The 57,295-nt window shown below is 71.1% G+C and carries 52 protein-coding genes (1 of these 52 only partly in view); 14 read left to right on the forward strand and 38 right to left on the reverse strand.

The window, feature by feature from the left end; translation table 11 throughout:
* Positions 1-4: 4 nt before the first annotated feature.
* Positions 5-973 (reverse strand): GTPase Era, encoded by a 969-nt coding sequence (gene era / locus H293_RS0102370; protein WP_028807476.1) that lies wholly within the window; start codon positions 971-973, stop codon positions 5-7.
* A 165-nt stretch (positions 974-1,138) separates the two neighbouring features.
* Between era and H293_RS0102375 the strand changes: the two genes are divergently transcribed.
* From H293_RS0102375 to H293_RS58290, 3 genes are read left to right on the forward strand one after another with little or no spacing between them, the layout of a single operon-like run.
* Positions 1,139-2,449 (forward strand): ammonium transporter, encoded by a 1,311-nt coding sequence (locus H293_RS0102375; RefSeq protein WP_020116281.1) that lies wholly within the window; start codon positions 1,139-1,141, stop codon positions 2,447-2,449.
* Positions 2,446-2,784: a P-II family nitrogen regulator gene (locus H293_RS0102380; protein WP_007381923.1), complete on the forward strand. Its 339-nt coding sequence runs from the start codon at positions 2,446-2,448 to the stop codon at positions 2,782-2,784. The genes H293_RS0102375 and H293_RS0102380 overlap by 4 nt, the downstream gene beginning before the upstream one ends.
* A 10-nt stretch (positions 2,785-2,794) precedes the next feature.
* Positions 2,795-2,962 carry a hypothetical protein gene (locus H293_RS58290; RefSeq protein ID WP_020116282.1) on the forward strand — a complete coding sequence of 56 codons (168 nt, stop codon included), beginning with the start codon at positions 2,795-2,797 and terminating at the stop codon, positions 2,960-2,962.
* Here H293_RS58290 and H293_RS0102390 read toward each other — a convergent pair.
* The 5 genes from H293_RS0102390 to H293_RS0102410 form a co-directional block, all read right to left on the reverse strand.
* Positions 2,959-3,903 carry a WxL protein peptidoglycan domain-containing protein gene (locus H293_RS0102390; protein WP_020116283.1) on the reverse strand — a complete coding sequence of 315 codons (945 nt, stop codon included), beginning with the start codon at positions 3,901-3,903 and terminating at the stop codon, positions 2,959-2,961. The genes H293_RS58290 and H293_RS0102390 overlap by 4 nt on opposite strands.
* A 50-nt stretch (positions 3,904-3,953) precedes the next feature.
* The gene (locus H293_RS0102395; protein ID WP_020116284.1) at positions 3,954-5,270 is read right to left on the reverse strand and encodes a WxL domain-containing protein; all 1,317 of its coding nucleotides are present in this window, start codon (positions 5,268-5,270) and stop codon (positions 3,954-3,956) included.
* A gap of 156 nt (positions 5,271-5,426) precedes the next feature.
* Positions 5,427-5,900, reverse strand: coding sequence for a hypothetical protein (locus H293_RS0102400; RefSeq protein ID WP_020116285.1), 474 nt, complete (start codon positions 5,898-5,900; stop codon positions 5,427-5,429).
* A gap of 205 nt (positions 5,901-6,105) precedes the next feature.
* Entirely contained in the window at positions 6,106-6,459 is a 354-nt protein-coding gene (locus H293_RS0102405; protein ID WP_020116286.1) for a cytidine/deoxycytidylate deaminase family protein, read from the reverse strand.
* A 220-nt stretch (positions 6,460-6,679) separates the two neighbouring features.
* Positions 6,680-7,495, reverse strand: a complete 816-nt coding sequence (locus H293_RS0102410) for a helix-turn-helix transcriptional regulator (protein ID WP_051138057.1) — start codon at positions 7,493-7,495, stop codon at positions 6,680-6,682.
* 146 nt (positions 7,496-7,641) lie between these two features.
* Between H293_RS0102410 and H293_RS0102415 the strand changes: the two genes are divergently transcribed.
* Complete coding sequence (locus H293_RS0102415; protein WP_020116288.1) at positions 7,642-9,078, forward strand: MFS transporter; 1,437 nt, start codon at positions 7,642-7,644, stop codon at positions 9,076-9,078.
* A gap of 38 nt (positions 9,079-9,116) precedes the next feature.
* Here the strand turns inward: H293_RS0102415 and H293_RS0102420 are convergent, their stop codons facing one another.
* Positions 9,117-9,323: a DUF397 domain-containing protein gene (locus H293_RS0102420; RefSeq protein WP_020116289.1), complete on the reverse strand. Its 207-nt coding sequence runs from the start codon at positions 9,321-9,323 to the stop codon at positions 9,117-9,119.
* Positions 9,324-9,433: 110 nt separating this feature from the next.
* On the reverse strand, positions 9,434-10,345 hold the full coding sequence (locus H293_RS0102425) for a helix-turn-helix domain-containing protein (RefSeq protein ID WP_020116290.1): 912 nt from the start codon (positions 10,343-10,345) through the stop codon (positions 9,434-9,436).
* Positions 10,346-10,777: 432 nt separating this feature from the next.
* Here H293_RS0102425 and H293_RS59805 point away from each other — a divergent pair, with 432 nt between their 5' ends.
* The gene (locus H293_RS59805) at positions 10,778-10,900 is read left to right on the forward strand and encodes a hypothetical protein (RefSeq protein WP_020116291.1); all 123 of its coding nucleotides are present in this window, start codon (positions 10,778-10,780) and stop codon (positions 10,898-10,900) included.
* A 186-nt stretch (positions 10,901-11,086) separates the two neighbouring features.
* Here the strand turns inward: H293_RS59805 and H293_RS0102435 are convergent, their stop codons facing one another.
* Genes H293_RS0102435 through H293_RS0102450 form a run of 4 tightly spaced genes read right to left on the reverse strand, consistent with a single transcriptional unit; the run spans position 11,087 to position 14,316 of the window.
* Positions 11,087-11,446, reverse strand: coding sequence for an MmcQ/YjbR family DNA-binding protein (locus H293_RS0102435; protein ID WP_020116292.1), 360 nt, complete (start codon positions 11,444-11,446; stop codon positions 11,087-11,089).
* On the reverse strand, positions 11,443-12,750 hold the full coding sequence (locus H293_RS0102440) for a hemolysin family protein (protein ID WP_020116293.1): 1,308 nt from the start codon (positions 12,748-12,750) through the stop codon (positions 11,443-11,445). The genes H293_RS0102435 and H293_RS0102440 overlap by 4 nt, the downstream gene beginning before the upstream one ends.
* Positions 12,747-13,244 (reverse strand): rRNA maturation RNase YbeY, encoded by a 498-nt coding sequence (gene ybeY, locus H293_RS0102445; protein WP_020116294.1) that lies wholly within the window; start codon positions 13,242-13,244, stop codon positions 12,747-12,749. Before ybeY ends, H293_RS0102440 begins: the two co-directional genes overlap by 4 nt.
* Positions 13,245-13,257: 13 nt before the next feature.
* A complete protein-coding gene (locus H293_RS0102450; protein ID WP_078612500.1) occupies positions 13,258-14,316 on the reverse strand; it encodes a PhoH family protein in 1,059 nt (352 codons plus the stop codon).
* 252 nt (positions 14,317-14,568) lie between these two features.
* On the opposite strand from H293_RS0102450, the gene H293_RS0102455 reads away from it, so the two are divergent.
* Complete coding sequence (locus H293_RS0102455) at positions 14,569-15,285, forward strand: FAD binding domain-containing protein (RefSeq protein WP_020116296.1); 717 nt, start codon at positions 14,569-14,571, stop codon at positions 15,283-15,285.
* A 106-nt stretch (positions 15,286-15,391) separates the two neighbouring features.
* On the opposite strand, the gene H293_RS0102460 is transcribed toward H293_RS0102455, so the two are convergent.
* From H293_RS0102460 to H293_RS0102470, 3 genes are all read right to left on the reverse strand, one after another.
* Positions 15,392-16,540 (reverse strand): carbohydrate kinase family protein, encoded by a 1,149-nt coding sequence (locus H293_RS0102460; RefSeq protein ID WP_106968244.1) that lies wholly within the window; start codon positions 16,538-16,540, stop codon positions 15,392-15,394.
* 214 nt (positions 16,541-16,754) lie between these two features.
* A complete protein-coding gene (locus H293_RS0102465) occupies positions 16,755-18,044 on the reverse strand; it encodes a glucarate dehydratase family protein (protein WP_020116298.1) in 1,290 nt (429 codons plus the stop codon).
* Complete coding sequence (locus H293_RS0102470) at positions 18,041-18,979, reverse strand: 5-dehydro-4-deoxyglucarate dehydratase (protein WP_020116299.1); 939 nt, start codon at positions 18,977-18,979, stop codon at positions 18,041-18,043. The genes H293_RS0102465 and H293_RS0102470 overlap by 4 nt, the downstream gene beginning before the upstream one ends.
* A gap of 115 nt (positions 18,980-19,094) precedes the next feature.
* Between H293_RS0102470 and H293_RS0102475 the strand changes: the two genes are divergently transcribed.
* On the forward strand, positions 19,095-19,877 hold the full coding sequence (locus tag H293_RS0102475; RefSeq protein ID WP_020116300.1) for an IclR family transcriptional regulator: 783 nt from the start codon (positions 19,095-19,097) through the stop codon (positions 19,875-19,877).
* Between the two features lie 189 nt (positions 19,878-20,066).
* Positions 20,067-21,254, forward strand: a complete 1,188-nt coding sequence (locus H293_RS0102480) for an MFS transporter (RefSeq protein ID WP_020116301.1) — start codon at positions 20,067-20,069, stop codon at positions 21,252-21,254.
* Between the two features lie 65 nt (positions 21,255-21,319).
* Here H293_RS0102480 and H293_RS0102485 read toward each other — a convergent pair whose 3' ends face one another.
* The 5 genes from H293_RS0102485 to H293_RS0102505 are packed head-to-tail and all read right to left on the reverse strand — an operon-like array spanning position 21,320 to position 27,421.
* Entirely contained in the window at positions 21,320-22,309 is a 990-nt protein-coding gene (locus H293_RS0102485) for an adenosine deaminase (RefSeq protein WP_020116302.1), read from the reverse strand.
* A gap of 20 nt (positions 22,310-22,329) precedes the next feature.
* Positions 22,330-23,235 carry a ribonuclease Z gene (locus H293_RS0102490; protein ID WP_020116303.1) on the reverse strand — a complete coding sequence of 302 codons (906 nt, stop codon included), beginning with the start codon at positions 23,233-23,235 and terminating at the stop codon, positions 22,330-22,332.
* Positions 23,236-23,241: 6 nt separating this feature from the next.
* Positions 23,242-23,595 carry a histidine triad nucleotide-binding protein gene (locus H293_RS0102495; RefSeq protein WP_020116304.1) on the reverse strand — a complete coding sequence of 118 codons (354 nt, stop codon included), beginning with the start codon at positions 23,593-23,595 and terminating at the stop codon, positions 23,242-23,244.
* Between the two features lie 31 nt (positions 23,596-23,626).
* Positions 23,627-26,842 (reverse strand): S41 family peptidase, encoded by a 3,216-nt coding sequence (locus tag H293_RS0102500; protein ID WP_028807479.1) that lies wholly within the window; start codon positions 26,840-26,842, stop codon positions 23,627-23,629.
* A 45-nt stretch (positions 26,843-26,887) separates the two neighbouring features.
* Positions 26,888-27,421 (reverse strand): hypothetical protein, encoded by a 534-nt coding sequence (locus H293_RS0102505; protein WP_078612501.1) that lies wholly within the window; start codon positions 27,419-27,421, stop codon positions 26,888-26,890.
* Between the two features lie 81 nt (positions 27,422-27,502).
* Here H293_RS0102505 and H293_RS0102510 point away from each other — a divergent pair, with 81 nt between their 5' ends.
* Positions 27,503-27,892, forward strand: a complete 390-nt coding sequence (locus H293_RS0102510) for a hypothetical protein (protein ID WP_106968230.1) — start codon at positions 27,503-27,505, stop codon at positions 27,890-27,892.
* Here H293_RS0102510 and H293_RS0102515 read toward each other — a convergent pair.
* The 5 genes from H293_RS0102515 to hrcA all read right to left on the reverse strand — a co-directional run bounded on the left by H293_RS0102515 (position 27,834) and on the right by hrcA (position 32,388).
* Entirely contained in the window at positions 27,834-28,226 is a 393-nt protein-coding gene (locus tag H293_RS0102515; protein WP_020116307.1) for a VOC family protein, read from the reverse strand. The genes H293_RS0102510 and H293_RS0102515 overlap by 59 nt on opposite strands.
* A 17-nt stretch (positions 28,227-28,243) precedes the next feature.
* Positions 28,244-28,993: a 16S rRNA (uracil(1498)-N(3))-methyltransferase gene (locus tag H293_RS0102520; RefSeq protein WP_020116308.1), complete on the reverse strand. Its 750-nt coding sequence runs from the start codon at positions 28,991-28,993 to the stop codon at positions 28,244-28,246.
* On the reverse strand, positions 28,990-30,066 hold the full coding sequence (locus tag H293_RS0102525; RefSeq protein ID WP_020116309.1) for a nitronate monooxygenase: 1,077 nt from the start codon (positions 30,064-30,066) through the stop codon (positions 28,990-28,992). The genes H293_RS0102520 and H293_RS0102525 overlap by 4 nt, the downstream gene beginning before the upstream one ends.
* A 165-nt stretch (positions 30,067-30,231) precedes the next feature.
* On the reverse strand, positions 30,232-31,371 hold the full coding sequence (gene dnaJ / locus H293_RS0102530) for a molecular chaperone DnaJ (RefSeq protein WP_007381949.1): 1,140 nt from the start codon (positions 31,369-31,371) through the stop codon (positions 30,232-30,234).
* Entirely contained in the window at positions 31,372-32,388 is a 1,017-nt protein-coding gene (gene hrcA / locus H293_RS0102535) for a heat-inducible transcriptional repressor HrcA (protein WP_007381950.1), read from the reverse strand.
* Between the two features lie 141 nt (positions 32,389-32,529).
* On the opposite strand from hrcA, the gene H293_RS0102540 reads away from it, so the two are divergent.
* Together H293_RS0102540 and H293_RS0102545 are read left to right on the forward strand one after the other, a co-directional pair.
* Positions 32,530-33,261, forward strand: a complete 732-nt coding sequence (locus H293_RS0102540; RefSeq protein ID WP_020116310.1) for an MBL fold metallo-hydrolase — start codon at positions 32,530-32,532, stop codon at positions 33,259-33,261.
* A 31-nt stretch (positions 33,262-33,292) separates the two neighbouring features.
* Positions 33,293-34,099, forward strand: coding sequence for a DUF3097 domain-containing protein (locus H293_RS0102545; RefSeq protein WP_020116311.1), 807 nt, complete (start codon positions 33,293-33,295; stop codon positions 34,097-34,099).
* Positions 34,100-34,206: 107 nt separating this feature from the next.
* Here the strand turns inward: H293_RS0102545 and hemW are convergent, their stop codons facing one another.
* Both hemW and H293_RS0102555 read right to left on the reverse strand, forming a co-directional pair.
* Positions 34,207-35,439 carry a radical SAM family heme chaperone HemW gene (hemW, locus tag H293_RS0102550; protein ID WP_028807481.1) on the reverse strand — a complete coding sequence of 411 codons (1,233 nt, stop codon included), beginning with the start codon at positions 35,437-35,439 and terminating at the stop codon, positions 34,207-34,209.
* A 30-nt stretch (positions 35,440-35,469) separates the two neighbouring features.
* The gene (locus tag H293_RS0102555) at positions 35,470-37,467 is read right to left on the reverse strand and encodes an ATP-binding SpoIIE family protein phosphatase (RefSeq protein WP_028807482.1); all 1,998 of its coding nucleotides are present in this window, start codon (positions 37,465-37,467) and stop codon (positions 35,470-35,472) included.
* Positions 37,468-37,569: 102 nt separating this feature from the next.
* Here H293_RS0102555 and H293_RS0102560 point away from each other — a divergent pair, with 102 nt between their 5' ends.
* A complete protein-coding gene (locus tag H293_RS0102560; RefSeq protein ID WP_028807483.1) occupies positions 37,570-41,700 on the forward strand; it encodes a HAMP domain-containing protein in 4,131 nt (1,376 codons plus the stop codon).
* A 13-nt stretch (positions 41,701-41,713) separates the two neighbouring features.
* Positions 41,714-42,259 (forward strand): response regulator, encoded by a 546-nt coding sequence (locus H293_RS0102565; protein ID WP_020116315.1) that lies wholly within the window; start codon positions 41,714-41,716, stop codon positions 42,257-42,259.
* A 116-nt stretch (positions 42,260-42,375) separates the two neighbouring features.
* Here H293_RS0102565 and H293_RS0102570 read toward each other — a convergent pair whose 3' ends face one another.
* Positions 42,376-44,250, reverse strand: coding sequence for an AMP-dependent synthetase/ligase (locus tag H293_RS0102570; protein ID WP_020116316.1), 1,875 nt, complete (start codon positions 44,248-44,250; stop codon positions 42,376-42,378).
* A 235-nt stretch (positions 44,251-44,485) separates the two neighbouring features.
* Positions 44,486-46,360: a translation elongation factor 4 gene (gene lepA, locus H293_RS0102575; protein ID WP_020116317.1), complete on the reverse strand. Its 1,875-nt coding sequence runs from the start codon at positions 46,358-46,360 to the stop codon at positions 44,486-44,488.
* Positions 46,361-46,621: 261 nt separating this feature from the next.
* Here lepA and rpsT point away from each other — a divergent pair, with 261 nt between their 5' ends.
* Positions 46,622-46,882: a 30S ribosomal protein S20 gene (gene rpsT, locus H293_RS0102580; protein ID WP_020116318.1), complete on the forward strand. Its 261-nt coding sequence runs from the start codon at positions 46,622-46,624 to the stop codon at positions 46,880-46,882.
* Between the two features lie 245 nt (positions 46,883-47,127).
* On the opposite strand, the gene H293_RS0102585 is transcribed toward rpsT, so the two are convergent.
* From H293_RS0102585 to leuS, 9 genes are all read right to left on the reverse strand, one after another.
* Positions 47,128-47,526 (reverse strand): nuclear transport factor 2 family protein, encoded by a 399-nt coding sequence (locus tag H293_RS0102585; protein WP_028807484.1) that lies wholly within the window; start codon positions 47,524-47,526, stop codon positions 47,128-47,130.
* A 227-nt stretch (positions 47,527-47,753) separates the two neighbouring features.
* Positions 47,754-48,743: a DNA polymerase III subunit delta gene (holA, locus tag H293_RS0102590; RefSeq protein WP_199790121.1), complete on the reverse strand. Its 990-nt coding sequence runs from the start codon at positions 48,741-48,743 to the stop codon at positions 47,754-47,756.
* A 70-nt stretch (positions 48,744-48,813) separates the two neighbouring features.
* The gene (locus tag H293_RS0102595; RefSeq protein ID WP_033415108.1) at positions 48,814-49,059 is read right to left on the reverse strand and encodes a hypothetical protein; all 246 of its coding nucleotides are present in this window, start codon (positions 49,057-49,059) and stop codon (positions 48,814-48,816) included.
* Positions 49,060-49,130: 71 nt separating this feature from the next.
* On the reverse strand, positions 49,131-49,985 hold the full coding sequence (locus tag H293_RS0102600; protein WP_028807485.1) for an arylamine N-acetyltransferase family protein: 855 nt from the start codon (positions 49,983-49,985) through the stop codon (positions 49,131-49,133).
* Entirely contained in the window at positions 49,966-52,653 is a 2,688-nt protein-coding gene (locus tag H293_RS0102605) for a ComEC/Rec2 family competence protein (protein WP_078612503.1), read from the reverse strand. Before H293_RS0102605 ends, H293_RS0102600 begins: the two co-directional genes overlap by 20 nt.
* Positions 52,650-53,657, reverse strand: coding sequence for a ComEA family DNA-binding protein (locus H293_RS61305; protein WP_397895335.1), 1,008 nt, complete (start codon positions 53,655-53,657; stop codon positions 52,650-52,652). Before H293_RS61305 ends, H293_RS0102605 begins: the two co-directional genes overlap by 4 nt.
* 417 nt (positions 53,658-54,074) lie before the next feature.
* A complete protein-coding gene (locus H293_RS0102615; protein WP_020116325.1) occupies positions 54,075-54,920 on the reverse strand; it encodes a DegV family protein in 846 nt (281 codons plus the stop codon).
* 72 nt (positions 54,921-54,992) lie between these two features.
* Positions 54,993-55,727 (reverse strand): hypothetical protein, encoded by a 735-nt coding sequence (locus H293_RS0102620; protein ID WP_020116326.1) that lies wholly within the window; start codon positions 55,725-55,727, stop codon positions 54,993-54,995.
* A gap of 154 nt (positions 55,728-55,881) precedes the next feature.
* Positions 55,882-57,295: the end of a leucine--tRNA ligase gene (gene leuS / locus H293_RS0102625; protein ID WP_020116327.1), read on the reverse strand. It continues 1,463 nt past the right edge of the window; 1,414 of the gene's 2,877 nt are visible here — the last part of the coding sequence; its start codon lies off the right edge, out of view; it ends in the stop codon at positions 55,882-55,884.

The raw sequence follows: 57,295 nt of genomic DNA on the forward strand, positions 1-57,295 counted from the left end.
CCGCTCAGAACCCCAACTTCCGCAACTGCCGAGGATCCCGCTGCCAGTCCTTCGCCACCTTGACGTGCAGGTCGAGGAAGACCGGTGTGCCCAAGAGCGCCTCGATCTGCTTGCGGCTCTTGATGCCGACCTCCTTCAGGCGCTTGCCCTTGGGGCCGATGATGATGCCCTTCTGGCTGGGGCGCTCGATGTAGACGAAGGCGTGGATGTCGAGGAGGGGCTTGTCGGCGGGGCGGTCCTCGCGGGGGATCATCTCCTCGACGACCACCGCGATGGAGTGCGGGAGCTCGTCGCGGACACCCTCCAGCGCGGCCTCGCGGATCAGCTCGGCGATCATGACCTGTTCGGGCTCGTCCGTGAGGTCGCCCTCGGGGTAGAGCGCCGGGCCCTCGGGAAGCATCGGGATCAGCAGGTCCGCCAGCAGGTCGACCTGCTTGTTCGCGGTCGCCGACACCGGGACGATCTCCGCCCACTCGATGCCCAGCTCCTTGCCGAGCTGGTCGACGGCGATCAGCTGCTCGGCGAGCGTCTTGGAGTCGACGAGGTCCGTCTTCGTGATGATCGCGACCTTCGGGGACTTCTTGATCCCCGCGAGTTCCTTCGCGATGAAACGGTCACCGGGCCCGAGCTTCTCGTTCGCCGGCAGACAGAACCCGATCACGTCGACCTCGGCCCACGTGGTGCGGACGACGTCGTTCAGCCGCTCGCCCAGCAGCGTGCGCGGCTTGTGGAGCCCTGGGGTGTCGACCAGGATCAGCTGGGCATCCTCCCGGTGCACGATCCCGCGCACCGTGTGGCGCGTCGTCTGCGGCTGGTTGGCGGTGATCGCCACCTTGTGGCCGACCAGAGCGTTCGTAAGGGTGGACTTGCCCGCGTTGGGGCGGCCCACGAAGCAGGCGAAGCCGGCGCGGTGGGGTGCCTGTGACGAGGCCGACGGCTCGGATGACTGACTGCGAACGCTCATGCGCCCCATTCTCCCTGATCCACAGAGCCCCGCCGCACAAGCGCCCGAGCACCGTCCGGACCGTGAGCATCCGGAAACCCCACCGCAATGAAACACACCGGAAACACCCCCGTGCACAGCCGGAAACGCACACCCGTGACCCTCTGACGAGCCCCCACCTCGTTGGAGATCTCCATGTCCCTCGCCGCGCAAGGCATCGACACCGGTGACACCGCCTGGCTGCTCGCCGCCACCGCCCTCGTCCTGCTGATGACCCCGGGGCTCGCCCTCTTCTACGGCGGCATGGTCCGCACGAAGAGCGTCCTCAACATGCTGATGATGAGCTTCGTGTCGATCGCCCTGGTCACGGTGGTGTGGCTGACCGCCGGCTACTCCCTCGCCTTCGGTGACGACACCTTCGGTGGCCTGATCGGCGACCTGAAGCACGCCGGCATGAGCGGCCTCGGCCCCGACAGCGTCCACGGCACCGTCCCCACCCTCCTCTTCGCCACCTTCCAGCTCACCTTCGCGATCATCACGGCCGCGCTGATCAGCGGTGCGATCGCGGACCGGGCGAAGTTCGGGGCGTGGCTGGTGTTCGTCCCGGTCTGGGCGCTGCTCGTATACGTTCCCGTCGCCCACTGGGTGTGGGGCCCGGGCGGCTGGGTTTTGGACAAGCTCGGCGCGCTCGACTTCGCGGGCGGTCTGCCGGTCGAGATCACCTCCGGTGCCTCCGGTCTCGCCCTCGCGCTGGTCCTCGGTCCGCGCCTGGGCTTCAAGAAGGACGCCATGCGCCCGCACAACCTCCCCATGGTCGTCCTGGGCGCGGGCCTGCTCTGGTTCGGCTGGTTCGGCTTCAACGCGGGTTCCGCCCTCGGCGCCAACGGCCTCGCCGCCGCCGCCTTCCTCAACACCCTCGCCGCCGGCTGCACCGGCCTGCTCGGCTGGCTCTTCGTCGAGCAGAGGCGCGACGGCCACCCCACCACGCTCGGCGCCGCGTCCGGCGCGGTCGCGGGCCTGGTCGCGATCACCCCGTCCTGCGGCTCGGTCTCCCTCCTCGGCGCGCTCGTCGTCGGCCTGGCCGCCGGTGTCGTCTGCTCGTACGCGGTGGGCTGGAAGTTCAGGCTGAACTACGACGACTCGCTGGACGTCGTGGGTGTCCACCTGGTCGGCGGAGTCATCGGCACGCTGCTGATCGGCGTGTTCGCCGTGAAGGAGATGACCGGCGGCACAGAGGGGCTGCTGTACGGCGGCGGACTCGCCCAGCTCGGCAAGCAGCTGGTGGCCGTGGCCGCCGTGGGGGCGTACGCCTTCCTGGTGACGTACGGCATCGGGAAGCTGATCGACAGGACGCTGGGCTTCCGGGCCGACGAGGAGCACGAGCACACCGGCCTGGACCTTACGGTGCACGCCGAGACCGCATACGATCACGGCGTCCTGGGCCACGGTGCCCCGGTCAGCGCGTCCGCCGTCCCCTCCGCCCAGAAGGTCAAGACCCAGGCATGAAGCTCATCACCGCGATCGTCAAGCCGTACCGTCTCGACGAGGTCAAGACCGCGCTCCAGGAGATCGGCGTCCACGGTCTGACCGCGACCGAGGCCAGCGGGTACGGCCGTCAGCGCGGCCACACCGAGGTGTACCGCGGCGCAGAGTACCGGGTCGACCTGGTCCCCAAGGTCCGCATCGAGGTCGTCGTGGACGACGCCGACGCGGACATGGTCATCGACACGATCGTCAAGGCCGCCCGGACGGGCAAGATCGGCGACGGCAAGGTGTGGGCGCTCCCGGTGGAGACGGTCGTACGGGTACGGACGGGCGAGCGCGGTCCGGACGCGCTCTGAGGGGGGCGTCATGGGTGACTGGTACGTCCTCGTCGAGGCGAACGAGGGGTGCGCCGAGGTACGGCCACCTCGTGTTCCGGACCTCCGAGACGAGCTGGTCGCCTCGAAGGAACCCCCGCCCGCCCAGCGCCCCGCGGCGAAGAAGGGTGTTCTCCGCCGCGCCCTGGGCCGGGACTAGACGACCGGTGTCCGTGCCCGCCGTGTCCTGACGAACAGCACCACCCCCACGGCGACCCCCGCCCCGAGCACCGCCGCGACCAGCCACGGCAGCGCGAAGAAACCCGCACTCGCCGACTCCCGCGTGTCCTTCGCACTCGCCGTCAACTTCACGTCGCCCCAGTCGAGTTGCGGCGCCCCGCGCCATGGCTCACTGAGCCGTACCCGTTGCCCGGGCAGCAACTCACCGGGAATCTTCACGAGCTCACGCGCGAGCAACGTCCGGCCGAACAACCCCGTCGCCCGCAGCTCGACCTTCGGGTTCAGGGTGACGTTGCCGGTGTTGCGCAGGGTGTAGGAGATCGTCGCCCCGCTGTCCCCGAGCCCCGGTACCAGCGGCTGGTGATGGCTGACACGGACGTCCTCGACGGCGATCGCCGGGACGGTCGGTCCGCCCACCCGCAGATAGACCCTCGCGGCGACGGCCCGCTGCACGCCGAGCGCCACCGCTCCGTCGCCCTTGTCGATCCGTTCGTCCAGTGCCACCAACGCGCCGGGGTGGTCGCCCGGTTCGGCACCCTCGGGCACCGACAGCGTGAACGGCACGGTGACCCTGCCGTGCGCGGGGACGGTCACCCGGGTCTTCGCGGGCCTCGCCCAGGCCCCCACCCCGCGCTGCTTCTCCGCGACCGTGCGCACGGCGAAACCGCCGTCGCGGGCGGTGTTGTACGCGTCGGCGGCGTAGAGCCGGAAGGTCAGGGGCCGACCGGTCCTGTTGCTGACGACCACCTTGTCGTCGATGGCCTGCCCGGGATCGGCGGAGAGGTAGAAGTAGGGCCGTGCGGCGATCCGGGAGGCGGCGGGATACACGGACCAGCTGCCGTTGTCGGCGGCGTGCGCTGGCGCTGGCGCGGCGGCCGTGGCCAGGAACAGGTTCAGGAGGAGGACGTACAGCTTGCGCATGGGTGCGGACCCCCAAGGAGGCGGACGGGCGGGTGCGGGCGCCCGTACGGTCAGCTGAGCGTGAGGGTGAGAACGCCGGAGTACGTGCCCACCGGCGTGAACGCCGGCACGTTCAGGGAGAGCCCGGCGTCCACGGTGAACTCACCGCCCGTGAGCGCGGAGTTGGGCGTGGACGCGAGCGTCGCTCCCGAGGATCCGACCGCGCCGGCGGAACCGGCCTGGCAGGTGCTCGGGCTGCCCGCCTTGGTGGCACAGGTGGGGCTCCAGCTCAGCGCGCCGGCGTCGATCTTGGCGCCGGCTCCGGTGAAGTCGGTGACCTTGCCGGTGAGGGACCAGCCGGCGGGTCCGCCGCGGAAGTCCTGGACGGTCACCTTGTTCAGGTTGCCGGTCGAGGCCCCGCCCTTGCCGTAGTCCACCGCCGAGAGGCTGACGGAGTCCCCGGCCTGGGACATGGACAGCGCGCCCGCCTTGACGGTGGTGGTGACCTTCTGGCTGCCGGCCGGGACGGGGGTGTCGTCGATGACGACGTACGCCTTCGGTCCGGCGCCCTTGGCGTCGCTCCACGCGCTGCCCTCGTACGCCACGACACCGGTCGTCGTCTTGTCGTTGACGACGAGCGAGCCGCTGAAGGCGCCCGAGGAGTTGGCGGTGGCGGTGGCGGTGTCCGCGGTCTGGGCGGCGCCGGACCGCCCGGCCAGGGTGACCGTCGCGCCCGGGGTGAACTTGCTGCCGGTGACGGTGACGCTCGCACCGGGCTTGCCGGAGGCCGAACCCAGCGCGATGTCCCGCTCGTTGACGGGGTTCGCGTCCGTCGCGGTGACCGTCTCGGAGACCGGGGCGGGCGGGGTGATCACCGTGCAGGGTGTGTCGAGTTCGAGGATGTAGCTGGTGTGGATGTTGTAGTCGCCGGGCGAGAGCGTGATCGCGCCGGGCGAGGTGACCTTGAAGGTGCCGGTCATCGAGAACGACGGGAAGGCGCCGTTGCCCGGCACCGGGTCGTTCTTCTTCGGTCCGGCGACCGTCACGGCGCCGGTCTGGGCGCCGCCGAGGGCGACCTTGCCGGTCGGCGTCATGATGTCGGCCGGCAGCGCGATGGCCGTGGGGTTGCTGGCGGCCGGTTTGACCACCGTGTAGGTCACGGTGACGGTGTCGCCCACCTTGGGGCTGGTGTTGTCCACGGCGACCCTGGCCGTCGTGGTGCCGTCGATCGGCGGGATGCCCGCGACCGCGGGCGGGATGCAGTGCGTGGCGAAGTCCACGTCGGTGGCGGCACCGGCCGGACAGGCCAGTGCGCCACCCGCGGTGACCGCGAGTGCGGTCGCCCCGACAAAGGACGCCAGACGGCGTCTTCGAGTCGTCGAACCCATGGATGTGCCCCCTCCGGAAGCTCCTGAAGTCCTGCGCCGACAGGGGGCATTGATGTGTGGATGGCGTGAGAAGTCAATGGAGTTGCCGCAGAAACCTGACGAGATGTCAGTTTCTGCGGCAACCAAGGGACTTGCTCCGAGGACGGGCGCCGGAGGTCAGTCGAAGACGAACGGGCCCGGAGCCTGCGGACCGGTCGCCGTGCAGGTCACGGTGATCCCGAAGACGACGATCTGGAGTGAACCGCCGTACGACTCCAGGCTGTCGCCGGACCCAACGGTTCCGTTGAGCGGTCCGACGGTGACGGGGTCACCGGCCGCGATGGCGGGGTTCTCCGTGCCGGTGAAGGTGGTGGTGCCGCCGTTCGCGTTCACGAAGGTGAGGGTCGAGGTGATCGAGTCCTCGGAGAGCGCGAGCGGAGCGTTGATCGCCGAGGTGACGGTGACGGTGGCCGCCGTGCCGTCCTGGGTGGCGGTGAGGGTCGCCTGGCCGCTGCCGTAGAGGCCGCAGTCCGCGTCGATGGTCGCCGTGTCCGGGGTGACGGCCAGGGCGGTGGGCGCGAACGCGAGCCCGACGGCCGCGAGCGTGCCGACCGCCAGTGCCGCACCCGTACGTATGCGCTTGCCTTTCATGGAATCCGGTTCCCTTCCCGTGGTGGGGACTGCCATGTGGGGATGGACGGGGGGTGCATCCCGACGGACGGCCGGGCTTCACGGGGCGTGGTGCGGGACGCCGCGCGAGCTGGAATCTGACGGTCCGTCGGAATTTCCGGTTCCATTGATGCGCGTGGGACGAGGGACGGCAAGCCGGAATTCCGGCCAACTGTTACCCGGAGTATCAGCCGGCGGTCACGGTCTCGCGCACGGTGCCGTCGACCCCCGCCACCAGCACCGGAGTCCGCGGCCCGCCCAGATCCCGGACGGCGGCCCGGTCCTGCTCGGAGGCCGATTCCGCCTCTGTCACCACGGCCGCCGCCTCCAGGGACTTCGCCCCCGAGGCCACGGCCATGGCCACCGCGGTCTGCAGCGCGCTCAGCTTCAGCGACGCCAGCTCGACGGTCCCGGCCACATACGTCCGCCCGGTCTCGTCCCGTACGGCCGCCCCCTCGGGCACCCCGTTACGGGCCCGCGCCGAACGCGCCAGGGTGACGATCTTGCGGTCCTCGGGGTCAAGCGCACTGTTGTCGGTCATGACAGGAGCATACGAACCGAACCCGCGCCGCCGACCTCACGGGGGTCACGGAGCCACGGCCCCCGGCGGGCCGTCCGCCACGAAAGCGGGACACCGGCAACGACGGGAGGCACGCTCCGCCCCCGGGCCCCGCCCGCGGCTACCGGCATCCCGAACACATCAACATCGGCCACCTCCGGCGGCGCCGCCCGCCGCGAGGGCACGCCCGTCGCCGGGCGCGTCACCCCGCCACCGGATACATCGCCCCCCGCCGCCCCTCCGGTGACGCCAGCCACTCCAGTTTGGCCGCGGTGCGGGCCTCGTCCAGCGGGGTGTGCAGGACGACCGTCAGGTCGGGGCGGGCCGGTACCCGCATCGCCGTGGACTCCACGCACAGCAGTCCGACCAGCGGATGGTCGAGTTCCTTGCGGATGACGCCGGCGTCCTCGATGTCCCGCCACTCCCACAGCTCGGTGAACTCGGCGCTCGCCGACCGCACCCGGGCCAGCACGTCCTGGAACCCCTCGTCCTCGGGCCGCGCCGAGGCGGCCGCCCGGAACTGGGCGACGACGGTACGCGCGTTCTGTTCCCAGCTGTGCGATCGCGACCGGTACAGCGGGTCGGTGAAGAAGTCGACGAGGCAGTTCTGGGTGTTCTCCGGCCGCATGCCGAGCACCCAGCCGGCGGCGTCGTTGTACAGCACGCAGTTGTAGTACGCGTCCATGATGTGCGCCGGATACGGCATCCACGCGTCGATCAGCCGCCGCAGCCCCTCGCAGCCGTGGTCGGCCGCCGGTTCCGGCGCGGGCGGGTTCAGCCCGGCGAGCACGTACAGATGCCGCCGCTCGGCGTTGCTGAGCCGCAGCACCCGCCCGACGGAGTCGAGGACCTGCGGCGACACCGAGATGTCCCGCCCCTGCTCCAGCCACTGGTACCAGGAGGCACCCACCCCGGCCAGCACGGCGACCTCCTCGCGCCGCAGCCCCGGCGTCCGCCGCCGCGCCCCGCCGTCCGGCAGCCCTGCCTCGGCGGGCGAGACCCGGGCCCGCCGGCTCATCAGAAACTCCCGCAGTTCACGATGCCGCTCACTCTTGGGTACGACCTCGGGCACGAACGCATCCCCCTCGTTGTTGCCTGGTGGTGCCACCACCAGCACAACTTGCGGCTCCCCACGGCTATTCCGGTGCCCGCAGGCTCTTGCCCATGGCGATCGACACCACAAACCCCCTCCCCGATTCGCTCGACACCCCCCGGCTGTCGACGCGCGACAAGCTCGTCCTGTTCGTCCTGTGCGCCGCCCAGTTCATGGTCGCGCTGGACTTCTCCGTCCTGAACGTCGCCCTGCCCGTCCTCGGCGCCGACCTCGGCATGAGCCCCTCCGCCCTGCAGTGGGCGGTCACGGCGTTCGCCCTCCCGTCCGGCGGCTTCCTGCTCCTGTTCGGCCGCATGGGCGACCTGTACGGCCGCAGGAGGCTCTTCCTGTCCGGTCTCGCCCTGTTCGGCGCGGCCTCCCTGCTCGCGACCCTCGCCTGGGACCCGGCCTCCTTCCTCGCCGGACGCGCCCTCCAGGGCCTCGGCGCCGCGGCGATCGTGCCGACCGGCATGTCCCTGCTGACCACGACCTTCCCCGAGGGCCCCGCCCGCGACCGCGCCCTGGGCATCTCCGGCACCCTGCTCTCGCTCGGCTTCACCGTCGGCATGGTGGCCGGCGGCACCCTCACCGACACCCTCGGCTGGCGCTCCACGATGGGCCTGCTCACCCTGTTCGCCCTGATCGTGCTCCCGCTGGCCCCCGCCCTGCTGCCGGAGTCCCTCCCCCATAGCCTCAAGGGCATGGGAGGTACCCCCGTCCCGGACCGCCCGCGCCTGGACGTGCCCGGCGCGATCACGGTCACCGGCGGGCTGCTCGCCCTCATCTACGCCCTGTCGACCGCCGCCGACCAGGGCTTCGGCCGTCCGGACGTCGTCGCCGGCCTGATCGCGGGCCTGCTTCTCCTCGCCGCCTTCGTCAAGGTCGAGTCCCGTAGCGCCCGACCCCTGGTGTCCCTGCCCATGCTGCGCCGCCGCACGGTGGCGTGGGGCAACATCGGCGGTCTCGTCACCTTCTCGATGATGTCGACGGTCGTCTTCGTGCTGACCCTCTACCTCCAGGAGGTCCTGCACCTGTCCGCCTTCGAGACCGGCCTGGTCTTCGGTGTCCAGGGCGTCCTCTCGGCGGTGGCCGGCACCTACGCCCCGAGGGTCATCGGCCGCTTCGGCCCGCGCCGCACGCTGGTCGGCTCACTCGTCGGCCAGGGCGCACTGATCGCCGCCCTGCTGGGCCTGGACACCGGGAGCTGGTCCGTCTGGCTCGCCACCGCCGCCGTCTCCCTGGCCAGCATGTGCCACCTCGGCGCGATCATCTCGTACGGCGTCACCGTGACCTCCGGTGTCCCGGACGAGGAGCAGGGCCTGGCCACCGGCCTGGTCACCTCCACCCAGCAGATCGGCATCACCGTCGGCATCCCGCTGCTCGGCGTCCTCGCCACCACTTCGGACGACCTGATGTCCGGCGTCCACACGGTCCTCGCACTGGACACGGCGATCGTGCTGGTGGCGGCGGTGCTGGTCGGCCAGGGCCTGCGCACCCGCCGTGCCTGAAAGCCGGTGACGGCTGCAGGCAGGCCCGCCTCCTGGACTCAGAGGCGGGCCTCGGGCTCGTTCCGCGGGGACGGCAGTGCGCTCAGGAAGTGCTGCCAGGCGGCGGGAGTGAAGGCGAGGACGGGGCCCCGGCGGGCGTTGGAGTCGCGGACCAGCACCGACTCACCCGTCCAGGCGACCTCGACGCAGTCCTGGTTGGGCTGCCCACTCGCCCTGCTCTTGCGCCACGACCATGAGCCACCCACGCTGTCCCTCCAACCTGGGTGTGGACACGCAGCACCTCTTCCAGAATAGCGGTGGCTCATACGAATGCGGATGAGACGTTTCCCGCCAACATCCGCGCCGACAAGCGGAGTTACTGGTTCTGCGCGCCGTCCGCGTGGCCCAGCAGCGCCGTCAGGTCGTCACTGCCCTCCTCCAGCCGTCCCGCCATCCGGCGCAGCAGGTCGGGCACCCCTTCTTTGATGCACAGATCCTCCAGATCCCAGAACCGCTCCAGATAGCGGCCGGTCTCCTCGGGATCACTGCTGGTGTAGGAGTCGCCTCGGGGGTTCTCCACATACATCGAGTCCGGCATCTCGTCGGCCTCGAACTCGAAGTGGGTGAAGGGGCCCTGCATACCGGCATGCGCTCCGGCACTGAACGGCAGGATCAGGACGCTGATCCGCGGCCGGACGGCAAGCTCCGCCAACCGTTCCAACTGGGCGCGCATCACGCCACGGCCGCCCACCTGCCGACGGACCACCGACTCGTCGAGGATGAAGAACAACTGCGAACCCTCGTCGGACATCAGGAGTTCCTGACGCAGGAGCCGTGCCTCGATGTACCGGTCGAGGGTCTCTTCCGCCACGCTGGTGCTGTAGGAGCGCATGATGGCGCGCCCGTACTCCTCCGTCTGCAGCAGGCCGGGCAGTTGAAGCGAGTTGAACTGCCGGATGATCGACGCCGACGACTCGAACGCCAGGTACTGCAGGAATTCCTTGCCGAAGAGGTCCCGATACTCCGAGAACGGCATCTTCCGGCTGTTCCTGGCGAGGTCGAGGAGTGGCTCAACCCTGCGGGACTCGGTGATGCCGTAGGCGGCGAGCAGGGGCCGGAGGTCGTTGACGGAGATTCCGACCTCGCCCGCCTCGATCCGGATCAGCTTGGACGAGCTCCACTCCATCTTCGCCGCCACCTGGCGCTGCGTCAGGCCGGCCCTGGTCCGCGCCTTGCGGAGTTCCGTACGAAGCCGCAGCCGCTGGAGTGCCGCACTGGGCGCACTCATGATCACCCTACCCCCAAATGGACCATTCGGGTTGCAACATAGCAGATTAGATGGTTACTCATCGACACTTCTCCAACCGAGGACTCACTCAATGCGCCATGTTGATCATCCCAGGTGGAGGGCGATTCCGCAGCGCGCGAACTCCCGGGATGCTATATAGCTGTTAGCGGACTCCCGGATCGGACGCGCCGTGATGCGGTCAAGCAGATAGGGACTGTTCACCCGACTCTACGCGGGCTACGCTGGCTTCTAGGCGCGTTGTCGGCCTGTAGAACCGTCAACTCTCGTCTCTTTCGGGGAGGTTAGCCACGCGGAGCCCACGTTGACGCCGACCCGGCCTCGACCGATGCCTTCCCTCCGTAACACCAACGTCTGTGGATTGCCGCGGTATCCACAACGGGTGTGGAACCACCGGGAAGGAGGAACGGCCCCATGGCCACAGAGCCGGACGGGCGCCGCAGCACATGGCACGAACGGGTGGCGACAGCCATCCCGTGGATCACCCTCATCGTCCTGATCCAACAGATCGTCGAAGAGGTAGTCCGCCACGTGTGACAGAACGTGACCCCGACTGAAAAGAGCCGGGGCCACGTAAAGCGGTCGCCGTAGGAAGCAGGTTCCACTCCGAGTGCGCTTGGTCGGCCTACACGGAGTGGGGCCTGTCGAGGACCACTGAACTATCCATTCTGCCGCGACTTCCGGGCCTTGGCGAGCGCTGCAAGCCGCCATCCTGGGGATCGTTCACGCCCGGTCGAGGCGTAGCCGCTCCGCCCGCGGAAGTCCCGCCACCACCAGGTCGTACGAGTCCTCCACGAGCTCCCGGACCACACGGTCCGGGAGTTCGCCGTCGGCCGTGACGGTGTTCCAGTGGCGCTTGTTCATGTGGTAGCCGGGGACGATCAGACCGGGATGGTCGGCGCGCAGCCGGATCGCGTCCTCGGGGTCGCACTTGAGATTGACCGTCAGGGGCCGCGCGTCCAGGTTCGTCAGGGCGAAGAGCTTGCCCAGCACCTTGAAGACCGAGGTCTCGGGGTTGAACGGAAAGTCCTCCACCACCGCGTTGAAGGACAGACAGAGGGCTCGCAGCTCCTTGGGGGTCACTCGGACTCCTTCTCCTCCGCGGCGGATTCGAGAGCACTCACCGGCTCCACCAGGACCGTCACGATCTTGTTCCGGCGCCCGGCGGCGGCCTCCGCGGTCAGGCGCAGTTCACGCCCGTCCGGAAGCTCGACGACCGCGGACGCCCCGGCGATGGGGACACGGCCCAGCGCCTTCGCCAGCAGTCCGCCGACGGTCTCCACGTCCTCGTCGTCGTACTCGTCGAGCCCGTACAGCTCGCCGAGGTCGGTGATGTCGAGGCGGGCCGTGACCCGGTGGCGTTCGTCGCCGAGGTCCTCCACCGGCGGCAGTTCACGGTCGTACTCGTCGGTGATCTCGCCGACGATCTCCTCAAGGATGTCCTCGATGGTGACGATGCCGGCCGTGCCGCCGTACTCGTCGATGACGACGGCGACGTGGTTGCGGTCCTGCTGCATCTCGCGCAGCAGGTCACCGGCGTTCTTGGTGTCGGGCACGAAGGCGGCGGGCCGCATGGCCGTGGACACCAGCTCGCTCTCCGCGTCCCGGCTGATGTGCGTCTTGCGGACCAGGTCCTTCAGGTACACGATCCCGACGATGTCGTCCTCGCTCTCCCCGGACACCGGGATGCGCGAGAAACCCGAGCGCAGCGCGAGGGTCAGCGCCTGACGGATCGTCTTGTAGCGCTCGATGACGACCAGGTCGGTCCGCGGGACCATGACCTCCCGCACCAGCGTGTCGCCCAGCTCGAAGACCGAGTGCACCATGCGGCGCTCCTCGTCCTCGATCAGGGACTCCTTCTCGGCGAGGTCGACCAGCGCGCGCAGCTCCGCCTCGGAGGCGAACGGGCCCCGGCGGAAGCCCTTGCCCGGGGTGAGCGCGTTGCCGATGAGGATCAGCAACGACGGGATCGGGCCCATGATCCGCGCCAGCGGGAGCAGGATGTACGCGGCCGCGGTCGCCGTGTTGAGCGGATGCTGACGCCCGATGGTGCGCGGGGAGACGCCGACGGCGACGTACGACACGAGCACCATGACGCCGATCGCGACCAGCAGGGCGCGGGTGGTGCCCGGGAACTCCTGGAGGCAGGCGTAGGTGACCAGGGCGGCCGCCGCCATCTCGCAGGCGACACGCACCAGCAGCGCCACGTTGAGGTAGCGGGTCGGGTCGGCGGCGATCTGCGCGAGCTTGGCGCTGCCCCGCCGGCCGTTGCGTACGGCTTCCTCGGCGCGGAAGCTGGAAACGCGCGCGAGGCCCGCCTCCGCGCAGGCGGCGAGCCAGGCGACGACGACCAGGGCGATCGCGCCGGAGACGAGGGGCAGGCTCATGAGACGGTCGGCGCGGGGGACGGGCCGGTCAGACCCTTCTCCTGCCGCCAGCCGTCCACGATGGCCGCCTGGAGGCCGAACATCTCGGCCTTCTCGTCCGGCTCCTCGTGGTCGTAGCCGAGCAGGTGCAGCACGCCGTGGACGGTGAGGAGCTGGAGCTCCTCGTCCATGGAGTGCTGCGTCTCGGCCTCCTCGCCCTGCCTCTTGGCGACCTCGGGACACAGCACGATGTCGCCGAGGAGGCCCTGCGGGGGCTCGTCGTCGTCCTTGCTGGGCGGCCTGAGCTCGTCCATCGGGAACGACATGACGTCGGTGGGCCCCGGCAGGTCCATCCACTGGATGTGCAGCTGCTCCATGGCGTCGGTGTCCACGACGATCACCGAGAGCTCGGAGAGCGGGTGGATGCGCATCCGTGCGAGCGCGTAGCGGGCGATGTCGAGGATCGCCTGCACGTCGACCTCGGTTCCGGACTCGTTGTTGACGTCGATCGACATGGTGCTGGCTTGTCTACTTCCGCTTGTTCCGGCCGCCCTTGTGGGTGCCGTTCTCCGTACCGTTCTCGCTGTCGTACTTCTCGTACGCGTCGACGATACGGCCGACCAGCTTGTGCCGTACGACGTCCTGGGACGACAGGCGGGAGAAGTGCACGTCGTCGAGGCCCTCCAGGATGTCCTGGACCTGGCGCAGACCTGACTTGGTGCCGTTGGGCAGGTCGACCTGCGTCACGTCACCCGTGATCACGATCTTCGAGTCGAAGCCGAGGCGGGTGAGGAACATCTTCATCTGCTCGGGGGAGGTGTTCTGGGCCTCGTCCAGGATGATAAAAGCATCATTAAGGGTCCTGCCTCGCATATACGCGAGGGGCGCCACCTCGATCGTCCCGGCCGCCATCAGCCGCGGGATCGAGTCCGGGTCCAGCATGTCGTGCAGGGCGTCGTACAGCGGGCGCAGGTAGGGGTCGATCTTCTCGTAGAGCGTGCCCGGGAGGAATCCGAGCCGCTCCCCCGCCTCCACCGCCGGGCGGGTCAGGATGATGCGGTTGACCTGCTTGGACTGGAGGGCCTGCACCGCCTTGGCCATGGCGAGGTAGGTCTTGCCGGTACCGGCGGGGCCGATGCCGAAGACGATCGTGTGCTTGTCGATCGCGTCGACGTACCGCTTCTGGTTGAGGGTCTTGGGGCGGATGGTGCGGCCGCGCGAGGACAGGATGTTCTGTGTGAGTACTTCGGCCGGGGTCTCCTGGCCGTCGCTCGTCCCGTTCTCGCTCGCTCGCAGCATGGCGATCGAGCGTTCCACTGCGTCCTCCGTCATCGGCTGTCCGGTGCGGAGCACCAGCATCATCTCGTCGAACAGGCGCTGCACGAGGGCGACGTCGGCCGCCGCGCCCGTAGCGCTGATCTCATTGCCCCGGACATGGATGTCGGCCGCCGGGAAGGCCTTCTCGATCACGCGCAGGAGCGAGTCGCCGGACCCCAGGACCGAGACCATGGGGTGCTGGGCGGGGACGGTGAACTGTGCTCTCGCCTGCCCCTGCGCGGGGCTGTGACCTGTCGGTGTCTGAGTCATGGGCCGGCGCTCAAGGCCTGCGGTTCCTCCTCGTCACGGCCGCACAACTGGAGGCGGCCTCGCGGTTCAAGAGTACGACGGTGCACTGACAACGCCGTAGGGCTTTTCGACGAAGAGGGCGCCCTCGATGCAGCGATGAGCCCTGCACGCTCCCCCCGCACCCCAGGGGAGAATGCGCTCGCTACCACGTGTGTTCGAAGACCTCGCGAGCGGCGGCGGCCACGGAGTCCGTCCGGAGAAAGCAGGAAGACCGTGCTGTTGCGTCTGCCCACCTCCCTGCCCGAGGCCCAGAAGTGCCTGACCGACGGAGCGACACCCGTCGGCGGCGCCACGCTCGTGTGGGCCGCCTGGCAGCGCGACGGCTTCCCCGAGCAGGCGGTGTCGCTGCGCGAGGTGCCGGAGGCGAACGTCCTCGGGGCGGGGGAGCTCGGGGCGGCGGTCCTGCTGCACCGGATCGACGAACGGGTGCCGGAGGTACTCCACCGGGCCGCGGCCGGCGTCGGCACCGGGGCCGTGCGCCGGACCGCCACGGTCGGCGGGAACATCGTCGGCAGCACCCTGCGCTGTCTGCTGCCCGCGGCACTCGTCCTGGGCGCCCGGGCGCGGGTGCTCGCGGCGGAGGGGCCGTTCGAGGCCGACCTCGCCGAACTGATCGCCAAGAAGCCGCTGCTGCTGAGCCTGCACTGGAACGATCCGCTGGTCAGCGGCTACCGCAAGGTGGCCGAGGCCCCGGGCGGGCCGCCGCCCCTGGTCGTCGCCACCGCCGTGCACCCGGGCGACCGCCCCGTGCTGCGCGTCGCCGTCCGCGACGGCTACGACTTCCTGAGCGAGAGCGTGCCCTGCGACGCGGGCCCGGACAGCGTGCTCGGCGTGTTGAGCGGTACGACGATCGGGGCGCTGCCGGCCGCGGCTCGCGAGGTGGTCCGGGAACAGGTGGTGTCGGTGCTGGAGCGGGCGGACCAGCACTGACCAGCACTGACGGTCCCGGCCGGCTCGACGGGCACCCATGGCGGCGGTCCCGATGGGCCCGGGGCACCCCCACCCGGCCCACGGCGCGGCCGCGGCCCCCGTGGGCTCAGGCCGATCTGCCGAAGCCGATCGTCGGCACCGCTCGCCGCAGGGGCCAGCCCGGGGCGGTCTCCTCCGGGATCAGGTCCGCCAGGAAGGCGTACCTGTGCAGGGCGGCGCGGTCCTGGGAGGCGACGGACTGGACCTTGCGCCACCAGGCGCCGATCTCGGACCAGCCCGGCGCGGACAGGGAGCCGCCGAACTCCTGGACCGAGAGCGCGGCGGTCAGGCCGGCGAAGGCCAGCCGGTCCGCCAGCGGCCAGCCCGCGAGGGTGCCGGTGACGAAGCCGGCCACGAAGACGTCCCCGGCGCCGGTGGGGTCGAGCGCCTCGACCTCGATCGCCGGGACCTCGGCGGCCTCCCCGGTACGCCGGTCCACCGCGTACGCGCCCTCCGCGCCGAGGGTGACCACGGCGAGCGGCACGTGCTCGGTGAGCGCGTGGGCGGCCTCGCGGGGGCAGGTGGCGCCGGTGTAGCGCATCGCCTCCTCCGCGTTCGGCAGGAAGGCCTCGCAGTGGGCGAGGTCGGGGAGGCCGGCCAGGTCCCAGGCGCCGGTCTCGTCCCAGCCGACGTCGGCGAAGATGCGGGTGCCCTTGCCCGCTGCCTGGGCGATCCAGGGGGCGCGCTTCCCCGGCTCCAGCGAGGCCACGGCCGCACGCGCGCGTGGGGGGCAGTCCGGCGCGCCCTCTTGGACGAGCACGGCCTCGGGGGGCGGCTCGTGGCCGTGGGAGACCATGGTGCGCTCTCCCTCGTAGGCCATCGACACGGTGACCGGGGAGTGCCAGCCGGGAACCCTGCGCGACGGGGAGAGGTCGATGCCCTCGCCCTGCTCCAGGGCGTCCCAGCAGTACTCGCCGTAGTGGTCGTCGCCGAAGGCCGCGGCCAGCGAGGTGCGCAGCCCGAGCCGGGCCAGGGCCGTCGCCATGTTCGCGACGCCGCCGGGGCTCGACCCCATGCCGCGGGCCCAGGACTCGGTGCCGCGCACGGGGGCGGTGCCGAGCCCGGTGAAGACGATGTCGAGGAAGACGGTGCCGGTGAGATAGACGTCCCAGGGCGGATCACCGGGTGTGCGCACGGCGGCCAGGGGATCGACCTGGGCCTGGCACTGCCCGGCCTTCCCGTTGTACGACGGTCCCTTCCCGTTGGACGCGATCACGGTGAGCTCCCTGCGCGTGGTGCCGATCAGGCCAGTCTGCACCACACCACCGACAACAGGCCGTCGCCCACGTCAGGCCTCCGAGCACCGGGCCGGGCAATCGGGCCCGTCCGGTGTTTGAGGACGAAGCCCCTCCAGGGCCGCAGCGGGGTCTGGGGCGCAGCCCCCAGCGGGCACGGGAGGGCAGGGGCGGCGGGGCGGGAAAGCCCCCGTCCTACCAGCGAGGCACGCTCGGCGTGACCCACCCCGGCTCGGCCACCCGCATGGCCGCGGCATCGTCCCGCTCCCGCAGCGAACCGTCGTCATCCAGCCACCGCCGATGCAGGAACTCCGCCTTCTCCCGGTCGAGTTCGACACCGAGCCCGGGCGCGTCGGAGACCCGCACGGCCCCGTCCTCGAAGACCAGCCGCTCGGTCAGCACGTCCTCCGACTGCCACGGATAGTGCGAGTCACAGGCGTGGTGGAGATTCGGCACGGTGGACGCCACCTGCGTCATCGCGGCCAGCGAGATCCCCAGATGCGTGTTGGAGTGCATGGACACCCCCACCCCGAACGTCCGGCAGATCGCGGCGAGTTGCTGGGTGTTGCGCAGCCCGCCCCAGTAGTGGTGGTCGGAGAGCACCACCTGCACGGCATCCCGGGCGAACGCCTCCTTGATCTCCGCGAAGGTCGTCACACACATGTTGGTGGCCAGCGGGACATCGGTCCCGGCGGACACCTCGGCCATGGCCACGGTCCCCAGCGCCGGGTCCTCCAGATACTCCAGGACGTCCCCGAGCTCCTCGGCGACCCTCAGCGAAGTCGCCACGCTCCAGGCCCCGTTGGGGTCGAGCCGCAGGGGATGCCCGGGGAACGCCCCGGCAAGAGCCCTGACCGCGGCGATCTCCTCGTCCGGCGGAAAGACCCCGCCCTTGAGCTTGAAGGACCTGAAGCCGTACCGCTCCGTGAACAGCCGGGCCTGTTCCACCACCCCCGCGGGATCGAGGGCCGCCCCCCAGTCGTCCTTCTCGCAGGCCACGCCCTCCGGATGAGCGGCCCACTTGTAGAACAGGTACGCGCTGTACTCGACCGCGTCCCGCACCTTGCCCCCGAGCAGGGCGTGCACCGGCAGCCCGAGCGCCTTGCCCAGCGCGTCGAGACAGGCCACCTCGAACCCGGAGACGACGGACAGCCGTAGCTTGTCGGCGGTCTGCACGCCCCGCAGCCCACCGACGTCGACCTGTCCAAAGACCCGGGAGGAGTCGACCGCCATCTGGTCCGCGACCGTGAACAGCCCGTTCAGGTCCCCGACCTGGCGTCCGAGCAGCTTCGCGGCGAACGGCCGGGCCAGCTCCAGGTACTTGGTGTCGCCGTACGTCTCCCCGACCCCCACGACCCCGTCCGCGGTCTCCACCTCGACGATCAGCCGGGGCGTGTACGGCTGGTGCACGCCCTGCGTGTTCAGCAGCGGCGGATCGGCGACGAGGATCGGCGTGAGGCGGACATCGGTGATCGTGAGGTTCACAGCGCGGCTCCTACGAGGTCGAGACCGGTGGTCAACAGCGGGCGCAGGGCCGCCAGGTCGGCGTCCGACGGGTCGGTGAGCGGTGCGCGTACGGGCCCCACCGGCCGCCCCCGCAACCGCGCCGCCGCCTTCACCAGCGACACCGCGTACCCGGGCACCCGGTCCCGGAGTTCGACGAGCGGGACGTAGAAGTCGCGCAGCAGCTTCTCCACGGTCCCGTCGTCGCCGTCGCGCAGGGCGGTGAAGAAGGCGTTCGCGATCTCGGGGGCGAAGGCGTGGACGGCCGAGGAGTAGGCGGGGACGCCGACGGTGGCGTAGGCGCGGGCCTGGATCTCGGCGGTGGAGGCGCCGTTGAAGAACAGGAAGTCCTCGGGGGCGGCGAGGGTCAGGCGCTGGAGCCGGTCGAGGTCGCTGTGCCCGTCCTTGAGCCCGATGACGCCGTCGATCGCGGCGACCCGCCTGAACGCGTCCACGCCGAAGGCGACCTGACCGCGCTGGTAGGCGATGAGCGGCAGCCGTGTCCGCGCCGCGATCTGCTCCAGCTGGGCGACCAGGCCGTCCTGCGGGGCGGCGACCAGGTAGTGCGGGAGGACCAGCAGCGCGTCCGCTCCCGCCTCCTCGGCGATCCGGGCGAAACGTACGGCCTGCGCCCAGCCGTAGCCGATCCCGGCGACGACGGGCACGCGCCCGCCGGCCTCCTCGACGGCGATGGTGACGACCTGCCGGTACTCGTCCTCGTCCAGCGAGAAGAACTCGCCGGTGCCGCAGGCCGGGAAGACCGCGCCGGGACCGGTGGCGATCTGGGCGGCGACATGGGCGCGGAAGCCGTCGGGGTCGAGGGTGCCGTCGTCGTGGAAGCTCGTGAGCGGGAACGACAGCACACCCTGTGCCATGCCGTCCCGCAGTCGTCGGGCCGTGTCCGGGTCGAGGGTCACCCTCACCCATCTCCCCATGTAGACGTTATCTACGTATGAAGATGGAGATTAGATAGGCGAATCCCGTCCGTCAATGGGGCCACGCGCGGTTTGGCCGGCCGATTACCATCGGCGCATGTCAGAGACCGGTGGTGTCCGCGAGGTGAAGTCGGCGGCCCGCACCGTCGAACTCCTCGAACTGCTGGCCGCGCGCGGCGACCGCCCGGCCCGGCTCCAGGAACTCGCGGACGAGCTGGGCGTGCCGCGCAGCTCGATGTACGCGTTGCTCCAGACCCTGATCTCGCGCGGCTGGGTCCGCACCGACATCACCGGCTCGCTCTACGGCATCGGCATCCACGCCCTGCTCACCGGCACCAGCTACCTGGACTCCGACCCGCGCGTCCGGGCCGTACGGCCGTACCTCGACGAGGCGTCCCAGGCACTGGGCGAGACGATCCACCTGGGCCGGCTCGACGGCCGGGACGTGGCCTATCTGGCGACGCGGGAGTCGCACGAGTACCTGCGGACCATCAGCAGGGTCGGCCGCCGGCTGCCCGCGCACGTCGGCGCGCTGGGCAAGGCGCTGCTGGCCGAGTGGCCCGACGAGAGGCTCCCCGAGGGGCCGTACGAGGCACTCACCCCGAACTCCCACACCACCCGCGACTCCCTGCTGACCGACCTCGCCGAGGTCCGCGCCCGTGGCTACTCGATCGACCGGGAGGAGGGCGTCCTCGGCATCGTCGGCATCGGCTTCGCCCTGCGCTACGACTCCCCCGCCCAGGACGCCATCAGCTGCTCGGTCCCGGTCGCCCGCCTGACGCCGGACCACGAACAGCAGATCATCACGGTGATGCGCGAGATCAGGGGCAAGATCGAGGCGACGGCACCGGGCGCGGGGGGCGCCCCCAGCTGGCGTTAGAGGCGGCCACAGAGGGCGCACTTTTACCCGGCTTCCCTCACCCCAAACGAAACGTGATCCACATCACGCACCCCGCTCTTCTTCCGCAACCGCGTGCTTGATACAAATTCTTCGCGCGTTCCTGTCCGTCGACGGCCTGCGCCCAACCCCCTTTTCGAGCCGCTTCTTTCGCATGCCCTGGGAACGCCCGTGTTCGCCCGTCGCTCCACCCTGCCCTGGCCCCTCATTGCCCTTTTCACGGCCGGGTACCTCGCCCCCTACCTGCTGCCGACCACCGTCGGCAGACTCGACTCGGGGCTTCCGCTCACCGCCACCGAGGCGGGTGCCGTCGGCAGCGCGCTGCTGCTGAGTTCAGCGGCGGCAGGCTTCCTGCTCGCCGCCCGCGTCGACCGCGTCGGCCCCCGCACCCTCGCCCGCATCGGCCTCACCCTCGCCGTCCTCGGCTACGGCGGCGCCGCACTCACCCACGCCGTCCCCGCGGTCGTCGTGGGGGCCCTGGTCGGCGGCTTCGGATCCGGTATGTCGACGGCGGTGGCCGCCACCGGCATCGCCGCCCAGCCGGACCCGCACCGCGCCACCACGGTCGGCCTGCTCGGCGTCTCCGCGCTCGCCGGCGCCGTCTACCTGACCGTCCCCCACCTGGGCCCCGGCCACGGCCAGCCGCTCGCGGCGATCGCCCTCACCGCGCTGGCGGTCTGGCCCCTGACGAACCGTCTCCCGCTGCGCACGGCCCCCGCCCGGAGCCGGGAGACCCGCACCCCGCTCCCCCATCCGCGCGCCGGTCTCCTCCTCGCCGCGACCCTCCTGTGCTGGTCCCTCGCCCAGAACGCCCTCTGGGGCGTCAGCGGCCGCATCGGCCTCACCCAGGCCCACCTCTCCGAGGCGACGGTCGGCGCGGTCTTCGCCATCGCGCTGGGCGCGGGCCTGCTGGGTGTCGTCGGCGCGGGCGCCCTCGGCCCCCGGCTGGGCCGCGCGCTCCCCATCGGCGGCGGCACGGTCCTCATCGCCGCCTGCATCACCCTCAGCGCCTCCGCGACCGACCTGACGTCCTTCGCGACGGGTGAGATCGCGTGGAACACGCTCTACCCGATCGTCCTGTCGTACGTCATCGGCCTGGCCGCCTCCCTGGACCCCCGCGGCCGCTGGGCGGTCCTGGTCGGCTCGGCCTCCTCACTGGGCACGGCGGCGGGTCCGCTGACGGGAAGCCTGTTGTCAGCCCAGGCCGGCTTCTCCGTGATGGGCACGGTCCTGGCAGCGGGCCTGCTGCTGATCGCCGTACCGATGACGGTGGTGGCACTGGGCGCCGGGCGCCGGACCTTGCCGGTGGTGGAAATCCAGGTGGAAGCCCACGTGTACGACAAAGCAACGGCTGCTTAAGGGGCTTTTAGGGGCGCGGGGAACTGCGCGACCAGCCCCCACCGGCCCGCACCCGACAACGCACCTCAGAACTCGTACGCATCAACTTCCGCAAGATACCGAGCCCGCAACTCCTCGTCGTGCTCCAGGAAGGACGCGAGGAAGGAGTTGCGGGCGAGCTCCCGCAACCGCTCCTCACCCAGCCCCAGAGCCTGCTGAACGGCCTCGAAGTTGTCCCCCGCGTAGCCCCCGAAATAAGCCGGGTCGTCGGAGTTCACGGTGCACATCAACCCGGCTTCCAACATCGCGGGCAACGGATGATCACCGAGCACGTCCACCGTCCGCAGCCGTACGTTGGACAAGGGGCACAGGGTCAGCGGAATCCGGTCCCGCACCAGCCGCGCCACCAGCTCCGGCGACTCCACGCACCGCAGCCCGTGGTCGATCCGCTCCACCCCGAGCACGTCCAGCGCCTCGACGATGTACTCCGGCGGCCCCTCCTCCCCGGCGTGCGCCACGCGTCGCAGCCCGAGCGCCGCGGCGGCCTCGTACACCTCGCGGAACTTCACCGGGGGATGTCCCACCTCGGCGGAGTCGAGCCCGACGCCGACGATCCGGTCGAGATACGGCTTGGCCGCCTCAAGGGTCTCCAGCGCGGACTCCGCGGACTCGTCCCGCAGGAAGCACATGATCAGCTGCGTCGAGACGCCATGGTTGCGCGCACTGCTGCCCAGCGCCCGCCACAACCCCTCCACCACCGTGCCCATCTCCACGCCCCGCGCGAGGTGCGCCTGCGGGTCGAAGAAGATCTCCGCGTGCCGCACCCCCTGCGCCGCGGCCCGGGCGAGATACGCGTTCGCCAGGTCCTCGAAGTCCCGCTCGGTGCGCAGCACGGCCATGAGCTCGTAGTACAGGTTCAGAAAGGACTGAAGATCCTCGAAGTCGTACGCCTTGCGGAGCTCGTCCGTGGAGGCGTACGGCAGCTCGACGCCATTGCGCGCGGCCAGCTCGAAAGCCAGCTCCGGCTCCAGGGCGCCTTCGATGTGCAGGTGCAGTTCAGCTTTGGGGAGGGACATCAAAGCATCGTACGGCCGCTTTACCGCCGTTTCGGAACCGGGACCCTCAGGAGGTCGTGGGCCACGGTCAGCTCGCCCTCGTACCCGGCCGCCCGCGCCTGCCGTTCGAACTCCGCCGGCTCGGCGTAGCGCTGGCTGAAGTGGGTGAGCACGAGGTGCCGTACGCCGGCCTCGCGGGCGACGGTGGCCGCCTGGCCGGCGGTCAGGTGGCCGTGCTCGACGGCGAGTTGCTCGTCCTCGTCGAGGAAGGTCGACTCGATGACGAGCAGGTCGCAGCCGTCCGCGAGGGCGTGGACGCCGTCGCAGAGGCGGGTGTCCATGACGAACGCGAACCGCTGGCCGTGGCGGACCTCGCTGACGTCGTCGAGGGAGACGCCGTTCAGGGAGCCCTCTCGCTGGAGCCGTCCCACGTCGGGCCCCTTGATGCCGTGCGCGGCGAGGCGGTCCGGGAGCATGCGGCGGCCGTCGGGTTCGGTGAGGCGGTAGCCGTAGGACTCGACGGGGTGGGAGAGCTTGCGGGCTTCCAGCGTGTAGCCGTCGGTCCGCGCGAGCACCCCGTCGGCCGCGACCGGTGCCTCGGTGAGCCGGACCGTCTCCCGGTACGCCGTCGCGTACCGCAGGCGGTCGAAGAAGCGCTGCCCCGACTTCGGGTAGTGGGCGGTGACCTCGTGCGGGACCCGGTCGAGGTTGATGCGCTGGATCACGCCCGCGAGGCCGAGGGAGTGGTCGCCGTGGAAGTGGGTGACACAGATCCGATGGAGGTCGTGGGCGGCGACCCCGGCACGCAGCATCTGGCGCTGGGTGCCCTCGCCGGGGTCGAACAGGAGGCCCTCACCGTCCCAGCGCAGCAGGTAGCCGTTGTGGTTGCGGTGCCTGGTCGGGACCTGGCTGGCTGTGCCGAGGACGACCAACTCACGTACGGACACGGTGGGTTATCCGGGGGGCCAGTGGAGGCCGCGGCCGCCGAGCACATGGGCGTGGGCGTGCCAGACGGTCTGGCCGGCGCCGCTGCCGGTGTTGAACACGGTGCGGTAGCTCTCCAGCTTCTCGTCCTCCGCGACGGCCCGGGTCTCGCGCAGGACGTCGGCGGCGAGTTCGGGTGCGGCGGCGGCGAGTTCGGCGGCGTTCTTGTGGTGGGCCTTGGGGATCACCAGAACATGGGTGGGGGCCTGCGGGTTGATGTCCCGGAAGGCGAGGGTGGTGTCTGTCTCGCGGATGATGGTCGCCGGGATCTGACCTGCGACGATCTTGCAGAACAGGCAGTCGTCCTGGGGTTCCCCTGCCATGTCGTTCCTTCCGTAGAGGTCCTGAGGCATCTTAACGAGGCAGCGTCGGCGGAATCTTCGCCGGACTGGACTCCAGCGCCTCCAGAGCGATCCGCACCGCCTCGTCCAGCTGGGCGTCCCGGCCCGCCGCGTAGTCCTGCGGCCGCTGCAGGACCTCCACGTCCGGGTCGACGCCGTGGTTCTCGACGCCCCACTCGTACCCCTCCAGCCAGAACGCGTACTTCGGCTGGGTGATCAGCGTGCCGTCGACCAGGCGGTAGCGGCTGTCGATGCCGATGACCCCGCCCCATGTGCGGGTGCCGACGACCGGGCCGATGCCCAGCGCCTTGATCGCCGCGTTGACGATGTCGCCGTCCGAGCCGGAGAACTCGTTGGCCACGGCGACGACGGGCCCGCGCGGCGCGTCCCTCGGGTAGCTGTACGCGCGCATCCCCCGCGGCAGCGCCCAGCCGACGATTTTGCGGGCCAGCTTCTCGACGACCAGCTGCGAGGTGTGGCCGCCCCGGTTCTCGCGGACGTCGACGACCAGGCCCTCGCGGGCCACCTCGACGCGCAGGTCGCGGTGGATCTGCGCCCAGCCCGGGGCCTGCATGTCCGGGACGTGCAGATACCCCAGCCGACCCCCCGACTTCTCGTGGACGTAGGCGCGCCGGTCGGCGACCCAGGCGTGGTAGCGCAGGGGCTCCTCGTCGGCGACGGGGACGACCACGGCGTGCCGGAGGTCGCCGCCGCCGGAGGGGGAGACGGTGAGCTCGACCGGTTTGCCCGCGGTGCCGACGAGGAGCGGGCCGGGGCCGGTGACCGGGTCGACCGGCCGGCCGCCCACCGCGACGATCGCGTCCCCGGCGCGCACCGCCACGCCCGGTGCGGCGAGCGGGGACCGGGCGGCGGGGTCGGAGGTCTCGGTCGGCAGGATGCGGTCGATGCGCCACTGCGGCGACCCCTGGGGGCCGTCGTCGTGGCGGGAGATGTCGGCGCCGAGCAGACCCTGCCGGGGGCCGTGACCGTGGCCGCCGCGGGGGGTGACGTAGGCGTGGGAGGTGCCGAGTTCGCCGTGCACCTCCCACAGGAGGTCGACGAGGTCGTCGTGGGTGGCCAGGCGGTCCAGGACCGGGCGGTAGCGGTCGAGGACGCCGGTCCAGTCGACACCGCTCATGTCAGGGCGCCAGAAGTGGTCCCGCATGATGCGGCCGGTCTCCTCGTACATCTGCCGCCACTCGGCCGAGGGGTCGACCGTCTGGCGGATGCGGCCGAGGTCGACGGAGATGTTCGTGTCGCTGTCGTCGTCGTTCGAGGCGCGGCGGTCGCTCGGTACGACCTTCAGCCGGCCGTCGGTCCACAGCAGGACCCGCTTGCCGTCGCCGCTGACGGCGAAGTGGTCGGCGTCGGCGGCGAGGTGTTCGAGGCGCTGCTGGGCGAGGTCGTAGCGCTGGAGGTCGGTCTTCGGGTCGGGGTCGTCCGGGGTGGCCCGGGAGGAGCCGAGGACGCCCTGGACGGGGTGGCGCAGCCACAGCACGCCGTCCTTGGCCGCGCGCAGGTTGGAGTAGCGGCCGGCCTCCACCGGGAAGGGCACGATCCGGTCGGCGAGGCCTTCGAGGTCGATACGGGTGGTCGGGGTGCCCTCGCTGTCGGGGGTCTCGTCCTTGTCGGGGGCCTCGAAGGGCCTGCCGTGCCGCTGCGGGCCGAAGGGCGACGGGGTGGTCGCGGCCAGGGTGATCAGGTGCGGGCGGTCGCCGACCACGAAGGCGAGGTCGAAGACGTGCTCGTCGTAGACCGGGTCGAAGGAGCGGTTGGAGAGGAAGGCCAGGTGCTTGCCGTCGAGGGTGAAGGCGGGGGCGTAGTCCTGGAAGCGCAGCGGGGTCGCCTCGGTGACCGACAGGTCGGTGGTGTTGGCGAGGCGGAGCTGGCAGAGCGGGTCGGGGCCGGGGTGCGACCAGGCGAGCCAGGCCGAGTCGGGCGAGAAGGTCAGTCCCCGTACGTCGCCGTCCTCGCTGCGGTCGACCTCGCGGACCTCGCCGGTCTCCCGCTCGACGAGCAGGACGCGGCCGTCGTGCGCGGCGACCGCGGCCCGGCTGCCGTCGGGGGCCATGGCGAGCCCGAGGACCCGGCCGAGGCGGCCCGCGGCGAGGCGGCGCGGGGTGGCGCCGGGGGCGAGTCCGGTGGCGGGCGCGAACTCCAGGGCGTCGTCGCCCTCCGCGTCCGTCACCCAGACGACCCACTCCTCGCCCTCGGTGCGGAAGGTGCGGGGCAGCCGGGCCCGGACGCCGGGTTCGTCGGCGAGCGCGCGGGCCGGGCCCGAACGGTGGGTGACCCAGTGGACGGCGCCGCGCACGGCGACCGCGCTGCCGCGTGCGGTGTGGTCGGGGGCGGCCGAGCCGAACCAGCGGGAGGCGTCCACCGGGAACGGCTGCCGGTCGGCGCGCTGTCCGCCGAGCCGGACCTCAAGGCGGCGCGCTTCGGCGCCGTCGAGGTCGTCGAGGATCCACAGCTCTCCGGCGGAGGTGTAGACGACCCGGGTCCCGTCGCCGGCCGCGTGCCGGGCGTAGTAGCCGTCGAGCGGGGTGTGCCGGCGCAGGTCGGAGCCGTCGGCGAGCGAGGAGTAGACGGCTCCGGTGCCCTCGTGGTCGGAGAGGAAGGCGATCCGGTCGCCCGCCCACACGGGGTACTCCAGGTTTCCGTCCAGGTCCTCATGCAGCCGTACGAACTCGCCGTCGCCCTCTCGGTCGATCCACAGCTTCCCGGCCGTGCCGCCCCGGTACCGCTTCCACCAGGCGGCCTCCCGGCCCATGGGCGCGGAGAGGATCACGGTCGCGGGACCGTGGGCGACATGGCCGACGGGGCCGTACGGCAGGGTGGTGCCGGGGCCGCCGTCGAGCGGGACGGTCCGGGCCCAGCTGCGGCGCAGGCTCGCCTGGCCGTGGGTGGTGATCGCGAGGACCTCGCCGTCCGGGGTCCAGCCGCGCACCTGAGTGCGTGCGCTGCCCCAGTGGGTCAGCCTTCGGCCCGGGCCGCCGTCGACCGGCGCGATGTGCACCTCGGGGGCGCCGTCGCGGGCGGAGGTCCAGGCGACGGTGGTGCCGTCGGGCGAGATCCGGGGGTGGGTGACCGGGACGTTGTCCGCGCTGACCCGCCAGGCGCGTCCGCCGTCGAGCGGCGCGAGCCACACGTCGTCCTCGGCGGTGAAGGCCACCAACTCGCCCCGCAGGTGCGGAAACCGGAGATATGCAGACGTCGCAGGCTGTGTCACCCGATTACCCTACGCACGGGCGGTGCTCGTGCACAGAGGTTTCGATCACTTGCCGTCGGGCCAGCACTGCGGGTCGTTCTGGCACCAGATGGTCTTGGTGACGGTCACGGTGACGGTGGGGCCGGGCTGCCCGGGGTTGTCGACCCGCGGGGTGGGTGTGGCGTTGCAGTCGCCGAGCCCGTCGACGTGGAGCCACTGCCTGCCGCCCACGGTGGCGGTGAGGTCCCCGCGCACACACGCGCCGCTGACGGTCCGGGTCACCTTGCCCTTGGCGGTGATGTCCTTGCCGTCCCGCGTCTTGCCCTCGCAGTTCACGGTGGCGACGGTGTTCACGGACGCGCTCGGCGTCCGGTCGCCGTCATCGTACGAGGCCGTGCAGGTCAGCCAACTCACGTCGGCCTTCTGCCGGTTCAGCTCCTTGGTGACCAACTGGTCGGTGGTGTACGAGACGGTCGCGGAGCTGACCGCGCCGGTCGGATCACACGCGGCGACCCCGCCCACGGCCAGCACCACACCCCCGACCGCACCCGCCACTCGCACCCCGCGCGGCCGACGCCAGTTCCGTCTCAACGCCACCATGGAGGGCAGCCTGCCACTGTCCCGTCCCGGAGGGTAGGGCGCATACAGCCACCTGTGCGCCGGTCGGGTTACGGTGGGCGGATGCGTAGGGACGGTGCGGTGAGAAAGCTCGTCGTGGGCGACCGGACCTACCTGTGGAGCCTGCGGCACAAGCATCGGGACGGTGACGCCTGCCGCGACGTGCTCCACCTGATCCTCGACGGGGTCCGCACCCGGATCGTCTTCCGGCAGGGCGACGGCCGGGGCATCTCCTGCTGCTACGCGCACGACGGCTTCGTGGCGACCGGCCCCGGCAGGGCGCTCACCCTGAACGAGCCCGGTACCGTACGCCGTCTCGTCGACGAGGGGACGGACCGCGGACTTCTGCCAGGAGGCGGGGAGTTGGACGGCTGGGACCTGTTCGACGCGGTGCTCAGCCGCGCAGCAGCAGCCACTCCTGGAGTTCCACCAGGTTGCCCTCCGGGTCCTTGAGGTGGGCGACGCGCATGCGGTCCGTCAGGGGGGACGGGCCGTGCAGCAGGGTGGCTCCGCGGGACGCGATCTGCTCGCAGTAGGTGTCCAGGTCGTCGACGCGCAGCACGACCAGGGAGCGGTGGCCGGTGGCCGTGCCGCCCAGTTCGCCGAGGACCTCCGCCATCATCGACCGGTCCTGGAGGGCGATGCCCGCCGAGCCGGTGGCGGGGCTGAACTTCTCGTACGGCCCGTCCTTCGCCCCCGACTGCGGCTTCAGGCCGAGGACCTCGGCGTAGAAGCGGTAGCAGGCGGCGAAGTCGGTGACGAGCAGGCGCACTTGGGCGAGTTCCACAGCCGTCCCTCCAGGGGTCAGGACCAGCGGCCGGTGCGGCCAAGGAGCAGGGCGGTCGCCGCGGTTCCGGCGGTCGAGGTACGCAGCACGGTGGGCCCGAGGACGTAGGTGCGGGCACCGGCCTCCTCGAAGAGCGCCAACTCGTCCTTGGCGACGCCTCCTTCGGGGCCCACGACCAGCACGATCTCGCCCTCGTCGGGGAGTTCGGCGGTGGCCAGCGGTTCGCTGCCGCGTTCGAAGTCGGAGTGGAGCACGGCGGCGAAGTCGGCTTTGGCGAGAAGTGCGGCAACCTGCTTGGTGGTTGCCGCGTCCGCGATCTGAGGGAAGCGGATCCGGCGGGACTGCTTGCCGGCCTCGCGGGCGGTGGCCCGCCACTTGCCGAGCGCCTTCAGACCCCGCTCACCCTTCCACTGGGTGATGCAGCGGGCCGCCTGCCACGGCACGACGGCGTCGACGCCGACCTCGGTCATGGTCTCGACGGCGAGTTCACCGCGGTCGCCCTTGGGAAGGGCCTGGACGACGGTGATGCGGGGCTGCGCCCGGGGTTCCTCGCTGACCGAGTCCAGCTGGACGATCAGCCGGTCCTTGCCCTCGGTGCCGAGCACCACGCAGTCGGCCCAGCGCCCGGCGCCGTCGGTGAGGATGACGTCCTCGCCGGGCTGGAGCCGCTTCACGGAGACGGCGTGGCGGCCTTCGGGGCCGTCGAGAACGTAGCGTCCGCCGCCGCCCGCGTCGAAGTGCTCGACCACGAACACCGGTGCGGTCATCGCAGGTCCCCCTTGCCTGACAACGCTGTCCTGGCCGCGTCGAGTTCGGCCGCGAGTATCTCCACGAGCTGCCCCGCGGGCAGTTCGCGTGCCAACCGGTGCCCCTGCCCCGCCCACAGCGCCATGCCCTGGGCGTCCTTGGCCTTGGCGGCGGCCTTCCTGAGCGGGGCGGTGAGGTGGTGGACCTCGGGGTAGGCGGCGGGGGCATACGGTCCGTGCTCGCGCAGGAAACGGTTGACCAGGCCACGGGCCGGCCGGCCGGAGAAGGCGCGGGTCAACTCGGTGCGGACGTAGAGGGGGTTGGTCAGCGCCTGCTTGTGCACGTCGTGGGCGCCGGACTCGGGCGCGGCGAGGAACGCCGTGCCGAGCTGGGCCGCGCTCGCGCCGGCGGCGAGGACGGCGGCGATCTGGCTGCCGCGCATGATGCCGCCGGCGGCGACGATCGGGAGGCCGACCGTCTCACGGATCTGCGCGACCAGGGAGAGCAGCCCGAGGCCCGAGCCGTCCTGCTCGGGGAGGTCGCGGTGGGTGCCCTGGTGTCCGCCGGCCTCGATGCCCTGCGCGATGACCGCGTCGGCGCCCGCGTACTGCACGGCCAGGGCCTCTTCGGGGGTGGTCGCGGTGACCAGGGTGAAGATCCCCGCGCGGCGCAGCGACTCCAGGGCGTCGCTGCTCGGGATGCCGAAGTGGAAGGAGACGACCGGCACGGGGTTGTCGAGGAGTACGGCGAGCTTGGCGTCGTACCCGTCGTCACGGCCGCTGTCGGGGTCGCCGAGCTCGGTCTCGTACCAGGTGGCCTCGCCGGCCAGCTGGTGGGCGTAGACCTCGACGGCCGCGAAGTCGGCATACTCGGGCTGCGGCATGAAGAGGTTCACCCCGAAGGGGCGCCCGGTCAGCCCGCGCAGCTGCTTGATCTCCTGGTACATCCCGTCGGCCGTCTTGTACCCGGCGGCGAGGAATCCGAGCCCGCCCGCATCGGACACGGCGGCGGCGAGCCGCGGCACGGAGACGCCGCCCGCCATGGGGGCCTGCACGATCGGATGAGGGAAGAGATCGGTCAGTGCGGAGGACATGACGGCATGTTGTCACGTCCTCCGAACAAGTCCGAATCCGACCTTCGCACCGCTCAGGTACGCCCGTTGAACGCATCCTTCAACCGCGAGAACAGCCCCTGCTGCCCCGGCTGACTGTGTCTGCCCGGGGGACGACCCCCGGACCCCCGGCAGCCGTCCCACAGCTCACGTACGCCCGTTGAACGCATCCTTCAACCGCGAGAACAGCCCCTGCTGCCCCGGCTGGAACTGCCCCGTGGGCCGTTCCTCGCCGCGGAGCTTGGCCAGCTCGCGGAGCAGGCGTTCCTGTTCCGGGTCCAGCTTGGTGGGGGTCTGGACCTCGACATGGACGATGAGGTCGCCGCGGCCGCCGCCGCGCAGGTGGGTGACGCCCCGGCTGTGCAGCGGGATCGACTGGCCGGACTGGGTGCCCGGGCGGATGTCGACCTCCTCCATGCCGTCCAGCGTCTCCAGCGGCACCTTCGTGCCGAGCGACGCCGCCGTCATCGGGAGGGTGACCGTGCAGTGCAGGTCGTCGCCCCGGCGCTGGAACTGCGAGTGCGGGAGTTCGTGGATCTCGACGTACAGGTCACCGGCGGGGCCGCCACCGGGGCCGACCTCGCCCTCACCCGCGAGCTGGATCCGCGTGCCGTTGTCCACACCGGCCGGGATCTTCACGGTCAGCGTGCGGCGCGAGCGGACCCGGCCGTCGCCGGCGCACTCCGGGCACGGGGTGGGGACCACGGTGCCGAAGCCCTGGCACTGCGGGCACGGGCGGGACGTCATGACCTGGCCCAGGAAGGACCGCGTCACCTGCGACACCTCGCCGCGGCCGCGGCACATGTCGCACGTCTGCGCCGAGGTCCCCGGCGCCGCGCCCTCACCACTACAGGTGGTGCAGACGATCGCCGTGTCGACCTGGATGTCCTTCGTGGTGCCGAAGGCCGCCTCGTCGAGCTCGATCTCCAGCCGGATCATCGCGTCCTGGCCGCGCCGGGTGCGCGAGCGCGGCCCCCGCTGCGAGGCCGTACCGAAGAACGCGTCCATGATGTCCGAGAAGTTCCCGAACCCACCGGCCCCGAAGCCGCCCGCGCCACCGCCGCCGGCCTGCGAGAGCGGGTCGCCGCCGAGGTCGTAGACCTGCTTCTTCTGCGGGTCCGACAACACCTCGTAAGCGGCGTTGATCTCCTTGAACCGCTCCTGGGTCTTCGGATCCGGGTTGACGTCCGGGTGCAGCTCGCGCGCGAGCCGACGGAACGCCTTCTTGATCTCATCCTGCGACGCGTCGCGGCGCACGCCGAGAACGGCGTAGTAGTCCGTGGCCACTTACGACTCCGCCAGGATCTGTCCGACGTACCGTGCCACTGCGCGTACCGCTCCCATCGTTCCCGGGTAATCCATGCGGGTCGGTCCGACCACGCCGAGCTTGGCGACTGCCTCGCCGCCCGAACCGTAGCCGACCGACACCACCGAAGTGGAGTTGAGTCCCTCGTAGGCGTTCTCATGACCAATACGTACGGTCATGCCCGAATCTCCGGCCTCACCAAGGAGCTTGAGGAGGACGACCTGCTCCTCCAAAGCTTCCAGGACGGGCCGGATCGTGAGGGGAAAGTCATGTCCGAAGCGGGTGAGATTGGCGGTGCCGCCGATCATCAGCCGCTCCTCGTTCTCCTCGACGAGCGTCTCCAGGAGAGTGGAGAGCACTGTCGAGACCGTACCCCGGTCCTCGACGTCGAAGCCTTCGGGCAGGTCCTCGACGAGCTGCGGCACATCGGCGAACCGCCGCCCGGCGATCCGGCTGTTGAGCCGCGCCCGCAGATCGGCGAGCGAGGCCTCCCCGAAGGGTGCCGGGCAGTCGACCATGCGCTGCTCGACCCGGCCGGTGTCCGTGATCAGCACGAGCATCACGCGCGCCGGGGCGAGCGAGAGCAGCTCCACGTGCCGCACGGTCGAGCGGGTGAGGGACGGGTACTGCACGACGGCGACCTGCCGGGTGAGCTGCGCGAGCAGCCGCACGGTCCGGGCCACGACGTCGTCGAGGTCCACGGCGCCGTCGAGGAAGTTCTGGATCGCGCGCCGCTCGGGCGCGGTCATCGGCTTGACGCCCGCCAGTTTGTCGACGAACAGCCGGTAGCCCTTGTCGGTGGGGATCCGCCCGGCGCTGGTGTGCGGCTGGGCGATGAACCCCTCGTCCTCCAAGACCGCCATGTCGTTGCGGACGGTCGCCGGGGAGACTCCGAGGTTGTGCCGCTCGGTCAGGGCCTTCGACCCGACCGGCTCCTCGGTGCCGACGTAGTCCTGGACGATCGCGCGCAACACCTGAAGCCTGCGTTCACTCAGCATCGCGCACACCTCCAGAGGTCGTCGTTCCCTTGGCACTCTGTCCGTCCGAGTGCCAGCGCTCCCGGGCCAGTGTACGGCGGTGGGGTAGTCCCTGGGCAAGGCTGGTCCCGGCGTGACGGGTTGTAGGGCTAGCGTCGCCGTATGACGGTGACTTGGGAAGAGCTCGGGTGGGAGCGGGTCGCGACCGGGGTGGGGCGGTGCCGGCTGCCCGGCTGGGACTGTACGGCGGGCCTGGTGATCGGCGAGGGCATGGCCCTGTTGGTCGACGCGGGCTCGGGCCTCGTGGAGGGTGCCCGTCTGCGCGCGCAGGCCGGGGAACTGGCCGGCCGGCATGTGACCCATCTCGCGCTCACCCACCCCCACTTCGACCATGTCTTCGGGGCGGCGGCCTTCGCGGGGGCGGAGGTGTTCGGCGCGGTGGGCGTGGAGACGGTGCTGGCGGGGCGGCTCGGGCGGGCGGAGCTGCGGGCGGACGCGGTGCGCAACGGACTGGACGCGGCGGTGGCCGACGAGGCGGTAGACGCCCTCGTCTCCCCTCGGCACCACGTCTCGGGCGAGTGGACGCTCGACCTCGGCGGTGGCCGCCAGGTCCTGCTGGCGAACGTCGGCCCCGGCCACACGGCCCACGACCTCGCCGTCCTGGTGCCCGGCACCCCGGAGGTCGTCTTCTGCGGCGACCTGGTCGAGGAGTCGGGGGAACCGCAGGCGGGCCCGGACGCCGTACCGCAGCACTGGCCGGCCGCGCTGGACCGGCTCCTCGACCTGGGCGGCGAGGACGCGCTGTACGTGCCCGGTCACGGAGCGGTGGTGGACGCGGCGTTCGTGCGGGCGCAGCGCGACGCGCTGGCCGCCCGTTTCGGCGTGTCGTGGTGATCCCCGGGCCGGTTCTCCTATCGTCATCCGAATGCGCCAGTACTCCGCCGACCTGACCCCTCCGTGGAAGAAGCCCAAGCCGGTGCCGGAGGTGCCCGCCGAGCCCGGTCTGGTGGTCGAGGAGCCGGGCACCGGTTTCTGCGGCGCGGTGATCCGCTGCGAGGCGGGCACGGTGACCCTGGAGGACCGCTTCGGCAAGCACCGGGTGTTCCCGCTGGAGCCCCGCGGTTTCCTCCTGGAGGGCCGGGTGGTGACCCTGGTGCGGCCCTCGTCACAGGCGCCCGTACGGCCGTCCCGTACCGCTTCCGGCTCGGTGGCCGTGCCCGGCGCACGCGCACGCGTGGCCCGCGCCGGCCGGATCTATGTCGAGGGCCGGCACGACGCGGAACTGGTGGAGAAGGTCTGGGGCGACGACCTGCGCATCGAGGGCGTGGTCGTGGAGTACCTGGAGGGCGTGGACGACCTGCCGTCGATCGTGGCCGAGTTCGCGCCGGGTCCGGACGCGCGGCTGGGAGTCCTGGTGGACCACCTGCTGCCCGGCACGAAGGAGTGGCGCATCGCCCAGGAGGTGACCAGCGAACACGCCCTGGTCGTCGGTCACCCGTACATCGACATCTGGGAGGCGGTGAAGCCGTCGTCCCTGGGCATCGAGGCGTGGCCCCGCGTCCCGCACGGCCAGGACTGGAAGACGGGCGTGTGCAAGGCCCTGGGCTGGCCGTCGGAGAACACGGGCGCGGTGTGGCAGGCGATCCTGAAGCGGGTGGGGTCCTACCGGGACCTGGAGCCGGAGCTGCTGGGGCGGGTGGAGGAGCTGATCGACTTCGTCACCGCGCCGTGAGTGTGCGGGCGGGTCGTACGTCCGCGGGCCGGTGGGGGCTGGTCGCGCCGCGCGGCGGAGCCGCAAATCGATACAGTCCCGCGCCCCTGGGCAGGTCCCAGCCGCCCTCAGTCCACCAGGTCCCGCACCACCGCATCCGCCAGCAACCGCCCCCGAAGCGTCAGCACGGCCCGCCCCCCCTCATAGGGCCGGTCTTCGAGCAGGCCCTCTCCCCGTGCCCGGCGAGAAGCGCTCAGCCCCTCCTCGCGCAGCAATGACAACGGCACCCCCTCCCGAAGCCGCAGCTCCAGCAGAATCCGCTCGACCCGCCGGTCCTCGTCCGACAGCAGCTCGCGTCCGGCGCCCGGGGACCTGCCGGAGGCCAGCGCGGCCGCGTACGCCCCGGGATGCTTCACGTTCCACCACCGCACCCCGCCCACGTGCGAGTGCGCCCCGGGACCGGCCCCCCACCAGTCCGCCCCGCGCCAGTACAGCTCGTTGTGCAGGCACCGGCCCGCTTCCGAGGTCGCCCAGTTCGACACCTCGTACCAGTCGAATCCGGCCGAGGACAGAGCCTCGTCCGCGATCAGATACCGGTCCGCGTGCTCGTCGTCGTCGGTCATCGGGACCTCGCCCCGACGGATACGGCGAGCGAGCTGCGTGCCCTCCTCGACGATCAGCGCGTACGCCGACACATGATCCGGTCCGGCCCCGATCGCCGCCTCCAGGGACGCCCGCCAGTCGTCGTCGGACTCGCCGGGTGTGCCGTAGATCAGGTCGAGGTTCACATGGTCGAAGCCCGCCGCCCTGGCCTCCGCGACACACGCCTCCGGCCGGCCCGGGGTGTGCGTGCGGTCCAGCACTTTCAGGACATGCTGGCGCGCGCTCTGCATCCCGAAGGACACCCGGTTGAAGCCGCCCTCCCGCAGCGCGGCCAGATAGGCCGGGTCCACCGACTCCGGGTTCGCCTCGGTGGTCACCTCCGCGTCCGCGGCCAGCCCGAACTCGTCACGGATCGCCCCCAGCATCCGTACGAGATCCCCGGCGGCCAGGAGGGTCGGCGTGCCGCCCCCGACGAACACCGTGCGGACCGGGCGCGGGTCGTCGCCGAGGACCTTCCGCGCCAGGCGGATCTCGTCGATCAGCGTCTCGGCGTAGTTGTCGCGGGACGCCAGCACCCCGCCCGAACCGCGCAGCTCGGTCGCGGTGTAGGTGTTGAAGTCGCAGTAGCCGCAGCGGGTCGCGCAGTACGGCACATGCAGGTAGAAGCCGAGGGGGCGGTCGGCGGACCCGGCGAGCGCGGACGCGGGGAGCGAGCCGTCGTCGGGGACGGGTTCGCCGTCGGGGAGTGCGGAAGGCATGTCCTCCATTGTCCAGCACCCCGCGGACACCTATTCCGCCTGCAGGACCAGCAGGGCCAGATCGTCCTCCGGCGGCCGTGCCCCGAAGTCGTGCACCAGCCGCCTGATCCGCTCCGCGATCAGTTCGGCGTCCAGTCCGGCGCACCCGGCGAACGCCTCCGCGAGCCCGTCCTCGTCGTCGAACTGCCGGGGGCCGCTGCGCCGCTCGGTCACCCCGTCGGTGACGCACAGCAGGCTGTCGCCGGACCGCAGCTCGAAGGTCTCACTGGTGTACGTCTCGTCCTCGACGACCCCGAGCAGGGTCTGCGGCCGCGCGGCCGTACGGACCTCGCCGCCCGCTCCGAGCAGCAGCGGCAGCGGATGTCCGGCGGAGGCGAGGGTGCAGCGCACTCCGCCGTCGAAGGGCGCGAGCTCGCCGTACAGGAGGGACAGGAAGCGGGTCTGCGGGCCGTCGCCGGGGTGCGTGGGGCGTCCGCCCGCGGCCGCCAGGGCTCGTGCGGCCGCGTCGGCGGCCTCCGTCGCGTCGTCGAGGAGGAGCTGGTTGAGGCGGTCCAGTACGTCGGCGACGCGGTAGCCCTCGCGGGCCAGCAGCCGGAGCCAGGGCCGTGCGAGACCGATCACCACGGCGGCCTCGGGGCCCTTGCCCTGGACGTCGCCGACGGCGAAGCACCAGCGGCCGTCGCCGGCCGGGAAGAGGTCGTAGAAGTCGCCGCTGGGTCCGCCCTTGTCGCACGGCTCGTACACCAGGGCGCTGCGCACGCCGGGGATCTCGGCGACCGCGCCGGGCAGCAGACCGCGCTGGAGCACCGCGCTGATGGTGGCCTGGCGGGCGTACTGGCGGGCCGCGCCGATGGCGAGCGCGACCCGGCGGCTGAGGTCCTCGACGAGCCCGGTGATCTCGTCGGGGAAGGACACCAGCCCGGCCCGGCCGATGACCAGGGAGCCCAGCGGGCGGCCGCCTGCGGTGAGGCGGTAGGCGAGCGCGGAGCCGTGGGTGCCGTGCGGGCCGAGCGCCTCGCCGGGCCAGGGGAACCGCACGGGCCCGGGATGCTCCGGCCCCGACGAGCCCGGCGGCTCCTTCTCCAGCGCCTGCCGCAGATCCTCGATCCGGTTCTCGGAGGAGTGCCACACCCGGGCCAGCCGGGGCCCGGACACACCGCTCTCGCCCCAGGCCGTCCCGCCGCTCCGGACCTCACCCGGACGAGGGGACCCCCAGCGTCCGGCGACCTCGTCCTCCAGCCACACCGCGCACCAGTCGGCCAGCCGCGGCACGATCAGCTGGCCGGCGAGCGCGGCGACCAGGTTCTCGTCGAGCTGCCCGGCGAGCAGGTCGGAGGCCTCGGCGAGGAAGGACAGCGCACCGCGGTTGAGCCAGTCCCGGTCGGGCTCACCGGGGGACGCGGGCTCGGGCGCGGCCGGGGGCCGGGACGGGGGTGGCACCGGGGCGAGCATCCCGGCGACCCGCAGACCCCGCTCGTGCGCCTGCTCCCCGGCGTACGCCTGGATCCCGTCGAGGGCGTCCTTCCCTCCGGCAGGCAGCTGCGCCCACACGGTCTTGGCGCCGGTGCGGTAGGTGATGCCCCAGGTCTCGGCGAGGGCGGCGACCAGACGCAGCCCACGCCCGTGCTCCGGTGTTCCGTACGCGGGTTCGAGGTCACCGTCACGGGGGGCGCGCGAGGGGTGGTGGTCGAGGACCTCGACGACGAGCGCTCCGGTGTGCGCCTCCAGGCGGCAGTCCAGCTCGATGTCGGTGCCCGCGTGCACGACGGCGTTGGTGACGAGCTCGCTGACCACGACCACGGCGTCGTCGGCCTGCCGGTCGCTCAGGAACTCGGCGCCGGGCAGGGCGAGTTCGGCCCACTCGGCGACCGCCGCCCGTATCAGGGCCCGGGCCGAGCCCGGGGCGAGCGGACCGCCGGGGAGGGTGGCGTGGGCGTGCGCCGGGGCGTGCGGGAGCGCGTCGTCACCGCGCGCGGGCGGATCGGACGCGTGGGCAACGGACTCCCGTTGCACAGGAATGGCCCCCATGTCCGTCTCCCCGAGCAGTTCGGACGAATACACCTCAGTCGATGCGGACAGAGTGACAGACTGGCCACGCCCATAAGCGCCGAGTTACCGAAGTGGGCCGCCATGAGTGAGAACAGTGGTACGCGTGTGCTCGAAGAAGGACACAATGCCGACCGGATTCGAGCATCGGATCTGCGTCCCCTGCTCGCCGCGATGACCGCTGCCCGGGACGGCGACTTCCGCCGGATGCCGGAGTCCGGGGACGGGATCGTGGCCGAACTGACGGCCGTCTTCAACCAGTTGGTGGACCGCAACGTCCACTTCACCGGCGAGGTCAACCGGGTGAAGCGGGAGCTGGTGCGGCACGGCCGACTGGACGAACGGCTGTCCCCCAGCCCCGGGCAGGGCACGTGGACCTCCCGGGTCGACGACGTGAACCAGCTGCTCGACGCCCTGGTGGCCCCGGCCGCCAACGCGACCCGGGTCCTGGACGCGGTGGCCGGCGGTGATCTGACCCAGCGGGTCGACCTGCACGACGGCAACCGGCAGCTGCGCGGTGATCTGCGGCGCCTCGGCCGGGCCGTGAACAAGATGGTCGACCAGCTCTCCCTGTTCACCGGCGAGGTGACCCGGGTGGCCCGCGAGGTCGGCACCGAGGGCCGGCTCGGGGGGCGGGCCAAGGTGACCGGCCTGTCGGGCAGTTGGCGCGATGTGACCGAGGCGGTGAACACCATGGCCTCGCGGCTGACCGCCCAGGTCCGGGACATCGCCCTGGTGACCACGGCGGTGGCCCGCGGCGACCTGACCCGCACGGTGACGGTCGAGGCGACGGGCGAGCTGCTCGAACTGAAGCTGACCGTGAACACGATGGTCGACCAACTCTCGGCCTTCGCCGACGAGGTCACGCGCGTGGCCCGCGAGGTCGGCACCGAGGGGCAGTTGGGCGGCCGGGCCCAGGTGCGCGGGGTGTCCGGGGTCTGGAAGGACCTCACGGACAACGTCAACTTCATGGCGTCGAACCTGACTTCGCAGGTCCGGAACATCGCCCAGGTGACGACCGCCGTGGCCAACGGCGACCTGAGTCAGAAGATCACCGTGGACGCGCAGGGCGAGATCCTGGAGCTGAAGTCCACGATCAACACCATGGTCGACCAGCTCTCGGCCTTCGCCGACGAGGTCACCCGCGTGGCCCGCGAGGTCGGTACCGAGGGCAACCTCGGCGGGCGGGCCCAGGTGCGGGGTGTGTCGGGCGTCTGGAAGGACCTGACCGACAACGTCAACTTCATGGCGGACAACCTGACCTCGCAGGTCCGCAACATCGCGCTGGTGTCGACGGCGGTGGCCCAGGGCGACCTCGGCAAGAAGATCACGGTCGAGGCGAAGGGCGAGATCCTGGAGCTGAAGTCGACCATCAACACCATGGTCGACCAGCTCTCCGCCTTCGCCGACGAGGTCACCCGCGTGGCCCGCGAGGTCGGCACCGAGGGCAACCTCGGTGGCCAGGCGCAGGTGCGAGGTGTGTCGGGCGTCTGGAAGGACCTCACCGACAACGTCAACTTCATGGCCCTGAACCTGACCTCCCAGGTCCGGAACATCGCCCAGGTGACGACCGCCGTCGCCAACGGCGACCTCTCCAAGAAGATCACGGTCGACGCCCGCGGCGAGATCCTCGAACTGAAGGACACCGTCAACACGATGGTGGAGCAGCTGCGCGCCTTCGCCGACGAGGTGACCCGGGTGGCCCGCGAGGTCGGCACCGACGGCCGGCTCGGCGGGCGGGCCCAGGTCCTCGGCGTCTCCGGGGTGTGGCGGGACCTGACCGACAACGTCAACTACATGGCCGACAACCTGACGTCCCAGGTCCGCAACATCGCCCAGGTGACGACGGCCGTGGCCAACGGCGACCTGTCCAAGAAGATCGACGTGGACGCGCGCGGCGAGATCCTGGAGCTCAAGACCGCCATCAACACCATGGTCGACACGCTGTCCTCCTTCTCCTCCGAGGTCACCCGCGTGGCCCGGGAGGTGGGCTCCGAAGGCCAACTGGGCGGCCAGGCACGGGTCGAGGGCGTGTACGGCACCTGGAAGCGGCTGACGACCAACGTGAACGAACTCGCCCTGAACCTGACCACCCAGGTCCGCGCGATCGCCGAGGTCGCCTCCGCGGTGGCCCAGGGCGACATGTCCCGCTCCATCACCGTGGAGACCCAGGGCGAGGTCACCGAGCTGAAGGACAACATCAACCTGATGGTGGCCAACCTCCGCGAGACGACCCGCGCGAAGGACTGGCTGGAGTCCAACCTGGCCCGCCTGGCCGCGCTGATGCAGGGCCACCGGGACCTGATGGAGGTCGCCGACCTGATCCTGCGCGAGCTGACCCCGCTGGTGAACGCCCAGTACGGGGCGTTCTTCCTGGCCGACCCGGACGAGGACGGCGCCTCCTTGCGCACAACCGTTCCTGCAAAGGGACTGGCGTTCATCGCGGGCTACGGCTCGGCGCAGGGCGCGACCGTCGACACGGGCGGCATGCCGGTCCACGGGCTCGTCCGCCAGGCGGCCCGCGAGAAGAAGCGGATCCTGGTGGAGGAGGCACCGCCGGACTACATCAAGATCAACAGCGGGCTGGGCGAGGCGGCCCCGAGCAGTGTCGTCATCATTCCGATCCTCTTCGAGGACAAGCTCCTCGGCGTCATCGAACTCGCGTCCTTCTCCCGCTTCTCCGACGTCCACCTGGCCTTCTTCGACCAGTTCGTGAACACCATCGGCGTCGCCATCAACACCATCATCGCCAACTCCCGCACCGAGTCCCTGCTCGGCGAGTCCCAGCGCCTGGCGATGCAGCTCCAGGAGCGCTCGGACGAACTCCAGATGCAGCAGGCGGAGTTGCAGCGCTCGAACGCCGAACTGGAGGAGAAGGCAGCCCTGCTGGCGACCTCCTCGCAGTACAAGTCGGAGTTCCTGGCGAACATGTCGCACGAGCTGCGCACGCCGCTGAACTCCCTGCTGATCCTCGCCAGACTGCTCTCCGACAACCCGGACGGCCATCTCTCCGACCAGGAGGTGCAGTTCGCGACGACGATCCACCGCTCGGGCTCCGACCTGCTCCAGCTGATCAACGACATCCTGGACCTGTCGAAGATCGAGGCCGGCCGGATGGACGTACGCCCCAAGAAGCTGCCGCTCATCAAGCTCCTCGACTACGTCCACGCCACCTTCCGCCCGCTCACCCTGGACCGGGGGCTCGCCTTCGAGGTGGCGGTCGGCGAGGACGTGCCGCGCGAGATGTACTCGGACGAACAGCGCCTCCAGCAGATCCTGCGCAACCTGCTCTCCAACGCGATCAAGTTCACCGCCTCGGGCCGGGTCGAGCTGCGTGTGAGCCGATTCAAGGATCCCGACCACCGATACGTCCGCGACAGCGACGACGTGGTCGCCTTCGCGGTGTCCGACACCGGCATCGGGATCGCGCGGGAGAAACTCCCGGTGATCTTCGAGGCGTTCCAGCAGGCCGACGGCACGACCAACCGCAAGTACGGCGGCACCGGGCTCGGCCTGTCCATCAGCCGGGAGATCGCGGGCCTGCTGGGCGGCCGTATCGTCGCGGAGAGCGAACCCGGCAAGGGCTCCACGTTCACCCTCTACGTCCCCGTCGTCAGCCCCGGCCACTCGGCGACCGGACCGACCACCGAGGACGACCCCCTGCCGGCCCCGGAGGACCTGTCCACCGAGCCGTATCCGACCGCCCACGACGCTGAGGACTCGTGGCCTGCGCCCACCAAGCTGGAGGCGTGGACGTCGGGCCGGGCGGGCCAGGTGCTGTCCGGGCGGCGGGTGCTGATCGTCGACGACGACATCCGCAACGTCTTCGCCCTCACCCATGTGCTGGGCCGCGTCGGCATGCCGGTCCTGTACGCGGAGAACGGCCGCGAGGGCATCGAGACCCTGGAGCGCAACCCGGACGTCGAACTCGTCCTGATGGACATCATGATGCCGGAGATGGACGGCTACGAGACCATCGCCGCCATCCGCCGCACCCAGCGCTGGACCGGCCTGCCCATCGTCGCGCTCACCGCGAAGGCCATGCCCGGAGACCGTGAGAAGTCGATCGCGCGCGGCGCCAACGACTACGTACCCAAGCCGGTGGACGTCGACCAGCTGCTGACCGTCGTATGCGCCCTCCTCGACCCCGAGGGCGCTGCGACGCGGGAGCGGACCGACGCCGAGGAGGCGGTGGTACCGCCCACCGACGACTGAATGAGGCAGTCAGATGAACGCTGAGGCAAGGACCGACGACGGTGCCGGGATCCTCCTGGTCGACGACATGGAGGACAACCTGATCGCGCTGGAGGCGGTCCTGGGATCCCTCAACGAACCACTGGTCCGCGCCCGTTCGGGCGAGGAGGCGATGAAGGCCCTGCTCCGCCGCCGGTTCGCGCTGGTCCTCCTGGACGTGCGCATGCCGGGCATGGACGGCTTCGAGACGGCGGCGAACATCAAACGCCTGGACCAGACGAAGGACGTCCCGATCATCTTCCTCACCGGCACGGACGACGACTCGGGTTACGCCTTCCGCGGCTACGCGACGGGCGCGGCGGACTATCTGACCAAGCCCTTCGACCCGTGGGTGCTCCGCGCGAAGGTCAGCGTGTTCCTGGAACTCCACAGAAAGAACCAGCAGTTGGAGCGCCTGCTGGCGCGCCAGCGTGCCGATTACCAGGAGGTGGGCAGGCGACTGGCGGCCCTGGAGGACGAGTTGACGGAAGCTCAGCGCGTCCAGGTGAAGGAACTACGGAGCCTGCTCGAGAAGCGCTGACTGTCTGCCTTCAGGGGCGCGGGGCCGTGTCGATTTTCGGCTCCGCCGCGTGGGCGCGACAAGCCACGGCGAACCGCAAGCCGCCAAGCAGTCCCCGCCACCCCTCCGCTCACGCGCTACGCCTCGCGAGAGCCCGCGTACATCTCCTCGATGAGGTGCTTGTACTCCCGCTCAACGACAGGCCGCTTCAGCTTCAGACTCGGCGTGATCTCACCGTGCTCCACGTCGAGGTCCCGCGGCAGCAACCGGAACTTCTTGATCGTCTGCCACCGCTGAAGCCCCTCGTTGAGCTGCTTCACATACCCCTCGACCATGGACACGGTGACGGGCGCGGCGACGACCTCCGCGTACGACTTCCCTTCGAGCCCGTTCTCCTTGGCCCACTCGAGGATCGAGACCTCGTCCAGCGCGATGAGCGCCGTACAGAAGTTCCGGTCCGCCCCGTGCACCAGGATGTTGGACACGTACGGGCACACCGCCTTGAACTGCCCCTCGACCTCGGCGGGCGCGATGTACTTGCCGCCGGACGTCTTGATGAGGTCCTTCTTGCGGTCGGTGATCCGCAGGTACCCGTCGGGCGACAGCTCGCCGATGTCCCCGGTGTGGAACCACCCGTCGGCCTCAAGGACCTCGGCGGTCTTCTCGGGCAGGCCGTGGTAGCCCTCCATGATCCCCGGGCCCCGCAGCAGGATCTCCCCGTCGTCCGCGATGCGGACCTCCGTGCCGGGCAGCGGCTTGCCGACCGTACCGGTGCGGTAGGCCTCGCCCGGGTTCACGAAGGAGGCCGCGGAGGACTCCGTGAGGCCGTAGCCCTCCAGGATGTGGATGCCGGCGCCCGCGAAGAAGTAGCCGATCTCGGGGGCGAGCGCGGCGGACCCGGAGACACACGCCCGCAGGTTCCCGCCGAACGCCTCCCGGATCTTCGCGAAGACCAGCGCGTCGGCCACCTTGTGCTTGGCGCTCAGCCCGAAGGGCGCCGAGGCGACCCCGGTGCGCCGGAAGTTGTCCTGGGTGGCCTTGGCGTACTCCCGGCCCACCTCGGCGGCCCACTGGAAGATCTTGTACTTGGCGCCGCCGCCCGCACGGGCCTTCGCCGCGACCCCGTTGTAGACCTTCTCGAAGATGCGCGGAACGGCCGCCATGTACGTCGGCTGCACGATCGGCAGATTCTCGATGATCTTGTCGACGCGGCCGTCCACGGCGGTGACGTGACCGACCTCGATCTGCCCGGAGGTGAGCACCTTGCCGAAGACGTGGGCGAGCGGCAGCCACAGGTACTGCACGTCGTCGGCGCTGACCAGCCCGGTCGCGGCGATCGCCTTGGCCATGTAGGACCAGTTGTCGTGCGGCAGGCGCACGCCCTTGGGACGGCCGGTGGTGCCGGAGGTGTAGATCAGCGTCGCGAGCTGGTCGCTGGTGATCGCGCCGACCCGCTCCTTGATCAGGTCGGGGTCCTTCTCCAGGCGGGCGGCGCCCCGGGCCTCCAGCTCGGTGAGCGTGAGCACGAAGTCGCTGGTCTCCACGCCTGCCGGGTCGATCACCACGACCTGGGTGAGCGTGGGCAGCTCACCGCGCTTCTCGACCGCCTTGGCGAGCTGGGCCGCGTCCTCCGCGATCAGCACCCGGCTCTCGGAGTCGGAGAGGATGAACGCCGACTCGTCGGCGTTGGTCTGCGGGTAGACCGTGGTCGTGGCGGCACCGGCGCACATGATGCCGAGGTCCGCGAGGATCCAGTCGAGACGCGTCGAGGAGGCGAGGGCGACCCGCTGCTCGGGCTGCACCCCCAGCTCGATCAGCCCGGCCGCGATGGCGTGCACCCGCTCCGCGGCCTGTGCCCAGGTGAGCGACTTCCACTCGTCCGGGCCCTGGCCGGAGGCCGTCGGCACCGGGTAGCGGTACGCCTCGGCGTCCGGTGTGTTCGCAACGCGCTCCAGGAAGAGGGTCGCCACACTCGGCGGGCGGTTCTCGATCAGTGTCTGTGTGTCGCTCACGACATCCTCCGGGCCCGCGACAGTGCGGCTGGCTCTCAGGTTTGCGGCTGTTGTTTAACTCGCGAGTAACTATCGAGCAGAGATCAGAGTAAAGCGCGGCCGACCCGTTCGTAAGGGGCGGCGGCCTGTCACTTCCTACAGAGCGCGACGTTACGCACGCGTAGGGGCCCGCCGCACTTTCGCACGACGGACCCCTTTCCATCCGATTCGACGGGTAACCGGGTGTTACCCGCGGTTACTTCTTGCCCTTGCCCGACCCCGCGCTGTCATCGCTGGAGAGCACCGCGATGAAGGCCTCCTGCGGAACCTCCACGGAACCCACCATCTTCATCCGCTTCTTGCCTTCCTTCTGCTTCTCGAGCAGCTTCCGCTTACGGGAGATGTCACCGCCGTAGCACTTGGCGAGGACGTCCTTGCGGATGGCGCGGATGGTCTCGCGGGCGATGACCCGGGAGCCGATGGCGGCCTGGATGGGCACCTCGAAGGCCTGCCGCGGGATGAGCTCGCGCAGCTTGGCGACGAGCCGCACCCCGTAGGCGTAGGCCGCGTCCTTGTGGGTGATCGCGGAGAACGCGTCCACCTTGTCGCCGTGCAGCAGGATGTCGACCTTGACCAGGCTGGAGGTCTGCTCGCCGGTGGGCTCGTAGTCCAGCGAGGCGTAGCCGCGCGTCTTCGACTTCAGCTGGTCGAAGAAGTCGAAGACGATCTCCGCGAGGGGGAGCGTGTAGCGGATCTCGACCCGGTCCTCGGAGAGGTAGTCCATGCCGAGCAGGGTGCCGCGCCGGGTCTGGCACAGCTCCATGATCGAGCCGATGAACTCGGTGGGCGCGAGGATCGTGGCGCGTACGACGGGCTCGTACACCTCGTTGATCTTGCCCTCGGGGAACTCGCTCGGGTTGGTGACGACGTGCTCGGTGCCGTCCTCCATGAGGACCCGGTAGACCACGTTGGGCGCGGTGGCGATGAGGTCGAGCCCGAACTCGCGCTCCAGACGCTCGCGGATCACGTCAAGGTGCAGCAGCCCGAGGAAGCCGACACGGAAGCCGAACCCCAGCGCGGCGGACGTCTCCGGCTCGTAGACCAGTGCGGCGTCGTTGAGCTGGAGCTTGTCGAGGGCCTCGCGCAGCTCTGGGTAGTCGGAGCCGTCCAGCGGATACAGACCGGAGAAGACCATGGGCTTCGGGTCCTTGTACCCCCCGAGCGCCTCCGTGGCCCCCTTCTGCTGGCTGGTGACGGTGTCACCGACCTTGGACTGGCGGACGTCCTTCACACCGGTGATCAGATAGCCCACCTCGCCGACCCCGAGGCCGTCGGCGGACAGCATCTCCGGCGAGTTCGTCCCGATCTCCAACAGCTCGTGCGTGGCGCCCGTCGACATCATCTTGATGCGCTCGCGCTTGCTGAGCTGGCCGTCGATGACACGGACGTACGTCACGACACCGCGGTAGGAGTCGTAGACCGAGTCGAAGATCATCGCGCGGGCCGGGGCGTCCTTGACGCCGACGGGCGCCGGAATCTCCCGTACGACCCTGTCGAGCAGGGCGTCGACACCCACACCGGTCTTGGCGGAGACCTTGAGCACGTCCTCGGGGTCGCAGCCGATGAGGTTGGCGAGCTCCTCGGAGAACTTCTCCGGCTGGGCGGCCGGCAGGTCGATCTTGTTCAGTACGGGGATGATCTTGAGGTCGTTCTCCATCGCCAGGTAGAGGTTGGCGAGGGTCTGGGCCTCGATGCCCTGGGCGGCGTCGACGAGGAGGACGGTCCCCTCGCAGGCGGCGAGCGACCGCGAGACCTCGTAGGTGAAGTCGACGTGCCCCGGAGTGTCGATCATGTTGAGGATGTGCGTGCTGCCCTGGTCGGGGCCCGTGTTCGGGGCCCAGGGCAGCCGCACGGCCTGCGACTTGATCGTGATTCCGCGCTCACGCTCGATGTCCATGCGGTCGAGGTACTGAGCACGCATCTGGCGCTGCTCGACCACGCCGGTCAGCTGGAGCATCCGGTCGGCGAGCGTGGACTTGCCGTGGTCGATGTGCGCGATGATGCAGAAATTGCGGATCAGAGCCGGGTCGGTACGGCTCGGCTCGGGCACGTGGCTGGGGATCGCGGGCACGCAGGGTCCTGATTCTTGAGGCGTCCGCAGTGTCTGCGGTCTCGGGTCGGATCGATACGTAGCCTCCATGGTCCCACGGGCGGGGACCGGCGACCGGTTTGGGCCACTCGCGGGGCCGCTGGTAGTCTGGGTGGCTGTGTCTCCTGCCCTCTCAGCACGAGGCACAACTCCAAGAAATCACCTGGTGCGGGACCGGGGTCTTCCTTGCTCTTCTGCTCGGAATCCTCCTGGCTCCGTGCCTGAACCTGTAGAGGCTCATTCGTGGCGAACATCAAGTCCCAGATCAAGCGGATCAAGACCAACGAGAAGGCCCGGCTGCGCAACAAGGCCGTCAAGTCCTCCCTGAAGACCGCGATCCGCAAGGCCCGCGAGGCCGCTGCCGCGGGTGACGTCGAGAAGGCCACCGAGCTGAACCGCGCTGCTGCGCGCGCGCTCGACAAGGCCGTCTCCAAGGGCGTCATCCACAAGAACCAGGCCGCCAACAAGAAGTCGGCGCTTGCTTCGAAGGTCGCGGGTCTCTAAGCCTTACTTCTCTGATCTGACCGGTCCCGTTCCACGGGGCCGAACCGCCGGAAGGACCCAGAGCGGGCCCTCTCTCATCCGCTCCCGACCGGCTCCCAGGAGCCACGCGCGGCCTGCGTTCGCCACGCGGGCGTGACTCCGACAGCTTGAACCGAGGACCCCGGTGCGCTCGCCCTTCCCCAGGGCGGGATGACCGGGGTCCTCGTCATGCGTCCTGCGTCCTGTGTCCTGCGGTGTCCGTGTGCTCACTCCGCCCAGAACTCATTGCTCTTGTCGATGTCCTCAAGACACTCGTCGAGGTCGGTGACCTTGTCCCCGACGATGCGGAAGACGATGCATCCGGTGTCGTCCAGGTGCTTGCCCCGCCGCTCGGCCGTCACCCGGCTCATCCCGACGGCGTGCCCACGCCCGTCGACGGCGATCCCGAGCATCTCCAGACGCATCGACCCGCCGGTCTCCTCCCCGAGCTTCTGATACATGTCGATGATCGCGTCCTGCCCCTTGTAGTCCCCCGAAAGGGGATGACTACCGGGCACGTGATGCGTGGCGTCCTTCGCGATCAGCTCCCGCAGGGTGTCCATATCCCCTCGGGAGAACGCCTCGTACCCCTTACGAATGAGCACTGCGTGCGGATGTTCAGCCATGACGACCGCCACCTCTCCGCTGTCCGGCGATGTTCGGCTGACAGGAACGATTGTCCTCCCGGGGAGCGGGGGGAGCCACTTCCGCGCCCGAGAGGGCGCGGGGAACCGCGCGGCCGGCCACGACGAACGGCGCAGGCGGACTACTGCAATACGCCACCACGGGTCACCCCCGACGGCGCGCCCCCGTCCAAACACAGGCACGCACAGGCGGGCTCCGGCTCGCGCCGCTAACCCCGTCCCCGGGACCGGGCCGCCCGAGCGATCGCCACGACGGCCTTCTCCAGGGCGTACTCGGGATCGTCCCCTCCGCCCTTCACCCCGGCGTCCGCCTCGGCCACGGCCCGCAGCGCGTCGGCGACACCGTCCGGCGTCCATCCGCGCATCTGCTGCCGCACCCGGTCGATCTTCCACGGCGGCATGCCCAGTTCACGCGCCAGATCCGCGGGCCGGCCGCCCCGAGCCGACGACAGCTTCCCGATGGCCCGCACGCCCTGCGCCAGCGCACTGGTGATCATGACCGGTGCGACCCCGGTCGACAACGACCACCGCAACGCCTCCAACGCCTCCGCGGCCCGCCCCTCCACGGCCCGGTCGGCGACGGTGAAGCTGGAAGCCTCGGCCCGCCCGGTGTAGTACCGCCCCACGACGGCCTCGTCGATCGTCCCCTCGACATCGGCGACCAGCTGCGACACGGCGGACGCCAACTCCCGCAGATCGCTCCCGATCGCGTCGACCAGCGCCTGACACGCTTCAGGCGTGGCGGACCGCCCGGTCGCCCGGAACTCCTGCCGCACGAAGGCCAGCCGGTCCGCCGGCTTGGTCATCTTCGGGCAGGCGACCTCGCGCGCCCCCGCCTTCCGCGCGGCGTCGAGCAGCGCCTTGCCCTTCGCCGCCCCCGCGTGCAGCAACACGAGGGTGATCTCCTCGGCGGGCGCCCCGAGATACGCCTTCACGTCCTTGACGGTGTCGGCGGACAGATCCTGCGCGTTGCGCACGACCACGACCTTGCGCTCCGCGAACAACGACGGACTGGTCAACTCGGCAAGGGTCCCCGGCTGCAACTGGTCCGAGGTCAGATCCCGCACGTCCGTGTCCGCGTCAGCGGCCCGAGCAGCGGCGACCACCTCCTGCACAGCCCGGTCGAGCAGCAGCTCCTCCTGCCCCACGGCAAGGGTCACAGGGGCGAGGAGGTCGTCATGAGCAGTCTTCTTGGCCATCGCGTACAGCATGGCACGGGGCACTGACAGCGCCGTTGCCGCGGGCTCCGGTGCCTCCCGGACCGCCGCATCACGGCTCCTCCCGCCACCCGTCCCACTCCCCCACGAACTCCTCCAGTTCCTTGGGATCCAACCGCCCCGCCGCGTCCCGCAGCACCACCAGCCACTGCGCGTCCTCCGCGTCGTCCTCCCCCGCCAACGCGTCCCGAACGACCTGCGGCTCCTCATCCACCCCGAACCGCTCCGAGAGCGCCTCCACGACCTCCTCCGCGGCATCTCGATCGGGCAGCACCAGCACATGTCTCACATCACTCACGGCACCATTTTCCAGGCGGCGGGCCCCAGCCCGGAATCCGCACTACCGCCGGGCTCGGAAACCGGACCGGATCAGCCGTGACGGCCTGCCTTCCGCACCGTCGGCACCCGGCCGAGCTCCATACCAAACTTCTTCCGGTACACCTCCAGCACCTCCTCGTCCGTCTCCAACTCCCGTTCCTCCCGCGCACCGTCGGCAGCTGTCACCTTGAAGACGCGCCCGCTGAGCGTGATCCGCCCGCCGTCCTCCGTCACCCTCGAACACACCAGGGACTGCGTGAAGTGCGAGGCCGGCGAGGTGCTGTGCCACCAGGCCCCGGCCACGAAGTCACCGAGCACCCGGGGCCTCACCTCCAGCCGGTACTGACTCCTGCCGCCCACGACGACATCCAGATCCGCGGCGTCACCCCCTCCCTTCTTCACCGCACCGTCCCCGCTCCGCACCCCCGCCGCGTCGGGTCCCGCCTCGACGATCCGGAAGGTGCCCCCGGGGTCCTCCTGCTCACCCCGCGCCCCGAACGCCAGCGGGTAGTGACTGTGCGCCCCGAACCCGACGTCGGCCAGCCACTCGCCTCCGTCCACCGTCCGTACCCGCAGCGCGAGATGGTCGTACGGGATCCCGAGCCGCCCCTCGTCGCCGTACACCCGGCCCGCGAACAGCGTGACATCGAAGCCGAGCGCGGCCAGCAACGCCCCGAACGCCCCGTTCAGTTCGTAACAGAACCCTCCCCTCCGGGCGCCCACCACCTTCTCCACCAGCCGCTCCTCCTCCAGCACGATCTCCTCGCCGAGGTGCACCGACAGGTTCTCGAAGGGCACGGTCTGCAGATGGCGCAGATGCAGTTCCCGCAGGACCTCCACCGTGGGCCACGCCGGGTGCTGGACTCCCAGGCGGCGGAGATATGCGTCAACCTGTGTGGGATTCATGCCTCCAGTCTCGCGCCACCCACAGCTCCCCACCGCCCGCGCCACCCTCAGCGTCATGGCTGTCCGCGCCACCATCGTTTCGGCCGCCCCTCCCGGCGACCGCCAGCGCCCCGTCCCGGTCCGTCCGCAGCACCACCGCTCCCCCGGCCCGCAGCGCGGCGACCGTACCGGGAGCCGGGTGGCCGTAGGAGTTGTCGGCGCCGACGGAGATGAGCGCGAGCCGCGGGGCGGCCCGGCGTATCAGCTCGGGGTCCTGGTAGGCCGAACCATGGTGAGCGACCTTGAGGACGTCCACCCCGGCCAGCCGCGCACCCGCAGGTGATCTCAACAGCTCCTGCTGCGCGGGGGGTTCGAGGTCACCGAGCAGGAGGAAGCGCAGCCCGGCCGACCGTACGAGCAGCGTGACGCTGGCGTCGTTGGGCCCGTCCGACGCCGGCACCGCCGGATTCCCCGGCGGCCACAGCACCTCCCAGGCCAGGGCCCCCGTACGCCGCTCCTCCCCGGCCACGGCACGCGTCACCGGGATGCGCCGGGCCGCCGCCTCCCGCCGTACGGACTCGGCCTGGTCCACCGGTTCCTCCAGTCCCGTCGTCTCGATCGCCCCCACCGAACGGCCCCGCAGCACCCCGGCCAGCCCCGCCACATGGTCGGCGTGGAAGTGGGTCAGCACCACGAGCGGCACCTTGGTGATGCCGAGCGTGCGCAGACAGCCGTCGACGAGAGCCGGATCGGGTCCGGCGTCCACGACCACGCCCGTGGCCTCACCGGCCGCCAGCACCATCGCGTCGCCCTGGCCCACGTCGCACATCGCCAGCCGCCAGCCCGGCGGTGGCCACCCCGTGATCACCCGGGCCAGCGGTGGCGGCTGCACGACCGCCAGCACGAACACCAGCGCGCAGCCCGCACACCACCAGGGATGTCTCAGCAACCGCCGCCCGACGAGCAGCAGGATCCCGGTGAGGAGAGCGAGCAGCGCCGCCCCCGTCCAGCTGCCCGGCCAGTCCACTCCCCCGCCGGGCAGCGACGCCCCGGTCCGGGCGACGTCCGCGATCCACCCGGCGGGCCAACTCGCGCACCAGGCCAGCACCTTGGCCACCGGCATCGCCACGGGTGCCGTCGCCAGCGCCGCGAAGCCCAGCACCGTGGCCGGGGCGACCGCGAACTCCACGAGCAGATTGCACGGCACCGCCACCAGGCTCACCCGCGCCGACAGCACGGCGACCACCGGCGCGCACAGAGCCTGCGCGGCGGCAGCAGCGGCCCACGCCTCGGCCAACCGCGGCGGCACCCGGCGTCGGCGCAACGCCAGGCTCCAGCGCGGCGCGAGCGCCAGCAGGGCCCCGGTGGCCAGCACGGAGAGCAGGAAGCCGTAACTGCGGGCCAGCCACGGGTCGTACAGCACCAGCAGCAGTACGGCCGTCGCCAGCGCCGGGATCAGTGATCTGCGGCGTCCGGTCGCGAGGGCGAGCAGTGCGACGGCTCCGCAGGCCGCGGCTCGCAGCACGCTCGGGTCCGGTCGGCACACCACGACGAATCCCAGTGTGAGCCCGCCGCCGAGCAGTGCGGTCGCCCGCAGCGACACCCCGAGGCGGGGCGCCAGTCCCCGTCGCTCGACGAGTGGGGCGAGTCCGGGCGGTCCGATGAGCAGGGCGAGCAGGATCGTGAGGTTGCTGCCGGAGACGGCGAGCGTGTGCGCGAGGTCGGTCTCCTTGAATGCCTCGTCCAACTCGGGAGTGATCCGCGCCGTGTCCCCGACGACCAGCCCCGGCAACAGGGCCCGGGCATCCGCCGGCAACCCGTCGGTGGCTTGCCGCAACCCTGCCCGCAACCGCCCCGCGAACCGCTGCGTCCCCGACGCCTCCGCCACGACCTCGGGCCCTCCCCGGTCCCGCACCCGCAGTACGGCCGCGACCCGGTCACCCCCCATCAGCGCCGGCGCGGCACGCGCGGTGACCCGCACCCGCGTGGACGGCAACAACCCGAGCCAGGGCGATCGAGCGGGACCCTCCACGGCGGGCGTCGGGCCGGACGTCACCCCGCCGCTCCCGGGACGACCGGCGGCCCCCACCTGTGTGCCCGAGTCGGCCCCCGCGCGGGCGTCGACGATCAACAGCACCGGCGCACGTGTCGCCACCGCCCTCCCGTCCGCCGTCTCCACCCGCCGGACGTCGGCGCCGATGACGACTGCGGTCGGAGCCGCGTGGTCCCCCGTGATCCGGGGGCGGGTCAGCCGGGGGTCGGAGGTCACCTGGACCTCGGCGGTCACGGTGGCGTACTGCCGGGCCAGCGCGGGCACCGGCCCCCGCCGCAGATCGGCTCCGTGCAGAGCGGCGGAGGCGGCGGCCGCCGCGACACAGAGCAGCACGGCGGCGACGGGCACCCGGCCGCCCCCACCGAGGCCCCGCACCCTGCCCCAACGTCCCGCCAACAGCACGCAGGCGAGCCCCAGACAGCCCGCGACCACCCCCATCGCCCACCCCGGGGACGCGTCCAGGGTCACGGCGGCCGTGCCCCAGGCCGCGAGCGCCGCCGGTACCAGCCGCAGATCCGTAGGCCCTTCCTGCCGCGGGTGAGCGTCCCCGAGCCGCTTCCCTGAGACGGCGTGCACGGCTGCCCGTGCCCGCGCCTCGTCCTCACTCCTCCGCCCGGCCCGCGAGTCGTCCCTCATGGCCGTACGAGATTCCGCAGATCGGCGAAGCGGCGGTCGCCGATGCCGTTGACCTCACGCAGTTCGTCCACCGAACGGAAGCCGCCGTGCCGGGTGCGGTAGTCGACGATGTGCTGGGCCAGCACGGGGCCGACCCCGGGCAGGGTGTCGAGCTGGTCCACGGTGGCCGTGTTCAAGGAGACGGGAGCCGCCGCCGTACCGGCGGGACCGCCCGTGCCCGGCGGGGGTGCGGGTGCGGGCGGGCCGCCGACGAGCACCTGCTCGCCGTCCACGAGGAAGCGCGCGCGGTTGAGCGTGTCGGTGTTCGTGCCCGGGCGCACACCACCGGCCGCCTTCAACGCGTCGGCGACCCTCGAACCGGCCGGCAACCGCTGGATCCCGGGCTCGCGGACCTTTCCACCGACGTCCACGACGATCTCGGCTCCGGGCGCACCGGCCGCGTTCGAGACCCCGCCCGGGACGGCCGCCTCGGCCGCACGTCGCCGTCCACCTACTCCGGTCTGCCCGCTCTCCGTACCGCTCTGCGAGAACGGGGCCGCCGCGCGCACCACTTCGGGCGCCTGGACGGACTGCGTCCGGCCCGTCCAGAAATGCTGGAGGGCGAACACCGCGGCCACGACCAGCAGTACCGAGAGCGCGACCACGTTCCGCCGCTCCAGCCCGCACCGCGTCTGCAGCCACACCGGCATCCGCTCCCGCAGAGCCAGCCCGACCCGTTCCCGCCAGTCCCCGCTCCCGTCGGCGCTGCCCCGCCAGCCGCCACTACTCCTGTCGGCGTCCAGCCAACCCTCTTCCCGAGGACCGTCGTCAGGCCGAACCCCCTCCGCGGAACCACCATCCCCCCGGCCCTCCTCGGCAGCACCCACCCACCGAGGAGCCCTCTCCACGTACCCGACCGATTCGGAGGCCGACCCGGCCTCAGCCACGTCGACGGACTCGGCGACATCGACAGCCCCGACAGCCTCCAGCCGCTCCGAACCGACCTCCACCTCCCCGTCGTCCACACCCGGCTGACGCGACCGATCCAACCGATCCGACGGCGGTCCCTTGCCCGAGTCCCTACGCTCCCCCGCCCGTTCGGCGAAGAGCACCTCCGCCCGCCGCTGGAGTTCGTCCGCCGAGGCGGCATGCCGATGCCGGACCCTGCCCCTGCCCCTGCCCCGGGTGGCCGACGGTCGACGGTGCCGGGAGCGTCCGTCGGAGAGGGGACCGCGGCCCGGCCCGCTGGTCGCCGTCGCTGTACGTGAGCGTGATCGAAGTGCCATGCGCCGAGGATCGGACACGTCCGCGCTCTCGCGATGATCTTGGTCAATTCCCGGGGATTACCCACCGGTTGTGGAAAACCCCGCCACCCGAACGAGTGACGGACCCACAAATCCAAGACCCGCAAATCCACCCAACGCATGACCTGGCGCCCCAAGTCACCGCGGCGAGACCACGACCCCCAGCAGCCCGGGGCCCGTGTGCGCCCCGATCACCGCCCCGACCTCGCTCACATGCAGGTCGGCAAGTCCGGTCACCCGCGCCCGGAGGCGGTCCGCGAGGGCCGACGCCCGGTCGGGGGCCGACAGATGGTGGACGGCGATGTCGACCGGTCCGCTGCCGGCCCGGTCCGCGGCGATCTCCTCCAGGCGGGCGATGGCCTTGGACGCCGTCCGCACCTTCTCCAGGGGCTCGATCCGCCCGCCGACGAGCTTCAGCAGGGGCTTGACGGCGAGCGCGGAACCGAGGAGGGCCTGCGCGGCCCCGATCCGGCCTCCGCGGCGCAGATAGTCGAGGGTGTCGACGTAGAAGTAGGCGGACGTGCCCGCGGCCCGCTTCTCCGCGGCCGTGACGGCCTCGTCCATCGTGCCGCCCGTCTCCGCGGTCTCGGCGGCGGCGAGCGCGCAGAACCCGAGAGCCATGGCGATCATGCCGGTGTCGACGACGTGCACCGGCACCGGCGCCTCACGTGCCGCCATGGCCGCGGCGTCATAGGTGCCGGAGAGTTCGGCGGACAGATGCAGCGAGACGATGCCGGTCGCGCCGGACTCGGCGACCTTGCGGTAGTGCTCCGCGAAGGTTTGCGGGCTGGGTCGCGAGGTGGTGACGGGGCGTCGCTTCTGGAGCGCCTGGGCCAGCGACCGTGCGGTGATCTCGGTGCCCTCTTCCAGCGCCCGGTCACCGAGGACCACGGTCAGGGGTACCGCTGTGATGCCGTGCCGCTCCATCGTCCCCTGCGGCAGGTAGGCCGTTGAATCCGTGACGATCGCGACATGGCGGGACATGAGCTGGAGGTTACCTGCCGTTGCGTCCGGGTGGCAGCCCGGCCCCTGACACCCAGGGCTGCCGTGCGGGGATCAAGTCGTGCTCTCGGGACGGGGTTTCTTCTGCCAGGGGTAGGTGGGGCGCGGGCCCGGAGGGGTGATGGCGGGCCGCGTCGGTTCCTCGGCGGTGCGGGAGCGGGGCGTCTCGGGCCAGGTCTGCTGCCCGGGGCCGGCGTCGGCCGCGGGGGCCTCGGGCCACGGGGGCGGTGTCGCGGCGGGCTCTGTCTTCGTCCAGTGCCGCAGGGCGCCCGACTCGACGTCGATCTGCGCGCTCAGGGTGTCCAGGTCGTCGCCGGCGAAGCGGTGGGCGCGGTCGCGTGCCGCCCAGCGCAGGGAGTCGGCCGACTGTGTGATGCGCTCGGTGCGCTCCCGCAGGTCCGGCAGGCGCTCGGCGAGCTTCGCACGGTCGGGCTCGGACTCCAGGCGCTTGAGTTCGCCGTCCAGCTCGTGGCCGTGCGCGCTGAGCCGCTGGAAGAGGCCGAGGGACTCCTTCAGGGACTCGTCCCCGGCCGCGCCCGCGTGGAGCGCGTCCTGGGTCGCCCGCATCGAGGTGCGCAGCTTGAGCCGGAGCTGGGCCAGCTCGCCCGCCGGGCCGAGCTGGGCGAAGGACTTGGCGCGCAGAGTGTGGTCCTCGACCGTGCGCCGGGCCTGGGTGATGGTGCGGTCCACTCCGCGCTTGGCGGCACCGACCACCTTCACCGTGGCGTAGGCGCCGAGAGCCACGAAGAGCACGAAAAGCAGGGCCACGATCGCGATCACTGCTTCCACAACGCTCCTCCTCCGACCGGCGCGGCACTGCCCGCGCCGCTCTTCCACGGTAAACGCAACGGGCAGGCCCGGAGTTCCGCGGGAACCCCGAACCTGCCCTCACGCACCCCCTAGGGGGCCGAGACGAAATCCGGCGCACGGCGCCGGCCAGGCACTACGCCGGAACGATGTTCACGAGCTTCGGCGCCCGCACGATCACCTTGCGGATGCCCGCTCCGTCCAGCGCCGCCACGACCTTCTCGTCGGCCAGCGCGACCTTCTCCAGCTCGTCGTCGGAGATGGCAGGCGAGACCTCCAGGCGGGCCTTGACCTTGCCCTTGACCTGGACCACGCAGGTCACGGTCTCGTCCACGACGTACCGCGGGTCGGCGACCGGGAAGTCCTGGTGGACGACCGAGCCGGTGTGGCCCAGCCTGCGCCACAGCTCCTCGGCGATGTGCGGGGCCAGCGGCGTGATCAGCAGCACCAGCGCCTCGGCGACCGGGCGCGCGACCGGGCCGCCCGCCTTGGTCAGGTGGTTGTTCAGCTCCGTGACCTTGGCGATGGCCGTGTTGAAGCGCAGCCCCTCCAGGTCCTGGCGCACCCCGTCGATCGCCTTGTGCAGGGCCCGCAGCGTGGTCTCGTCGGGCTCGGCGTCGACGACGGTCACCTCTCCGGTGGCCTCGTCGACGATGTTGCGCCACAGCCGCTGCAGCAGGCGGTACTGTCCGACCACCGCGCGCGTGTCCCACGGTCGGGAGACGTCCAGCGGGCCCATCGCCATCTCGTACAGGCGCAGGGTGTCGGCGCCGTACTCCTCGCAGATCGCCTCGGGGGTGACGGCGTTCTTCAGGGACTTGCCCATCTTGCCCAGCTCGCGCTTGACCTGCTCGCCCGCATAGAAGAACTGGCCGTCGCGCTCCTCGACCTCGGTGGCCGGCACCGGGAAGCCCCGGCTGTCGCGGTAGACGAAGGCCTGGATCATGCCCTGGTTGAACAGCTTGTGGAAGGGCTCGGCCGACGAGACGTGCCCCAGGTCGAACAGGACCTTGGACCAGAAGCGCGCGTACAGCAGGTGCAGCACGGCGTGCTCGGCGCCGCCGACGTACAGGTCGACACCGCCGTGCGGCTGTCCCTCGCGCGGGCCCATCCAGTAGCGCTCGATCTCGGGGTCGACCAGCTGCTCGCTGTTGTGCGGGTCCAGGTAGCGCAGTTCGTACCAGCAGGAACCGGCCCAGTTGGGCATGGTGTTGGTCTCACGGCGGTACCGGCGCGGACCGCGGCCGTCGCCCAGGTCCAGCGTGACGTTGACCCAGTCCTCGTTGCGCGACAGCGGCGTCTCGGGCTCGGTGTCCGCGTCGTCCGGGTCGAAGGTGCGCGGCGAGTAGTCCTCGACCTCGGGCAGCTCCAGCGGCAGCATCGACTCGGGCAGCGAGTGGGCGATGCCGTCCTCGTCGTAGACGATCGGGAAGGGCTCGCCCCAGTAGCGCTGGCGGCTGAACAGCCAGTCGCGCAGCCGGAAGTTGACGGTGCCCTCGCCGATGCCCTTGCTCTGCAGCCACTCGGTGATGCGCGCCTTGGCCTCGGTC

It is taken from the genome of Streptomyces canus 299MFChir4.1, from assembly GCF_000383615.1.
Taxonomy (GTDB): domain Bacteria; phylum Actinomycetota; class Actinomycetes; order Streptomycetales; family Streptomycetaceae; genus Streptomyces; species Streptomyces canus_C.

Coding starts and splice junctions, on each gene's coding strand:
- holA (WP_199790121.1), bottom strand. CDS start 48,743: ATGGCCAAGAAGACTGCTCATGACGACCTCCTCGCCCCTGTGACCCTT.
- H293_RS0102485 (WP_020116302.1), bottom strand. CDS start 22,309: ATGTCCCTCCCCAAAGCTGAACTGCACCTGCACATCGAAGGCGCCCTG.
- H293_RS0102615 (WP_020116325.1), bottom strand. CDS start 54,920: ATGTCCCGCCATGTCGCGATCGTCACGGATTCAACGGCCTACCTGCCG.
- ybeY (WP_020116294.1), bottom strand. CDS start 13,244: ATGTCGATCGACGTCAACAACGAGTCCGGAACCGAGGTCGACGTGCAG.
- H293_RS0102405 (WP_020116286.1), bottom strand. CDS start 6,459: ATGACCGACAACAGTGCGCTTGACCCCGAGGACCGCAAGATCGTCACC.
- H293_RS0102520 (WP_020116308.1), bottom strand. CDS start 28,993: ATGACCGCACCGGTGTTCGTGGTCGAGCACTTCGACGCGGGCGGCGGC.
- H293_RS0102380 (WP_007381923.1), top strand. CDS start 2,446: ATGAAGCTCATCACCGCGATCGTCAAGCCGTACCGTCTCGACGAGGTC.
- H293_RS0102475 (WP_020116300.1), top strand. CDS start 19,095: ATGTCAGAGACCGGTGGTGTCCGCGAGGTGAAGTCGGCGGCCCGCACC.
- H293_RS0102600 (WP_028807485.1), bottom strand. CDS start 49,985: ATGAATCCCACACAGGTTGACGCATATCTCCGCCGCCTGGGAGTCCAG.
- H293_RS0102450 (WP_078612500.1), bottom strand. CDS start 14,316: ATGACTCAGACACCGACAGGTCACAGCCCCGCGCAGGGGCAGGCGAGA.
- H293_RS0102495 (WP_020116304.1), bottom strand. CDS start 23,595: ATGGCAGGGGAACCCCAGGACGACTGCCTGTTCTGCAAGATCGTCGCA.
- H293_RS58290 (WP_020116282.1), top strand. CDS start 2,795: ATGGGTGACTGGTACGTCCTCGTCGAGGCGAACGAGGGGTGCGCCGAG.
- H293_RS0102400 (WP_020116285.1), bottom strand. CDS start 5,900: ATGAAAGGCAAGCGCATACGTACGGGTGCGGCACTGGCGGTCGGCACG.
- H293_RS0102410 (WP_051138057.1), bottom strand. CDS start 7,495: ATGAGCCGGCGGGCCCGGGTCTCGCCCGCCGAGGCAGGGCTGCCGGAC.
- H293_RS0102545 (WP_020116311.1), top strand. CDS start 33,293: ATGCGCCAGTACTCCGCCGACCTGACCCCTCCGTGGAAGAAGCCCAAG.
- H293_RS0102395 (WP_020116284.1), bottom strand. CDS start 5,270: ATGGGTTCGACGACTCGAAGACGCCGTCTGGCGTCCTTTGTCGGGGCG.
- H293_RS0102415 (WP_020116288.1), top strand. CDS start 7,642: ATGGCGATCGACACCACAAACCCCCTCCCCGATTCGCTCGACACCCCC.
- H293_RS0102505 (WP_078612501.1), bottom strand. CDS start 27,421: ATGGTGGCGTTGAGACGGAACTGGCGTCGGCCGCGCGGGGTGCGAGTG.
- H293_RS0102390 (WP_020116283.1), bottom strand. CDS start 3,903: ATGCGCAAGCTGTACGTCCTCCTCCTGAACCTGTTCCTGGCCACGGCC.
- H293_RS0102565 (WP_020116315.1), top strand. CDS start 41,714: ATGAACGCTGAGGCAAGGACCGACGACGGTGCCGGGATCCTCCTGGTC.
- H293_RS0102510 (WP_106968230.1), top strand. CDS start 27,503: ATGCGTAGGGACGGTGCGGTGAGAAAGCTCGTCGTGGGCGACCGGACC.
- H293_RS0102425 (WP_020116290.1), bottom strand. CDS start 10,345: ATGAGTGCGCCCAGTGCGGCACTCCAGCGGCTGCGGCTTCGTACGGAA.
- hemW (WP_028807481.1), bottom strand. CDS start 35,439: ATGCCTTCCGCACTCCCCGACGGCGAACCCGTCCCCGACGACGGCTCG.
- H293_RS59805 (WP_020116291.1), top strand. CDS start 10,778: ATGGCCACAGAGCCGGACGGGCGCCGCAGCACATGGCACGAACGGGTG.
- H293_RS0102525 (WP_020116309.1), bottom strand. CDS start 30,066: ATGTCCTCCGCACTGACCGATCTCTTCCCTCATCCGATCGTGCAGGCC.
- H293_RS0102375 (WP_020116281.1), top strand. CDS start 1,139: ATGTCCCTCGCCGCGCAAGGCATCGACACCGGTGACACCGCCTGGCTG.
- H293_RS0102605 (WP_078612503.1), bottom strand. CDS start 52,653: ATGAGGGACGACTCGCGGGCCGGGCGGAGGAGTGAGGACGAGGCGCGG.
- H293_RS0102555 (WP_028807482.1), bottom strand. CDS start 37,467: ATGGGGGCCATTCCTGTGCAACGGGAGTCCGTTGCCCACGCGTCCGAT.
- H293_RS0102560 (WP_028807483.1), top strand. CDS start 37,570: ATGAGTGAGAACAGTGGTACGCGTGTGCTCGAAGAAGGACACAATGCC.
- H293_RS0102585 (WP_028807484.1), bottom strand. CDS start 47,526: ATGGCTGAACATCCGCACGCAGTGCTCATTCGTAAGGGGTACGAGGCG.
- H293_RS0102540 (WP_020116310.1), top strand. CDS start 32,530: ATGACGGTGACTTGGGAAGAGCTCGGGTGGGAGCGGGTCGCGACCGGG.
- hrcA (WP_007381950.1), bottom strand. CDS start 32,388: ATGCTGAGTGAACGCAGGCTTCAGGTGTTGCGCGCGATCGTCCAGGAC.
- era (WP_028807476.1), bottom strand. CDS start 973: ATGGGGCGCATGAGCGTTCGCAGTCAGTCATCCGAGCCGTCGGCCTCG.
- H293_RS0102440 (WP_020116293.1), bottom strand. CDS start 12,750: ATGAGCCTGCCCCTCGTCTCCGGCGCGATCGCCCTGGTCGTCGTCGCC.